Source organism: Curvibacter lanceolatus ATCC 14669 (assembly GCF_000381265.1).
GTDB lineage: Bacteria > Pseudomonadota > Gammaproteobacteria > Burkholderiales > Burkholderiaceae_C > Curvibacter > Curvibacter lanceolatus.
The window spans coordinates 225,293-282,074 of record NZ_KB906260.1 but is presented as its reverse complement, the minus strand read 5'-3'; the positions used below and the strand labels follow the sequence as shown (position 1 = coordinate 282,074).

The following is a 56,782-nucleotide window of genomic DNA, read 5'->3' as shown; positions in this document are numbered from 1 at the left end:
GTTCAGTTAGATCTGCGCAACGAGAAAATTACGTATAAAATACGAGAGCATTCGTTGCAAAAGCTGCCTTACATCTTGGTCGTGGGTGACAAAGAGAAGGCTGCAGGTGCCGTTGCGGTACGCGCCCGGGGTAACAAAGACCTCGGAGCGATGTCGGTTGAAGCCTTCGTTCAGACGATTGTTTCAGACATCGCCTCTAAAGCCTGACACTCAGTCAACCATCGCTTTAGCTGACGCGTTGCCGTCGGCTAAAGCTGCATGTGCAGCCATTATTTAAAGGACACTAGCCATCGCTACTGAATTTCGTGATCGTCGCCAGCGGGAAGAGCGCAAGCACCGTCTGAACCGTGAAATCATGGCACCGGAAGTTCGACTTTCCGGTCCGGAAAACGAGCCCATCGGCATCGTCAGCCTTGCGGAAGCGCTTCGCATGGCGGGTGAGTTGGATGTGGATCTGGTTGAAATCGCGGCCACTGCGAACCCGCCAGTCTGTCGCTTGATGGATTACGGCAAGTTCAAGTACCAAGAGCAGAAAAAAGCTGCTGAGGCGAAATCCAAGCAAAAAGTCATCGAGGTCAAGGAAGTCAAGTTCCGTCCCGGCACCGATGACGGCGACTACAACATCAAGATGCGCAATATCAAGCGCTTTCTTGAAGATGGCGACAAATGCAAGATCACCTTGCGTTTCCGTGGGCGTGAAATCACCCACCAGGAAATCGGCATGGCCTTGTTGCAGCGCATTCGGGATGAACTGGCTGACCTGATCGTGGTCGAGCAGTTTCCCAAGCTGGAAGGGCGTCAGATGATCATGATGATCGCCCCAGGCAAGCGCAAGCCTTCAGCGGCCAAGCCTGCTGAAGCGGGTGCCGCTGCAGCGTCAGTTTGATCAGAACACTGAAGCTCTTTGCGAGAGGAGCTTCGGCAGGTGGTAGGCAGCAATGCCTGCTGTCCAGGTGGCAGAGTTCGCTCTGCCGCCGACCAAGTGGCTCGGGGCCATCAAGGCTGCAATCAGTTTGCAGACGCCTCACGAGCACAATGTAAAAGGAGCATGAACATGCCCAAAATGAAGACCAAGAGCAGCGCAAAGAAGCGCTTCCGTGTTCGTCCGGGTGGTACCGTCAAGCGCGGTCAAGCCTTCAAGCGTCACATCTTGACCAAGAAGACCACCAAGAACAAGCGTCACCTCCGCGGTGCTGTGGCTGTGCATGAGACCAACATGGGTCACATGGCGCAGATGCTGCCCGGTGCTGGCCTGTAATCAACTGACGAACAAGGAGTAATTCAATGCCTCGCGTCAAACGTGGTGTAACGGCTCGTGCCCGTCACAAAAAGGTTCTGGCCCTCGCCAAGGGTTTCCGTGGTCGCCGCGGTAATGTCTTCCGCATCGCCAAGCAGGCGGTGATGAAGGCTGGGCAATATGCCTACCGTGACCGCCGTACCAAGAAGCGCGTGTTCCGCCAGTTGTGGATCGCCCGTATCAATGCCGCTGCCCGTGAACTGGGCCTGACCTACAGCCAGTTCGCCAACGGCCTGAAGAAGGCTTCCATCGAGATCGACCGCAAGATGCTGGCCGACCTCGCTGTGCATGACAAGGCTGCCTTCGGCAGCATCGTGAACCAAGTCAAGGCCAAGCTGGCTGCTTGATTTTTCACGGCTACGCCCCGCCTTGTGTGGGGCGCTGCGAACAAGAAACAAGGGCTAGGGCTTTGCACAAAGCTTTAGCCCTTTTTCATTGACAAGAGAATTTATGAACGAGTTGGACGCACTGGTCGACAGCGCCAGACAAGGTTTCGAGCAAGCCGCCACGCCGGCAGACCTGGAAAACGCCAAGGCGGTGTTTCTGGGCAAGTCGGGGCGCATCACCGAGTTGATGAAAGGCTTGGCGAGTTTGTCGATTGATGAAAAGAAGGCCCGAGGCGCCGTCATCAACCAAGCCAAGCAAGCCATTGAGGCGGCGCTGAATGCCCGCCGTCAGGCGCTGGCCGATGCCGAACTGGATGCCCAACTCAAGGCTGAGGCGCTGGATGTGACGCTCGCCGGGCGCCAGGCCGGGCAGGGTGGCTTGCACCCTGTGTCGCTCACGCTTGAGCGTATCGAAGGTATTTTTGGTTCAATGGGCTTTGATGTGGCCCAAGGGCCTGAAATCGAATCCGACTGGTTCAATTTCACGGCGCTCAACACGCCGGAAGACCATCCCGCGCGCTCCATGCACGACACCTTCTACGTCGAAGGGGGGACTGCCACCGCGCCAAACCTGTTGCGTACGCACACCAGCCCGATGCAGATCCGCCATGCAGTTCAGCATGTGAATGCGCACCGCGCTCTGCTGGATGCTGGCGAGACCATGCCCGAGATCCGTGTCATCGCCCCGGGCCGGACCTACCGTGTCGACAGCGATGCCACCCACTCGCCGATGTTCCATCAGTGTGAGGGCTTGTGGATCGGTGCCAATGTCAGCTTCAAGGATCTGAAGGTTGTCTTCACTGATTTCTGCCGCACCTTTTTCGAGTCGGATGACCTGGTGCTGCGCTTCCGTCCGAGTTTCTTTCCCTTCACCGAGCCCAGCGCCGAGATCGACATCCAGTTCCAGAGTGGCCCCCTGGCGGGGCGCTGGCTGGAGGTGGCTGGCTCCGGACAGGTGCACCCGAACGTGGTTCGCAACATGGGGCTGGACCCCGAGAAGTACATCGGCTTTGCCTTTGGCATGGGCCCGGATCGTCTGACCATGCTTCGCTATGGTGTGAACGATCTGCGCCTGTTCTTTGATGGCGATATCCGTTTCCTGTCCCAGTTCCAGTAACCCGTTTTGAGGCCTTGGCGGGCCACGATGCCCGAGACGCATCGTCTGCGCGCCACGCCTTCACCAGAAGAGTCCGACTATGCAATTTCCTGAATCCTGGTTGCGTGAGTTCTGCAACCCGCCGCTGACGACGGCCGAGCTTTCCGACGCCCTCACGATGGCGGGTCTGGAAGTGGAAGAGTTGCAGCCTGTGGCGCCTCCCTTCACCCGTGTGGTGGTGGGGGAGATCAAGCAGGCAGAGCAGCATCCCAACGCCGATCGCCTGCGTGTGTGCCAGGTGGATGTGGGCCAGGCTGAGCTGCTCAACATCGTCTGCGGTGCACCCAATGCGCGCGTGGGCATCCGCATTCCGTGTGCCATGGTGGGCGCCGAGTTGCCGCCTGGGGAGGATGGCAAGCCTTTTGTGATCAAGGTCGGCAAGCTGCGAGGCGTAGAAAGCCAGGGCATGTTGTGCTCTGCCCGTGAGCTGAAGTTGTCCGAAGACCATGGCGGTCTGATGGAGCTGCCCGCTGACGCGCCGCTGGGTCAGAACATCCGCGAATACCTGCAGCTGGACGATACGCTCTTCACGCTGAAACTCACACCCAACCTGGCGCACTGCCTGAGCGTGTACGGCATCGCGCGAGAAGTCGCTGCCCTCACGGGCAGCCCATTGTTGCAACCCGCCTTCCCCACCCTGGCGGCGGTTCATGAGCAACGGCTGCCTGTGACGATCAGCGCGCCTGATCTGTGCGGCCGCTTCTCGGGCCGTGTGGTGCGTGGTGTGAACCCCAAGGCGGCCACCCCGAAGTGGATGGTGGATCGTCTGGCGCGTTGCGGACAACGCAGCGTGGCCCCGCTGGTGGACATCTCCAACTATGTGATGTTCGAGCTGGGGCGCCCGTCGCATATTTTCGATCTGGACAAGATCCAAGGCGGTTTGGATGTGCGTTGGGGGCGTGAAGGCGAGACGCTGAAGCTGCTCAATGGCAACACCATCACGGTAGACGGCCAAGTGGGCGTGATCGCCGATGCGCAGCAGGTCGAGTCTCTGGCGGGCATCATGGGTGGAGATTCGACGGCGGTGTCTGACGACACGCAAAACGTCTACGTCGAAGCCGCTTTCTGGTGGCCCAAGGCTGTCGCCGGTCGTTCGCGCCGTTTCAACTTCTCGACCGATGCGGGGCATCGATTCGAGCGGGGTGTCGATCCTGAGCTCACCGTTGAGCACATCGAGCGCATCACGCAGCTGATCATTGATATCTGCGGTGGCGAGCCGGGTCCGATTGATGATCAGCGGGTCAACGTGCCTTCGGCTCAACCGGTCACCTTGCGGGTGGCACGTGCTGAAAAGGTCATCGGCATGGCCCTGGGACAGGAGCGCTGTGCGCTCGCGCTGCGTCGCCTGGGCCTTCCGGTCACCGAGGGTTCCGGTACCTTGACCGTGACGCCGCCTTCCTACCGCTTCGACCTCACCATCGAGGAAGACCTGATCGAGGAAGTGGCTCGCATGGTGGGTTACAACAACCTGCCGACCACCAAGCCGCTGGCTCCCATCGTGCCCAAGCTGCGTGCCGAGGCGCAACGCAGTTCCTTTGCCGTGCGTCGTCTGCTGGCCGGCCTGGGTTACCAGGAAACCATCAACTTCAGCTTCGTGGATGCCTCCTGGGAGCATGAGCTGGCAGCCAATCCCAACCCCATCAAGTTGTTGAACCCGATTGCCAGCCAGATGAGCGTCATGCGTTCGTCGTTGATCGGTTCGCTCTTGCAAGTCCTCAAGTTCAATGCCGACCGCAAGGCCTCTCGCGTGCGTGTGTTCGAATTGGGGCGTGTGTTCCTGCGCGATGCCTCTGTGACGGATTCGATCACCACCGTTTCCGGTTTCGACCAGCCCATGCGGGTGGCGGGTGTGGCCTGGGGCACGCATGCGTCTACCCAGTGGGGCATGCCCGAAAGAGCGGTTGATTTTTACGACATCAAGGGCGACGTCGAGGCCTTGCTGGCGCCGCTCAAGCCGGTCTTTGTTCCGGCCGAGCATCCCTCTTTGCACCCTGGTCGCACGGCTGCAGTGCAGCTGGATGGGCAGACCATTGGGCATGTCGGCGAATTGCATCCGCGCTGGCGTCAAAAATGGGGCTTCGCCTCTTCGCCTCTGGTCTTTGAGTTGGCTTTGGACCCTGTGTTGGCGCGCCGCGTCCCGGCCTTCGAGCCGGTCTCGCGCCTGCAGCCGGTCACCCGCGACGTCGCCGTGGTGCTGGGGGATCAGGTCACCTATGCCGCGGTGCAGGCGGCCATCCGTGCGGCGGATACTGGCGGCCTGCTGCGTGACGTGACCCTCTTCGACCTCTACCGCCCCAAGGTCCAGAAAGATGGCTCGGTTGTGCAGGGTGGCCTGGCTGCGGGTGAAAAGAGCCTGGCCATCCGCCTCACCTTGCATGGTGGTGAGAACACGCTCACGGACGAACAGATCGAAGTGGCCGTGCAGGCCGTGTTGCAGAAGCTGTCCGCCGATACGGGCGCCCGCCTGCGTGCTTGAGAGGATGCGAGACAACATGTCGACTCTTCCCGAGATCGAGTTCGCGGTCGATGACCTCGAAACGACGGCGCTGACCAAGGCTCAATTGGCGGACCTCTTGTTCGAGCAGATCGGCTTGAACAAGCGCGAGTCCAAAGACATGGTCGACGCGTTTTTTGACTTGGTCGCAGAGAGCCTGGTGTCGGGGGAGGATGTGAAGATTTCCGGTTTCGGCAATTTTCAGATCCGTACCAAGGCACCGCGCCCGGGGCGCAATCCCCGCACGGGAGAGGCCATTCCCATCGGGGCCCGCCGCGTTGTGACCTTCCATGCCAGCCACAAGCTCAAAGAGCAGATTCAAGGCTGAGGACTAAGCCACTCTTTTGCGAGAGACCTGCCTGTGCTGGCTGGCATTTGAGGCAGCTCTGCAGTAACCTAAAAGCTTTTCGTGTCGTCCGTCATCCACATGGCAAACCCATTGCCCCCCATTCCGGTCAAACGCTACTTCACCATCGGTGAGGTGGGCGAACTGTGCGGCGTCAAGCCACACGTCTTGCGGTATTGGGAGCAAGAGTTCACCCAGCTGCGGCCCATGAAGCGCCGCGGGAATCGCCGTTATTACCAGCACCACGAGGTGCTCATGATTCGGCGCATCCGAGACTTGCTGTATGACCAGGGCTTCACCATCGTCGGGGCGCGCAACAAGCTGCAAGAAGTGGGTGGTCTGGAGCAGGCCGTTGCTGACGTCGATGCACCGCAGGTGCAGCAAGCTCATGGGTCTGGCTCGGTGGCGCTGGCGGCCGCTGACGGTGCGCGCACTGCTGGCCAACTGCCTGCCGTGGGAGACCTGCAGGCTCTGCGCAAAGAATTATTTGAGATTTTCGAGCTTCTCGCCGAAAGCGCCTGAAAACCGCTATATAATTTAATTCTTGTCGGCGTGTAGCGCAGCCTGGTAGCGCACTTGCATGGGGTGCAAGGGGTCGCGAGTTCGAATCCCGCCACGCCGACCATTTTATTCCAGTGAAACAATGGGTCAGTTCTCAAAAGGAACTGACCCATTTTTTTTGGTGAATCGCTTGGGTTGTTTTTCGGGTCGCCTTGTTGGTGCCCCGAGCGCGTCAACAAGGCGGCCTGCCAACTAGTTCACTGATTGGTTTGAACCATGGCCCTGCGGCGGTCGGGTTTTGTTGAAACCACTCCCACCCCTCGTTATGATTCCGGTGACAGAATGTTACCCATCATTACACTTCGAGCCGAACTGCTGAAATCTCGGCTCGTTCGACACGATTGTGTGGTGGTTCTTTGGAATCACAAGAATCATGAACAACGCACTGCGTGAGATCTTCGCCAAACAGGGGCGCATGGCCCAGGCCCTGGATGGCTTGAGTGACGATGCCGATTTGTTTGCGGCTGGGCTGGACAGTCTGGCCATCGTCAACGTCATGCTGGCCGTCGAGGATCGTTTCGATGTCGAAATCCCCGATGAATACCTGAACCGTGCCACTTTCTCCAGCATTGCGGCTTTGGCCTCTGTTCTGCACAAGCTGCAGGCCGAGCAAGCCCCCACATGAGCACGTCCACCCCCCTTGCCCCGGTTGAAGCCCTTCCGGGCGTGAACCCCTGTCGTGACGATTGGTCCGCCCGCGCCGCGGTGATTGCCGAAGTGGCGGCACGCCATGCCCAGGAGGTTGATCGTGAGGGGCGTTTCCCCGCCGAGGCCGTGCAGGCCATGCGTGATTCCGGTCTGCTGGCGGCGTGGGTGCCTCAGTCGCTGGGAGGGCCAGGGCTGAGCCTGCGCCAGATCGCGGCCATGTGTGCCCAGATCGGTGGTGCTTGCGGTGCCAGCGGAATGATCTTTGCCATGCACCAGATCAAGCTGTCCTCGATCGTGCACCACGCTGGCTCCTCTCCTTGGTACCAGGCCCTGCAAAAGCGAGTGGTCGCCGAGGCCTTGCTGCTGGGTTCGGTGACCTCCGAGGTGGGCGTGGGTGGCGATATCCGCCGCTCGTTGACCCATGTGGTCCGGGACGGGGATCGGTTCAAGCTCGACAAACATGGCTCGGTGGTCTCGTACGGCGCCTATGCCGATGCCTTGTTGATCACGGCGCGCGCCGACGAGCAGGCCCCGCCCAATGGCCAGGTCATGGTCACCGTGCTGAAGGACCAGTACCAGTTGGAAAAGACAGGTGGCTGGGATGCCATGGGCATGCGTGGCACCTGCAGCGATGCGTTCATGATCCGCTCCGAAGGGGCTTGTGAGCAGATCTTCGAGGCTCCCTTTGCCGAAATCATTGCCAACACCATGCTGCCGGTTTCGCACATTTTGTGGTCCAGCGTGTGGTTTGGCATCGCCCACAGTGCCTTGCTGCGCGCCCGGACCCATCTGCGCTCGGTGATGAAGCAGTCGGGCGGTCAATTGCCGGCGGCAGCCACGCGCCTGCCCGATCTGGTGGCCCGGGTGCAGGTGCTGCATGCACGTCTGCTGTCGGCTGCCACCCGCTTCGAGGCCGCCATGGCCGCGGGGCAGGGGGCCTTGCCCATGTCGCTGACGACCGATCTGACCTTGCTCAAGAGCACCATGTCCGAAGGCTGTCTTGCGGTGGTGCAGGAGGCACTCACCACGGTCGGCTTTGCTGCCTACAAGACCGAAGGTGCGGCCAGCCTGGGCCGCCACCTGCGTGATCTGCACTCCGCACCGTTGATGATCAACAACGCACGTTTGATTGAAACCATGAGCAGCTTCCTGCTGATGGATCCCCTGCAATTCGGATTGGCCTGACATGAGCGACGCCCTGGATACGAGCCCTACTTTTCTTGAGCAGTTGATTGCCGCAGGCCACCTGATTCCCATGGGGGTCGATGGCCTGTATGGCAAAAGCGGGGTGTTCGAGGACATCCTCGACAAGCTGGACCGCCTGATCACCCGCTATGGTGCCGATCAGAAGGCCGAGGTGATGCGTTTTCCGCCTGCCATCTCGCAGCAGACCTTTGAAGAGAGCGAATACCTCAAGACCTTTCCCCACTTCGCTGGCACGGTGCATTGCTTTTGCGGCGATGAGAGCGAGCACCGCCGCATCCTTGAATGCGTGGCTGAAGGCAAGGACTGGACCGAAGGCCAGAAGGCCTCTGGCGTGGTGCTGACGCCGGCTGCCTGCTACCCTTCCTACCCGGTGGTAGCACGCCGAGGGCCGGTTGGCCCCGATGGCGTGACCTTGGACCTGCTGTCGTACTGCTTCCGGCACGAGCCCTCGCTGGAGCCCACGCGGCTGCAGCTTTTCCGCATGCGTGAGTACGTGCGCGTCGGCACGCCCGACCAGGTGCTGGCCTTCCGCGCCCACTGGCTGGAGGCGGGCGAAAAGCTCATGCGTTCCCTGGCCCTGCCCTTGACCATCGATGTGGCGAACGATCCCTTCTTTGGTCGCGCCGGTCGTGTGCTGGCTGCAAGCCAGCGGCAGCAGAAGCTCAAATTTGAATTGCTGGTGCCCGTCAACAGCGAAGAGAACCCGACCGCCTGCCTGAGCTTCAACTACCACATGGACCATTTCGGTTTGATCTGGAAGTTGCGTACCCCGGGCGACGAGGTCGCCCACACGGCCTGCGTCGGCTTCGGCATGGAGCGCATCACCCTGGCCCTGTTCCGCCACCATGGCTTTGACCCCAAGGCCTGGCCGGCTGATGTGCAGGCGGCGCTGGGAGGGTTCTGATGCTGGGCGAGGCTCTTGCGCTGCCGGCCTACAGCCCGCACGCGGTGCACGCTGCCGAGCGCCACTGGCCGCAGTCCAACTGCAGCCTGGACCTGTGGATCACCTACCTCAACCACCTTGGCCTGGCCCCTGAAGCCCTGATGGGGGCGCTGGTCCAGCTGGACTACGAGGGTGATCAGTTCACCTTCTGCAAGTTCGAGCCCGCTGACCTCGCCAGCATGCACGGCCTGGTGCTGCGCGAGTTGGCGATGTTTGATCGCTTGCAGGGCCATGTGGCAGCCCAGGTCGCGCGCGGGCATCTGGTGCTGGTGGAACTGGACGGCTTTCACATGCCCGACACCCGCAGTACCTCCTACAAGAGGGAGCACAGCAAGACCACCATCGGCATCGAATTCATCGACCCTGACAAGCAGTTGCTCGGCTACTTCCACAACGCAGGCCGCTATGTGCTGCAGGGCGAGGATTACCGCGCGCTGTTTGCCATCGACTCGGTGGATCGACAGGCCACCGGCGCCTTGCTGCCCTACACCGAAGTGTTGCAGCGCAAGCGCTCCCCCTTGCAAGGTGAGGCCCTGCGAACCGCCGCACGGGCTGCCTTGCAACAGCACCTGCTGTTGGCGCCGGTGGTCAATCCGTTTCTCGCCTATCAGCAGCAGTACGAGGCCGATCTGGCCCGGGTGATCGATCGCGGCAACGAGTATTTCCACCTCTATGCCTTCAACCACTTCCGCCAATTCGGTGCCGTGTTCGGCCTACTGGATCACTATTTGCGCTGGCTTGGAGATGGGGCACTGCTGCCGCTGGCAGCGCACTGCGATCACATCGCGGCCCAGGCCAAACTGATGCAGTTTCGCGTCGTGCGCGCCGTCGCGAGGCGCAAGCCCGATGATTCGGGCCGCATCCTGAGCGATGTCGCCGAACGCTGGGACGCCGTCATTGGCGGCTTGCGTCAGCATCTGGGCTGAGATTTCATGGTGGGTCCCTCCTGGCAACTGCTGGAAACCCCTGGCGGTCAGTTCGATCACCCCGATCAACTGCCCCAGGCCGATGGCACCTGGTTGGCTGCACCTGTGCCCGGCACGGCCTGCGAGGCGCTTTCGCAAGCGGGTCGCCTCGATCTGCTGGCGCCGCGCTCGCTGATGGGGCAGGACGTCTGGTACCGATCTGGCTGGAACCTGCCCGCTGCAGCCACGCTGCACTTCGACGGTCTGGCCGGGGTGGTCGATGTCTGGCTGGACGGGCAGTTGCTGTGCACGCACCGTCACATGTACCTGCCCCTGAGTGTGGCCTTGCCGGCAGGATGCTCCACCCTCGTTCTGTGTTTCAAGGCTTTGGCACAGGGGGCCCTCAAGCGTCAGGGCCGGGCCCGCTGGCGCCCCCGCATGATCCAGCCCCCCGGCCTGCGCGACCTGCGCCAGACCGTGCTGGGGCACATGGTGGGCTGGTGCCCGGAGTGGACGCCCATCGGCCCCTTTGGTGAGATCCGGTTGACCTCGCCTTCCGACGTCGAGCCGGTGAAGATCCACGCCATGCGTGCCGATTGGACCGGGCAGGGCGCTTGGCTGCAACTGGGTTTGCAGGGGGCGCCCTTGTCCGAGAGCGCTCAGGTCCGTTGTGCCGGCACCAGTCTGCCCCTGCTGCGGCGCGATGACGGGCTTTGGTGGGCGGAGGGGGCGCTACCGCAGGCCCAGGCCTGGACGCCGCACACCCATGGTCAGCCTGTGCTGCACGAATTGTGGCTGGACGCTGGCCCACAGCCGACCCTGCTGACCCGGGTCGGTTTTCGACGCATCGAACTGGATCAGCAACAGGGCGCGTTTCGCCTGCTGCTCAATGGCCTGCCCGTGTTTTGCCGTGGCGTGTGTTGGACGCCCCCTGATCTGCTGCGCCTGCGCAGCCAGCCCGAGGTGTACCGTGCGCTGGCGCGTGAACTGGTCAGCGCGGGCATGAACATGGTCCGCGTGAGCGGCACCATGCTGTATGAGGAAGCCGCTTTCTTTGCCGCGTGCGATGAAGCCGGTCTGCTGGTCTGGCACGATTTCATGCTGGCCAATTTTGACTACCCCGCGCGCGATGCCGGCTTTCTGGCCGAACTGGACGCCGAGGCGCGGCATTTCCTGGGCCGCACCTTGTGCCACCCCTGCGTGGCTGTGCTGTGTGGCGGCAGCGAGGTGCGCCAGCAGGCCGAGATGCTGGGCGTCGACTGGCCCGAAGACGATCCGATTTTTCAGGGACTGCTGGCCAAGGCCTGTGCCGATGCCCGGCCCGATGTGCCTTATGTGCCCAACACGCCCTGGGGTGGGCAGCCCAGCTTCTCGACCGATCAGGGGGTGTGCCATTACTACGGCGTGGGGGCCTACCAGCGAGGGCTGGACGATGCCCGCCGCGCGCAGGTGCGCTTCGCCAGCGAGTGCATGGCCCTCGCCCACGTGCCGGCCGAGGCCGATCTGGCCCCCGCACTCGCCCAGCAACCCATGGGCTTGCTCTGGAAGCTGGGCACCCCGCGCGACGCCGCTGCCTCGTGGGATTTCGATGATGTGCGCGAGCACTACCTGCAGCTGCTGTATGGGGTGGACCCGGGCCGCTTGCGGCGCGAAGACCCGGCTCGCTACCTGGATCTGGGGCGGGCTGTCTCCTGCGATCTGGCCGAGCACCTGTATTCGGAGTGGCGCCGCCCGGATTCCGGCTGCGCCGGGGCGCTGGTCTGGCAATTGCGGGACCTGCGTGAGGGTGCCGGGTGGGGGCTGCTGGATCATCAGGCCCGCCCCAAGCCCGTGTGGCATGCCTTGACGCGGGTGCTGCAACCCGTGCAGGTCCTGATCACCGACGAAGGCTTGAACGGCCTGGGTCTGCACGTGATCAACGAACGGCCGCAGGCGCTGAAGGCGGTGCTCTGCCTTCAGGTGCTACGAGATGGCCAGCGTGTGGTGATCGACGGTCAGCAGGTGCTGGAGCTGCCTGCCCATGGGGCCGTCACGCTGAGTAGCGCGGATCTGCTCGGGCGGTTCTTCGACATCAGCTATGCCTATCGTTTTGGGCCGCCGGCCCATGATGTGAGTGTGGCTGTCCTCCGCGATGCACTCACGAACCAAGTGTTGGGCTGGGCCTGCCATCTGCCGCAGCGGGCGCTGCCAGCTGCCGATTTGGGCCTCAGCACCCGCCTCGAGTGGCGCGACGGGGCCTGGCAGTTGGGCATCACTGCGCAGCGCTTTGCCCAACATCTTCATTTTGTCAGCCATAGCCACCAGCCCTCGGACGATTGGTTTCATCTGCCGCCGGGCATTGAAAAGTGGCTGAGCCTGCGCCCCAGCGAGGCCTCTGCTCTGGAGCCCGCGCTGGCCGGAGGTTCCCTGGCTGCGCTCAATGGCCTGACGGCGCCATGGGTACGCCTGGCCCCGCCGCAGGCCTGAGTGCATCGTTCAACGCGTGTTCATGAAATCTGTCGTTTTCTCCGGCTGCCACGCGCAGCTTCACACACCCGCCGATGGCGTGTTTCGCCATCTTGTGGTTCTGTGCAATGCCTTCGGTGGTGAGGGCTTGTATGCCCACCGCGCGCTCTGTGTGCTGGCCGAGGACATGGCGACGGCCGGCATGGCGGCCTTGCACCTGGACTACCCTGGCCTGGGCGACAGTGTCGATCTGCCGCCCGGCGTGGATGCCACCCAGGAATGGTTGGCCGGCGTACGTGCGGCATTGGCCTGGGCGCGCCGTCATTTCCCAGGGGTTGCGCTGAGTCTGTGCGGGCATCGCCTGGGTGCTTTGCTGGCTGCCGAAGTGGCCAGCACTGAGCCCGATGTGCAGGCCTTGCTGCTGCTGTCACCTCCACAGTCAGGCCGGCATCTGGTGCGCGAACTGCAACTGACCGCCCTGCCGGCGCCGCAGGGGGATGGCTTCTATCTTTACGGCTGGTGGCTTGCCAATTCCACCCTGGCGGGTCTTCAGGCGCTCGACCTCGGTTGCTTGTCCCGGCGTCCATCGCTCGCGGTGCAGGTGCTGACCGAGGCGGGGGTCCGTGGTTTGGTCAAGTTGGGGCAGGCCCATGTTCAGGCGGGGGGCGCTGAATTCGATGTGCACGAGATGCCTGATCTGGCGGGGCTGCGGGCCGAGCCACATCTGGTCGAGGCCGCAGAGGCCGCCTTTGCCTGCGGTGTTCAGTGGCTGGCGCTGAGAGGCGCGAGTGGGGCAGGCGTTGGCTCATTGCATGCGCCTGCCTTGCCCTTGGCAAGCGATCTGCATTTACCTCAAGGGCTGGAGAGCGGGTGCCGCTTCGGGCCGGGTGGGGCCTATTTCGGCATTGTCTGTCGGCCCCATGAGGTGCAGCCGGACCCACGCTGTGTGCTGATTCTGAACACTGGCGGTAATCCCCGTTCCGGCCACCATCGTCTCAGTGTGGCCCTGGCCCGCGCCTTGGCCGCGGTCGGCGTCGCGTCCTTGCGCGTGGACGCCACCGGCATTGGTGATGCCCTGCCTGCGGTGCGGGGGCGCAGTCTGGCTCTCTACAGCGCGGCCTCTCTGGTGGATGTCAGTCATGCGCTGAACTGGCTCGAGGGGCAGGGCTGGGTGCACCCGGTTGTCTTCGGTATCTGCTCGGGTGGCTACCTGGGCTTGCATGCGGCGGCTCGGGAAACCCGCATGGGGGGCCTGGTGATGGTGAATCCTCAGAGCTTTCTGTGGGATGGACCGGTCTTTGGCAGCGAACCGTCTGTTGATGGCGGAGCGCCTGCGGAGGTTGAAATCCAGCAATTGAGCCACTACCGGCGTGTCCTGTTCTCAGGGGATTTTTGGCAGCGTTTGTTGCGGGCTGAAGTGGCTGTGGCCGGAGTCCTGCGACAAGTCAGTCGAGCCTTGTGGTTCCGCTTTACCGCGGCCTTGCAGGCTCACCTGCCGGCCGGCTGGGTGCTGGCACCGCGTGCGGCCAAGGTCCAGGCACTTTTCTCCGGTTTGGCAAAGAGGCGCATGCCATTGCTGCTGGTGTACGCCGACACCGACCCGGGTCTGAATGAGTTACAGGCCTGCTTTGGTCCATGCGGTCGCCGCCTGCTGACGTATCCGGGCACCGGTGTGCAACTGGTGCGGGGGGCGGATCACACGTTCACCGGTCCAGCTGATTCGGAGAACCTGATTCAAATCGTCAGGCAATTCGTATCATCCAGCTCGACCTGAAATACTTTTATTGCTGAATTCGTAACATTTGGCAAGGGTTGCTTGCGGTGCGCGCAGCCCTGTTGAAGGCTTCCGAAGTCAAGTGCGATATATTTCGCGTCAACGGCCGGCAATCGCAGTCAGTGAGCATCTCCGGCGGGTTGTTCCGTCCTGGGTCACTGACTCGAAAGCAAGATGGCCGCCCTTGGTTTAGGGGGCATCCCCCTTGCCGAGAGGTCATTCAGTGGCACAATCGCGTCCGCAAAAGGCCCTTCCCCAGCCACTGTCGCATCCGCCAATCGGTTCAGCCGTGTCGCGGAAGGTTTATCAACCAGCTAATGCTTCCCTGAGGGGAGCGGAGGTCCGCGGAATATGAGCGATTCTTCGTCCGTCTATCAAGCCTACCAAGGCAACACCTATCTCTTCGGGGGCAACGCGCCCTATGTCGAAGAGATGTACGAAAACTACCTGGCCAACCCCGGCAGCGTGCCTGACACCTGGCGCGACTACTTCGACGCCCTGCAGCACGTGCCCGCCGTCGACGGCAGCAACGCCCGTGACGTGCCCCACCTGCCTGTCATCAACGCCTTCGCCGAGCGCGCCAAGTCGGGCCAGACCAAAGTGGTCGTGGCCAGTGCCGACGCCGAAATGGGCCGCAAGCGCACCGCCGTCCAACAGCTGATCGCCGCTTACCGCAACGTCGGCGCCCGCTGGGCCGATCTGGATCCGCTCAAGCGCACCGAGCGTGCTCCCATCCCCCAACTCGAACTCTCCTACTACGGCTTCACCGATGCCGATCAGGAGACGGTGTTCAACATCAGCAACACCTTCTTCGGCAAGGACACCATGTCCCTGCGCGAACTGCACAACGCCCTGCGTGAAACCTACTGCGGCACCATCGGCGCCGAGTACATGCACACCACCGACCAGGACCAGAAGGCCTGGTGGCAGAAGAAGCTGGAAAGCATCCGCAGCAAGCCGAATTTCGGCGGCGACAAGAAAAAGCACATCCTCGACCGCCTGACCGCAGCCGAAGGCCTGGAGCGCTACCTGCACACCAAGTACGTGGGCCAGAAGCGCTTCTCGCTCGAAGGCGGTGAAAGCTTCATCGCCGCCATGGACGAACTGATCCAGTCGGCCGGTGCCAAGGGCGTGCAGGAAATCGTGATCGGCATGGCCCACCGTGGCCGTCTGAACGTGCTGGTCAACACCCTGGGCAAGATGCCCAAGGACCTGTTTGCCGAATTCGATCACACCGCACCGGAAGACCTGCCGGCGGGTGACGTGAAGTACCACCAGGGCTTCAGCTCGGACGTGACCACCCCTGGCGGCCCGGTCCACCTCTCGCTGGCCTTCAACCCCTCCCACCTGGAAATCGTGAACCCGGTGGTCGAAGGTTCGGTGCGTGCCCGCATGGACCGTCGCGACGATCCGCATGGCAACCAGGTGCTGCCGGTGCTGGTGCACGGTGACGCCGCTTTCGGTGGCCAAGGTGTCAACCAGGAAACCCTGGCCCTGGCCCAGACCCGTGGTTACACCACGGGCGGCACGGTGCACATCATCATCAACAACCAGATCGGCTTCACCACCAGCGATCCGCGCGACATGCGCTCCAGCGCCTATTGCACCGACATCGTCAAGATGGTCGAGGCTCCGGTGCTGCACGTGAACGGTGACGATCCTGAAGCCGTGGTGCTGTGCATGCAACTCGCCCTCGAGTTCCGCATGACCTTCCGCCAGGACGTGGTGGTCGACATCACCTGCTTCCGCAAGCTGGGCCACAACGAGCAGGACACCCCCAGCCTGACCCAGCCGCTGATGTACAAGAAGATCGCGGCCCACCCTGGCACCCGCCGCCTGTACGCCGACAAGCTGGCCACCCAAGGCCTGGGCGCCACGCTGGGCGACGACATGGTGAAGGAATACCGTGCCGCCATGGACGCTGGCCGCCACACCGTCGATCCGGTCCTGACCAACTTCAAGAGCAAGTTTGCCGTCGACTGGAGCCCTTACCTGGGCAAGAAGTGGACTGACGCGGGTGACACCGCCATCCCGGCTGCCGAATGGCACCGTCTGGCCACCAAGATCACCACCATCCCGGCCAGCGTCACCCCGCACCAGCTGGTGAAGAAGGTGTACGACGACCGCGCAGCCATGGGCCGTGGTGACATCCCGGTGGACTGGGGCATGGGCGAGCACATGGCTTTCGCTTCGCTGGTGGCCAGCGGCTACCCGGTGCGTCTGTCGGGCGAAGACTGCGGTCGCGGTACCTTCACCCACCGCCACGCCGTGATTCACGACCAAAGCCGTGAAAAGTGGGACACCGGTACTTACGTGCCGCTGCAGAACGTGGCCGAGAACCAGGCCCCGTTCGTGGTGATCGACTCCATCCTGTCCGAAGAAGCGGTGCTGGGCTTTGAATACGGCTATGCCTCGAACGACCCCAACACCCTGGTGATCTGGGAAGCCCAGTTCGGCGACTTCGCCAACGGCGCCCAGGTGGTGATCGACCAGTTCATCGCCTCCGGTGAAGTGAAGTGGGGCCGCGTCAACGGCATCACCCTGATGCTGCCGCACGGCTACGAAGGCCAGGGCCCTGAGCACAGCTCGGCTCGCCTGGAGCGCTTCATGCAGTTGTCGGCCGACACCAACATGCAAGTGGTGCAGCCGACCACCGCCAGCCAGATCTTCCACCTGCTGCGTCGTCAGATGGTGCGCAACCTGCGCAAGCCGCTGGTGATCATGACGCCCAAGTCGCTGCTGCGTAACAAGGACGCCACCTCGCCGCTGATCGAGTTCACCAAGGGCAGCTTCCAGACCGTCATCGGCGAGCACAAGGAAGACGTGCTCAAGAAGGCCGACAAGGTCAAGCGCGTCATCGCCTGCTCGGGCAAGGTTTACTACGACCTGGCCAAGAAGCGCGAAGAGAAGGGCGCCGACGATGTGGCCATCATCCGCGTCGAACAGCTCTACCCCTTCCCGCACAAGGTGTTCGCGGCCGAACTGAAGAAGTTCCCCAACGCCACCGACATCGTGTGGTGCCAGGACGAGCCGCAAAACCAGGGCGCCTGGTTCTTTGTGCAGCACTACATCCACGAGAACATGCTCGACGGTCAGAAGCTGGGTTACTCCGGTCGTGCGGCTTCGGCCTCGCCGGCTGTGGGCTACTCCCACCTGCACCAGGAACAGCAGAAGGCCCTCGTGGATGGCGCCTTCAGCAAGCTCAAGGGTTTCGTGCTGACCAAGTAAATGCAAGAAGGGGGCTGCAAAAGCCCCCGTCGAACCAGAACAAGATACCGAAAGAATTGATATGGCAATCGTAGAAGTCAAAGTCCCCCAGTTGTCTGAATCCGTGGCCGAAGCCACCATGCTGACGTGGAAGAAGAAGGCCGGCGAAGCCGTGGCCGTGGACGAAATCCTGATTGAAATCGAAACCGACAAGGTGGTGCTCGAAGTGCCGGCTCCGGCTGGCGGCGTGCTGGCTGAAATCGTGCAAGGCGATGGCGCCACCGTGGTGGCCGATCAACTGATCGCCCGCATCGACACCGAAGGCAAGGCAGGCGCCGCCGCTCCGGCCGCTGCCGCTGCACCGGCTGCGGCCCCCGCTGCCGCCGCCGCCTCGACCTCCAAGGCCGATGTGGCCATGCCCGCTGCCGCCAAGCTGCTGGCCGACAACGGGCTGGCCGTGGGTGCCGTGACCGGTACGGGCAAGGACGGCCGCGTCACCAAGGGTGATGTGCTGGGTGCTGTGGCCGCCGGCGTCAAGCCCGCTGCTGCTCCGTCCGCCATCCCGACCGGTGCGCCCACCAAGTCGCTGCCGCAAGTGGCCGCGCCTGCCGCCCCGAGCCTGGGCGATCGTCCGGAGCAGCGTGTGCCCATGAGCCGTCTGCGTGCCCGCGTGGCCGAACGTCTGCTGCAATCGCAGTCGACCAACGCCATCCTGACCACCTTCAACGAAGTCAACATGGCCCCGGTCATGGACATGCGCAAGAAGTTCCAGGACGCCTTCACCAAAGAGCATGGCGTGAAGATCGGCTTCATGAGCTTCTTCGTCAAGGCGGCCGTGCACGCCCTGAAGAAGTACCCGGTGCTGAACGCCTCGGTCGATGGCAATGACATCGTCTACCACGGCTACTTCGACATCGGCATTGCCGTGGGCTCGCCCCGCGGCCTGGTGGTGCCCATCCTGCGCAACGCCGACCAGATGAGCTTTGCCGACATCGAAAAGAAGATCGCTGAATTCGGCCAGAAGGCCAAGGACGGCAAGCTGGGCATTGAAGAAATGACCGGCGGTACCTTCTCGATCTCCAACGGTGGCACCTTCGGCTCCATGCTGTCGACCCCCATCATCAACCCGCCGCAGTCGGCCATCCTGGGCGTGCACGCCACCAAGGACCGCGCCGTGGTCGAGAACGGCCAAGTCGTGGTTCGCCCGATCAACTACCTGGCCATGTCCTATGACCACCGCATCATCGACGGCCGCGAAGCCGTGCTGGGCTTGGTGGCCATGAAGGAAGCGCTGGAAGATCCGTCGCGCCTGCTGTTCGACATCTAAGCCAACAACACCCTCCTCACCAGCGCGTCCCATGAAACTGGCCTGCCGAGCATCGTCTGATGGCCGCGGAGCAGGCCAGGCCAGAGATGCCGTGGAGCGGGCTTTGCCCGGCCACCGGCATCGTCCCCTTGGGGGGATGGTGCCGCAGGCGACTCAGGGGGGAGGATTCCAACCCACCGGGTGCAAAGCGGACACAGCGCGCACCCTGGTGGGTTTTGTTCCAACTGATTCAAGAGATTTCACATGAGCAAACAATTTGATGTCGTCGTGATCGGCGGCGGCCCCGGTGGCTACATCGCCGCCATCCGTGCAGCCCAACTGGGTTTCCAAGTGGCCTGTATCGACGAATGGAAGAACGACAAGGGCGGCCCGGCTCCTGGCGGTACCTGCACCAACGTCGGTTGCATCCCCTCCAAGGCCCTGCTGCAATCGTCCGAGCATTTCGACCACGCCACGCACCACTTTGCCGACCACGGCATCTCGGTGTCGGACGTCAAGATGGACGTGGCCAAGATGATTGCCCGCAAGGACACCGTTGTGAAGCAGAACAACGACGGCATCCTGTACCTGTTCAAGAAGAACAAGGTCAGCTTCTTCCACGGCCGTGGCTCCTTCGTGAAGGCGGCCGAAGGCGGCTACGAGATCAAGGTGGCTGGCGCCGCCGAAGAGTCCATCACCGGCAAGCACATCATCATCGCCACCGGCTCGAACGCCCGTGCGCTGCCCGGCACGCCCTTTGACGAAGTCAATGTGCTGTCCAACGACGGCGCGCTGCGTCTGGGCGCCGTGCCCAAGAAGCTGGGCCTGATCGGCTCGGGCGTGATCGGTCTCGAAATGGGTTCCGTTTGGCGTCGCCTGGGTGCTGAAGTCACCATCCTCGAAGGCCTGCCGACCTTCCTGGGCGCCGTGGACGAGCAGATCGCCAAGGAAGCCAAGAAGGCTTTCGACAAGCAAGGCCTGAAGATCGAACTCGGCGTCAAGGTCGGTGAGATCAAGAACGGCAAGAAGGGCGTGAGCGTCGCCTACACCAACGCCAAGGGCGAGGCCGTGGACCTGGAAGTGGACAAGCTGATCATCTCGATCGGCCGCGTGCCCAACACCATCGGCCTGAACACCGAAGCCGTCGGCCTGCAACTCGACGAACGCGGCGCCATCGTGGTGAACGACGATTGCCAGACCAATCTGCCCAACGTCTGGGCGGTGGGTGACGTGGTGCGTGGCCCCATGCTGGCCCATAAGGCCGAGGAAGAAGGCGTTGCCGTGGCCGAGCGCATTGCTGGCCAACACGGTCACGTCAACTTCGGCACCATCCCCTGGGTGATCTACACCAGCCCCGAAATCGCCTGGGTGGGCCAGACCGAGCAGCAGCTCAAGGCCAGCGGCCGCGCCTACAAGGCCGGTACCTTCCCCTTCCTGGCCAACGGCCGTGCACGCGCCCTGGGCGACACCACCGGCATGGTGAAGTTCCTGGCCGATGCCACCACCGATGAGATCCTGGGCGTTCACATCGTGGGCCCGATGGCCAGCGAACTGATCTCCGAAGCCGTCGTGGCCATGGAGTTCAAGGCCAGCGCCGAAGACATCGCGCGCATCTGCCACGCACACCCTTCGCTGTCCGAAGCCACCAAGGAAGCTGCCTTGGCCGTGGACAAGCGCACGCTGAACTTCTGATCAGCCACGCATGTCGGGATCTGATGCCGTTCGCTTGGCCTACGAGGCCGAGATCAAGGCGCGGGGGTTCAGCAGTGACCCCGCGCAGCTTCGCGCTGTCGAGGCCTTGCAGCGCTGTGCCAATGACTGGGCAGCCTACAAGGAAAAGCGCTCCAACTCGTTCAAGAAGCTGATCAATCGGCCTGAGATCCCGCGTGGCGTGTACATGTACGGCGGGGTGGGGCGGGGCAAGAGCTTTCTGATGGATTGCTTCTTCAACTCGGTGCCCATCCGCCGCAAGGTGCGGCTGCACTTCCACGAGTTCATGCGCGAGGTGCACCGCGAGATGACGGTGCTGCAAGGCACCGTCAACCCGCTTGATGTGCTGGGCGCCAAGATTGCCAAGCGCTACAAGCTCATCTGCTTCGATGAGTTCCATGTGGCCGACATCACCGATGCGATGATTCTTCACCGCTTGCTGGTGTCCCTTTTCGACAACGGGGTGGGCTTTGTCACCACCTCCAATTTCAAGCCGGACGATCTGTACCCCGATGGCTTGCACCGTGACCGCATCCTGCCGGCCATTGCCTTGCTCAACGAGCGCATGGACGTGCTGAACGTGGACAACGGGACCGATTACCGCCGGCGCACGCTCGAGCAGGTGCGGGCCTACATCACCCCGCTGGGGGCCGATGCCGATGCCGAGATGCGCGACAGCTTTGCCCGTCTGGCCGAGACCCAGGACGAAGACCCGGTGATGCGCATCGAGTCGCGCGAGATCCATGCCCTGCGCAAGGCCGGCGGCGTGGTCTGGTTCGACTTCAAAACCCTGTGTGGTGGCCCGCGCTCGCAGAATGACTACCTGGAGATCGCCACCCAGTTCCACACCGTGCTGCTCAGTGGTGTGCCGCACATGCCAGTCAGCCGGGCCTCAGAGGCGCGGCGTTTCACCTGGCTGGTCGACGTGCTGTACGACCGCCGGGTCAAGCTGATCCTGTCGGCGGCCGTGCCACCCGAAGAGCTCTACACCGAGGGCCCGATGGCGCATGAGTTCCCGCGCACCGTCTCGCGTCTCAACGAGATGCAGTCGGCCGAGTTCCTGGCGCTGGAGCGCCGCCTGGTCGACACGAGCCTCACATGATGTCCGCATCACGCCTGAACGGGCTGCTTCTGTCGGTCATGCTCTGTCTGGCGGGCCCGGTGCTGGCCGTCGAGCCGCTCCTCGACGGGCCTGCACCAGCACAGGCAACACCTTCTTTCACCGAGGTCGAGCGTGCGCGCATCGAGCGTGAGCGTTCTGCCGAGATGCTGCGCCAGCAGCAGGTGGAAAGTGCCTGCTACCAGCGTTTCGCGGTCAATGACTGTCTGCTGGAGAGCCGGGTCAAGCACCGGGAGGTGATGGCCGATCTCAAGCGCCAGGAGATCACCCTCAATGACCGGGAGCGCCGCCTGCGCTCCAGCGAGCAGTTGCGCCGCATCGAAGACAAGGTGTCTTCGCCCGAGCGCGACATCGACTTGATGAACCGCCAGCAGCAAGGGGTTCAGAAAAACACCGACGCGGCCAACACCGCGGCCCAGAAGGCAGCCGATGTGGCCAATCAGGCTCGCGAGCGGGCAGAGCGCCAAGCCGAGCAGCAGCGCAAGCAGCAGCAGGCCACTGAAAAAGCCGCTGAGCGTGCCAGCAAGGCCGCGCAAGCCTCTCAGGAGGCCCGCAGGTTTCAGGACAAGCAGCAGGATGCCGCCAGCCACCGCCAACAGGTGGAGCGCGACGCCAAGAACAGCCCCGGCCCGCGTGGCAAACCTCTGCCTGTGCCTGCTGAGGCCACTGGGGTGCCCGCCGTGCGGCCCTGAGGCCTGTTGCGGCCGAGGCCTGGCCCAGGCCTCGCTGACTTCAGCGTCGGATGGCGCCGGGTGTTCCGACCAGGGGCTCGATGCGCACCACCACCAGTGACAAGTTGTCGCCGCCGCCACGCGCGCGGCTGCGCGCCTTGTCGATCAGGAACTCGGTGGCCTCGCGCGGCGAAAGGCCGGCCAGGACCGAACCCAGCTCGGCGTTCGTGAAGTAGTGCCAGACCCCGTCGCTGCAGGCCATCAGCGAGTCCCCGGGTTTGACCTGATCGATCACGTGGTAGGCCATCGGCGGATCCGATTCTGTGCCCAGGCAGCCCAGCAGAATGTTGGACTGCGGGTGGTGGCTGGCCTCTTCCTCGGTCAGTTCGCCGCGGTCGACCAGGGCCTGCACATAGGAGTGGTCCATGGTGCGCTTGACCAGCCGGTCGCCATGGAAGTGGTAGATGCGCGAGTCACCTGCGTGGATCCAATGGCATTCCCCATTGGGCAGGATCAGGAATGCGGCCACCGTGCTGTGGGGTTCCTGCTCGGCCGAGATGGCGGTGAGCTTGATCACCAGATGGGCTTCCTTGAGCAACTGCTGCAGCAACTCATGCGGCGAATCGTTTTCTGGCGCGAAGCGCTCAAACAACTGGCGTGCGCTGAGCATCACCTGGTCAGACGCCTTGCGCCCACCGCTGCGGCCCCCCATGCCGTCGGCCACCACGGCCAGCACGCAGCCGTTCACGCGGGCATGGCTCAGCAAGACCACCTGGTCTTGCTGGTATTCGCGATCTCCCTTGTGAATGCCCGTGGAAGCGGTAAGTCGGTAACCTTGAGACATGATAGGGGCTTCAACCTGCAGGAGTTTCGCGCAAAGTGGTCACCTATTATCGTGTGAAGAAATGACAAGCGAATCGCAGCCGGATCTGTCTTTTTCAATAGGGCCCGGCTCAGGGTCGCCGCCCTGGGCGGCGCAGGTGGCCGATTGGCTGGGCCCAGGGGGGCTTCTGCAGCGCGCTGAGCCGGGTTTCAGGCCCCGTGCGGGGCAGATGCGTCTGGCCCAGGCGGTCGCGCAATGCGTGGCTGAAGGTGGCGTGCTGGTGGCCGAGGCCGGCACCGGTGTGGGCAAGACCTATGGCTACTTGCTGCCCGCTTTGCTCAGTGGGCGTCGCACCCTGATCGCCACGGCCACACGCAACTTGCAAGACCAGCTCTCCACGCGTGATCTGCCCAGGCTGTTGGACTTGCTGGGTGTGAACCGGCGAGTTGCCCCCTTGAAGGGCCGGGCCAGCTACCTCTGTACCCATCGCCTGGCCTCGGCGCGCCGCGATGGTCACTACCTGGGGGACGCAGAACTGCGACACTTGGCCCAGGTCGAACGCTGGGCCCATTCAACGCGCTCCGGCGATCTGGCCGAACTGCCCGAGCTGGACGAGACCTCTCCCTTGCTGCCCCTGATCACCTCGACCCGCGACAACTGCCTGGGTGCCCGGTGTGCCGGCTGGCAGGCGTGTCATGTCAACGAGGCCCGGCGGCGCGCCATGCTGGCTGATGTTGTGGTGATCAACCACCACCTGTTCTTTGCCGATCTGCAACTGCGTGAGTCGGGGGTGGCCGAGCTGCTGCCCTCGGTGCAGACCGTGGTCTTCGATGAGGCGCATCGCCTCAACGACATCGGGGTGCAGTTCATGGGGCGCCAGTTCAGTACCCGCCAATTGCGTGGGCTGGCCAGCGAACTGGTCAATGAAGGCATGCGTTGGGCCCGCGGCTTTCAGCCCTGGCCGGAGTTGGCTTCGCTGCTGGAGCAGCAGGCTCGGGCGTTGGACCAATGCCTGGGGCGGGATACGCCCCGTGCTGGGGTGCGTCTGCGTTGGCTGGGGGCCAGTCCCGAGGGTGTGGCGCCGGGGCTCTGGCAGCAGAACCAGCTTCAGTTGGCCGCCGTGTTGGCGCGGGTGCTCGAGGCACTCCAGGTGGTGGCAGAGACTGCGCCTGAGCTGCGTCGACTGGCTGAGCGCGTGGATGCCTTGCAGCAGAGTTGGGCCGGTTTCATGCGCCCCCCCTCCGGTAGGGTGGTGCGCTGGCTGGAGTTGGGGCGGCAGGCGCGCTGCATGGAAGCGCCGCTCAACATTGCGGAGGCCATTGCGCCTCTGATTGCGCAGGATACGCAGGCCGGTGTTCGGTCCTGGGTGTTCACCTCGGCCACCCTGGGGCTGGACGAGTCCCTCAGCTGGTTCACCGAGCCCGCTGGGTTGCAGGGGCACGCGACCGTGTTGCGGGTGGCCAGCCCATTTGACTACCGCCAACAGGCCTGCCTGCACGTGCCCGAGGGCCTGCCCGATGCGCAGGACCCGGACCACGCTTGTGCGCTGGCGCACTGGCTGGTCGAGCCCTTGCGCTGTCTGGGGGGGCGTACCTTGGTGCTGGCCACCTCATTGCGTGCGCTGGGTGAGTTGGCCCAGCAGTTGCAGCATTGGCTGGCGGGCTCGGGCATCGATGTGCTGGTGCAGGGGCAGGGCTCACGCAGGCGCCTGCTGGAGCGCTTTCGCCAGGGCGGTGGGGCGGGGCGCCCCTGCGTGCTGCTGGCCTCGGGGGCCTTCTGGGAGGGCGTGGATGTGCCTGGCGATGCCTTGCAGATGCTGGTCATCGACAAGCTGCCGTTTCCGGTGCCCGACGACCCGCTGGTACAGGCACGCAGCCAGGCCCTGCGCCAGGAGGGCCTGTCACCGTTCGAGGCCTATGTGCTGCCCGAGACCGCCATGGCCCTGAAGCAGGGCGCTGGCCGGCTGATCCGTTCAGAAACCGATCGGGGTGTGCTGGTGATCGCGGATGAACGCTTGCTGCAGCGCAGCTATGGGCCGCAACTGCTGGCGGCCTTGCCGGATATGCCCATCTTGCACGGGCAGCCCGCTTTGATGCAGGCGCTTGGCGCCCTGCGTCAGGCGGGCTGAGGGGCCGTTACCAGATCTTCCACCAGGGGCCGGTGGATTTCTTGAGCCCGCTGGATTGGCCGCCCAGGTAGGCGTTTTGCGGGTAGTTCTGAGCCAGCACGCGACGGGAGTCGTCACGCAGTTGGGGCATGCCCAGAGCGTCGTATGACTTGGCCAGGATGACCAGCGCTTCTTCGGTGGCAGGCACATCACGGTATTCGGTCACGGCCACCTGGGCGCGGTTGATTGCCGCCACGTAGGCACCGCGTGAGTAGTAATAACGGGCCACGTGCACCTCGTACTGGGCCAGCGAGTTCACGATGTACACCATGCGCTGACGTGCGTCGGGGGTGTAACGCGAGTCGGGGAAGCGGGTGCTCAATTCCTTGAAGGACTCGAAGGAATCCTTGGCCGCCTTCTGATCGCGCTCAGACAGATCCTGGTGGGTGAACGAGGCGAACAGCCCCAGGTTGTCATTGAAGTTCACGATGCCCTTCATGTAGAGGGCGTAGTCCATGCCGGGGCTGGCCGGGTGCAGGCGGATGAAACGGTCCAATGTGGCCAGGGCCTGGGCCTGTTCATTGGCCCGGTACTGGGCATAGGCCTTTTCCAGTTCGGCTTGCTGGGCCAGCGGTGTGCCGGCGGCGCGGCCTTCGAGCTTCTCGAACAGGGGCACGGCCTTGTCGTAGGCGCCCGAGCTCAGTTCATCCTTGGCTTCGCTGTAGAGGCGGTCGGGTGTCCAGTTGGCGGTCTTGTCGACATGGGTCGACGAGCACCCACCCAACAGCGCGGACAGACAGGCAACCAGCGCGAACGCGGGGACCACGGATAATTTGGCACGTAGCATCACTGGAAACCTCTTGAAGCAAAGCAAATTGATTATATCGGCGGCCCCCGAGCCTTCCTCTCTCGATGGCATCGGCAAGGACGCCATCGCCGAGTTGCTGGAAGAAGACGGGCTGGAGCGGGCGGACGGGGCTGAAGAGCCCGCCGAGGAACTGCGCCAGGGCGAAGTCCCTCTGGCCAGCCACGGGATGCGCCTGGACAAGGCTTTGACCGAGTTCGTCAGCGAGTTCTCGCGCAGCTACCTGCAGCAGCTCATTGACGAGGGGGCCGTGCGCCTCAATGGACAGCCCGTGAGCAAGGCCTCGCTGAAGGTCAAGGTCGGCGACCGGCTGGAGGTCTGCCTGCGGCCCACGCCGCAAAGCCAGGCCTTCAAGCCCGAGGCCATGGCGCTCGACATCGTGTTCGAGGACAAGGACCTCATGGTCTTGAACAAGCCGCCGGGTCTGGTGGTGCACCCGGCGCCAGGGCATTGGAGCGGTACCTTGCTCAACGGCCTGCTGGCCCACCATGCCGGGGCGGTGCTGCTGCCCCGCGCAGGCATCGTGCACCGGCTGGATCGTGACACCAGCGGCTTGATGGTGGTGGCCAAGACGCGCCAGACCATGGACCGGCTGGTGCAGTTGATTGCGGCGCGCGAGGTCAGTCGGCAGTACATGGCGCTGGCCCACAAGCCTTGGCAGGGCACCGCTCAGGTCACGGTCGAGGCCGCCATCGGCAGGGACCCGCGCAACCGCCTGCGCATGGCGGTGGTGGACCTGACGCACCAGTCGGGTAAGACGGCGCGCACCGACATCGAGCTGATGGGCAATGCCACGCAGGGTTGCTGGGTGCGTTGCAAGCTCCACACCGGCCGCACCCATCAGATCCGTGTGCACATGGCGCATCTGGGGCACCCTTTGCTGGCCGACGGCCTGTACGGTGGCGCGCCTGCTGCGGGCATGCAGCGCCAGGCCCTGCATGCCTGGCGGCTGGCCTTCGATCACCCGGTGAGTGGCGAACATCTGGCCTTCGAGACCGCGCTTCCAGCCGATCTGCAGGCGGCCTTGGCCGATTGGGGCCTGCGTTACAATCCGCCCATCGCACCCCTCTAGCCCTCGGCTCAGCGTCGGTGCCCGGACATCGGTCAGGGGCTCGCAGCCCTCCCCACTGCCCCTCCGAGACAGCCTTGTTGCCCCCGCCCCCGTGACGGCCTTCGCCCTCTCGGGCGCCTACCCCGGAATTTTTGAACATGAACACGACGGATGCCCGGCGTATCCTCGAAACAGCGTTGATCTGTTCGCATCAGCCTTTGTCGCTGCGCGACCTGCGCGCGCTGTTCGACGATGAGCTGGGCTCGGACACGCTCAAGACCCTGCTGATCGATCTGCAGGCCGAGTGGACCCACAAGGGCGTCGAGCTGGTGTGTGTGGCCTCGGGCTGGCGCTTCCAGAGCCGTCCCGACATGCGGTATTACCTGGATCGCCTGCACCCTGAAAAGCCCCCGCGCTACACCCGCGCCGCGCTTGAGACCCTGGCCATCATTGCGTACCGCCAACCCGTCACGCGGGGCGACATCGAGGACATCCGTGGTGTCACGGTCAACTCGCTGGTCATCAAACAGCTCGAGGACCGGGGTTGGGTGGAGGTCATTGGTCACCGTGAGACCGTCGGCCGTCCGGCCCTGTTTGCCACCACACGCCAGTTTCTCGATGACCTGGGCCTGGCCTCGCTGGATCAACTGCCCTCGCTGGACGACCCGGAGCGGCAGGAGCGCCTGCTGCAGGAGCTGCAAGCCGCGCCGGGGCTGGATGAGCCCGAGCTATCCCTTTCCGAGCCCGAACTGCCGTTTGAACTGAATCCTTTGACCACTGACTCGGTGGTCCCCTTTTCCCTCACCTCCGAGCCCCCGGGACTCGCAGGTGAATCTCCTACCGTCCCCGGGACAGGCCAAGCCCATGAATGATCAAGTGAATTCCCCGTCAGACCCGTCGGAGCCCCCTCAGACCGATGCCGTGCAGCCGACGGCTGAGGCACAGACCAAGCCCGATCGCAGTCGGCGTGGCCAGGCGGGTGCCCGGCCCGCAGCGGCCTCGCAGGCGCCTGCCATCCGCTTCGAAGATGTGGTTTCCGGTCAGTTCGATGCCGATGAAGAAGCGCCGGATCTGGTGCCTCTGAAGCGGGTTCTGGCCCCGCAGGTGGAAACCCCCAAGCTGCACAAGGTGCTGGCGCAAGCCGGACTGGGTTCCCGGCTCGAGATGGAGCAACTGATCCTGGAAGGGCGCATCTCCGTCAACAACGAGCCGGCCCACATCGGTCAGCGCGTGCAGTACGGCGATCAGGTGAAGGTCAATGGCAAGCCCATCCGCTACCGCATCGATCCGCCGCCAGCGCGCGTCATCGCTTACCACAAGCCCGTGGGCGAGGTGGTCACCCATGATGACCCGCAGAACCGCCCCACGGTGTTCCGCCGTCTGCCGCGCCTGCAGCAGGGCAAGTGGCAGTCCGTCGGCCGCCTCGATCTGAACACCGAAGGCCTGTTGTTGTTCACCAGCTCGGGCGAGTTGGCCAACCAGCTCATGCACCCGCGCTTCGGTCTGGAGCGCGAATACGCCGTTCGCGTGCTCGGTGCCTTGAGCAAGGAAGAGAAAGAGCGCCTGATCGCGGGCGTGAACCTCGACGACGGGCCGGCCCAGTTCGGCTCGATCGAAGACGGCGGCGGCGAAGGTTCCAACTGCTGGTACCGGGTCACCATCTCCGAAGGCCGCAACCGCGAGGTGCGTCGCCTGTTCGAGGCGGTGGGCCATGCCGTGAGCCGGCTGATCCGCATCCGCTATGGCGCCATGGTGCTACCGCGTGGCCTCAAGCGCGGGGCCTGGGTTGAGCTTGATGAGAGCGACATCCGCTCGCTCGTGCAGGCCGCTGGCGTGCGTGGTGAGGAGGGTGGGGCGCGCCGGGGCGAGGCTCCTGCGCCCCGTGGTCAGCGCGCTGGCAACAGCCCGCAGCGCCGTGCCGCCGGCCCTGGCCCGCGTGGCAACACCGATTTCAAGCGCGGTGGTGGCCCCCGCCAGCCTGATCCGTTGACGACCGGCGTGACGGCTGGCCGACCGCGGCCGGAGCGCGGCGACCGTGCCGCCCCAGGCGCACAACCCGATCCCATGAAGACCTCGGTGGGCTACATCGGTGCCGACAGCTTTTCGCGTGCCCGCCAGAACCGGCAGAGCAAGGGGGGGCCTCGCCGTGGCGGGCCTCCGGGTGGCACGGCTGGCGGTCCGGGCACGGCCGGCCGTGGCGGTCCGCGCGGTGGCCGCGGTCGTTGACCCTGGTCGCAGGAATGGCTGTCAAGGCACTGCCGCACAGCCGAGTTAGAATCCGAGGTTTTGCCAAGTGGCAAAAATTACAAAAACTCAGTTCAGGAATCAATCATGGCAATCGAACGCACTCTCTCCATCATCAAGCCTGACGCCGTCGCCAAGAACGTCATCGGCCAAATCCTGGCTCGCTTTGAAGCCGCTGGCCTGAAGATCGCTGCTTCGCGTCTGGTGCAACTGTCGCGCGCTGAAGCCGAGCAGTTCTACGCTGTGCACGCTGCACGCCCCTTCTTCAAGGATCTGGTGGAATTCATGATCTCCGGCCCGGTCCACGTTCAAGTTCTGGAAGGCGAAAACGCCATCCTGAAGAACCGCGAACTGATGGGCGCCACCGACCCGAAGAAGGCCGACGCCGGCACCATCCGTGCTGACTTCGCTGACAGCATCGACGCCAACGCCGTGCACGGTTCTGACGCCGCTGAAACTGCTGCCGTCGAAATCGCTTTCTTCTTCCCCAGCCTGAACATCTACGCTCGTTGATTTTTCGCGAGCCACGCATGCAATGACAGCCAATCTGCTTGATTTCGACCTCGAGGGGTTGGCTGCGTTCTGCGACCAGCTGGGTGAGAAGCGCTTTCGTGCCACCCAGCTGTTCCGCTGGATCCACCAGCGGGGCGAATCCGATTTCGACCAGATGACCGATCTGGCCAAGTCGCTTCGCGAAAAGCTCAAGGGACGTGCCCGTGTCGAGGGGCTTTCTGTCCTGAGCCGCCATGACTCCGCCGACGGCACCATCAAGTGGCTGTTCGATGTGGGCGATGGCAATGCCGTCGAGGCTGTATTCATTCCCGAAGACGATCGAGGTACGCTGTGCGTGTCGTCCCAGGCCGGTTGTGCCGTGGGTTGTCGTTTTTGTTCCACCGGTCATCAGGGCTTCAGCCGCAACCTCAGCACCGGCGAGATCGTCGCCCAGCTCTGGTTTGCCGAACACACCCTGCGCCGCCAGTTTCAAACCTCCGAGCGCGTCATCTCCAATGTGGTGATGATGGGCATGGGCGAGCCGCTGCAGAACTACGGCGCGCTGGTGCCGGCCTTGCGCACCATGCTGGACGACCACGGCTATGGCCTGTCGCGCCGGCGTGTCACGGTGTCCACCTCGGGCGTGGTGCCCATGATGGAGCGCCTGTCGCAAGATTGCGCAGTGGCCCTGGCCGTGTCCTTGCATGCGCCGAACGATCCGCTGCGCGACAACCTGGTGCCGCTCAACCGCAAGTACCCCATCGCCGAGTTGCTGGCGGCTTGCAACCAATACCTCGAATTTGCGCCCCGCGACTTCATCACCTTCGAGTACTGCATGCTCGATGGCGTCAATGACAGCCCCGAGCATGCGCGCCAGTTGATCGAGCTGGTGCGTCAGCACGCCAGCGGAAAAGGCGTGTGGTGCAAGTTCAACCTGATTCCCTTCAACCCCTTCCCGGCCTCCGGCCTGTTGCGCTCGCCCACCGAGCGTGTGCAGGCGTTTGCGAAAATCCTGCTTGATGCTGGTATCGTGACGACCGTGCGAAAGACCCGTGGTGATGACATCGATGCGGCATGCGGCCAACTGGCCGGCGATGTCCGTGACCGAACCCGGGTGGCTGAGCGTATTGCCCAGCAGCGCACCATCGTTTTGAAACCTGTGACCGAATTGACGGCCAACAACAAGGAGGCTTGATGGGGACTGCCCTGGCAATGCGCCATCTCTGGCGAAGTGTCCTGAGTGCCACCGTGTCAGCCGTGGCCGCCAGCGTCCTGCTGGGTGCACTGAGTGGCTGCGCCACGCAGCCCGGCGCTTCCAACGACCCGGTCATCGCCGAGACGCCGGGGGGCGCCAGTGACGAGGGTGAAGCCCGGCGCAGAGCCCGCATCCGGCTGGAGCTGGCCTCCAACTACTTCGACCAGGGCAAGACCACCGTGGCACTCGACGAGGTGCGCCAGGTGCTGGCCGCCGACCCGGGCTTTGCCGAAGCCTACAACCTGCGTGGCCTGATCTACATGCGGCTTGATGACGAGCGCCAGGCCGAAGAGGGTTTCAAACGGGCCCTGTCACTGAGTCCCCGCGACTCCAACATCCTGCACAACTACGGCTGGCTGCTGTGCCAGCGCAAGCGTTACAGCGAAGCTGAAGACCTGTTCAACCAGGCCTTGCAGAGCCCCTTGTACGGCGACAAGGCCAAGACTTTCATGGCGCAGGGCCTGTGTCAGGCCCGCGCCGGGCGCAAGGCTGAGGCCGAGCGCAGTCTGGCGCGTTCCTACGAGCTGGACGCCGGCAACCCCATCACCGGTTACAACCTGGCTGCCTTGCTGTACCAGCGCGGCGAGTTGGTGCGGGCCCAGTTCTACATCCGTCGCCTGAACAACAGCGAATACGCCAATGCCGAGTCCTTGTGGCTGGGCATCCGGGTGGAACACCGCATGGGTGACCGGGTGGCGATGTTGCAGCTGGTCGAGCAATTGAAGAAGCGGTTCCCCCAGGCGCGGGAGCTGTCGTCCTACGAGCGGGGAGCGTTTGATGAGTGAGGTGGAAGACGTGGCGGTGGCAAGCGTGCCGCCGCTCTCGGCAGGTGCACTGTTGCGTCAGGCCCGTGAAGCGGCCGGCATGCATGTGGCGGCCCTGGCGGTGGCGCTCAAGGTGCCCGTGAGCAAGCTCGAGGCGCTCGAATCCGATCGCTACGACCAGCTGCCCGATGCGGTGTTCGTGCGAGCCCTGGCCTCCAGCGTGTGCCGCACCTTGCGCATTGATCCTGCTCCGGTGCTGGAGCGCCTGCCCCAGACCCAGGCCCCCAGGCTGAACCCGGACGACGCGGGCATCAACACCCCTTTCCGGGCGCAGAACGAGCGCCGCAACCGCCTGGTGTCGGAGCATCGCTTCAGCCCCACGCTGTTGGCCGTGCCTCTGTTGTGCCTTGGCGCCCTGGCCATCTACCTTTGGCCCCGTTTCAGCCCCAGCGTGCCCGAGCCAGCGGCCCCGCTGACCAGTCCGGGGGCTGTGGTCCAGGCGGCGCCAGAGCCTGAACCCGCTCCGCCACCCGTGGTGGCGCAGGCATCGGAAGGGCCTGCGCCCCCCCCGGCTGCGGCAACACCGGCTACACCTGCGCCAACCCCGGCGCCAACCCCCGTGCCACCACCGGTCGCAGCTGCAGCGGCCCCGGCTTCGGTGCCGGCACCTACCCCGGCACCGCCCCCTGCGTCGGCCCCGGCCGCAGTGCCGGCCCAGCCTGCGCCCGCGGCCAGCCCGGCTGCGGCTGTGGCTGTGGCAGCGCCGGTGGTCCCATCGGCCGCCTCGGTGCTGAGTTTCAGTGCCAGCGGAAGCTCCTGGATCAAGGTGACCGATGCCAATGGCCAGGTCACCTTCCAGAAAACCCTGAGCGCTGGCGAGACCGCCTCTGCGGGCGGGGTGCCGCCGCTCACTGTGGTGGTGGGCAAGGTGGATGCCACCCAGGTCCAGGTGCGGGGCAAGGCTTTTGATCTGCAATCTGTGGCGCGTGACAACGTGGCCCGTTTCGAGGTGAAGTGATGAGCGACAGCGAGCGCCCGGTGTGGGGGCAGCAACCGATTCCGACGGCCCAGCCCAAGCCGCGCCGCTCGCGCCAGGCGGTGACGTCCTGGGGCAGCAACCATGTCACGGTGGGGGGCGATGCGCCCGTGCGTGTCCAGTCGATGACCAACACCGATACGGTGGATGTGATTGGCACCGCCATCCAGGTCAAGGAGCTGGCGCTTGCGGGTTCCGAGATGGTGCGCATCACGGTGAACACGCCCGAGGCGGCCGCTGCCGTGCCCCACATCCGTGAGCAGCTCGACCGCATGGGCATCTCCGTGCCCTTGATCGGCGACTTCCATTACAACGGACACCGTCTGCTGACCGAGCACCCCGCCTGCGCCGAGGCCTTGTCCAAGTACCGCATCAACCCGGGCAACGTGGGCAAGGGCGACAAACACGATCGCCAGTTCGGCCAGATGATCGATGCCGCCATCCGCTGGAACAAGCCTGTGCGCATCGGCGTCAACTGGGGCAGCCTCGACCAGGAGCTGCTGGCCAGCCTGATGGACGAGAACAGCCAGCGCGCCCAGCCCTGGGACGCGCGCCAGGTGATGTACGAGGCCCTGATCTCATCGGCCATCACCTCGGCTCAGCGGGCCGAGGAAATGGGCCTGCCGAGCCATCAAATCATTTTGTCGTGCAAGGTCAGCGGGGTGCAGGATCTGATCGCGGTCTACCGCGAACTGGGTCGCCGCACCGACTACGCCTTGCACCTGGGCCTGACCGAGGCCGGCATGGGCACCAAGGGCACGGTGGCCTCGGCCACGGCCCTGTCCATCCTGCTGCAAGAGGGCATTGGCGACACGATCCGCGTGTCGCTCACCCCTCAGCCCGGTGAGTCGCGCACCCAGGAGGTGGTGATCGCCTCCGAGATCCTGCAAGCCCTGGGTCTGCGCGTGTTCGTGCCCAGCGTCACGGCCTGCCCGGGTTGCGGTCGCACCACCAGCACCACCTTCCAGGAGCTGGCCAAGCAGATCGATGACTTCCTGCGGGCGCAGATGCCGGTGTGGCGGTCGCGCTACCCCGGCGTCGAAAACCTCAAGCTGGCGGTCATGGGCTGCATCGTCAACGGCCCCGGCGAAAGCAAGCACGCCGACATCGGCATCAGCCTGCCGGGCACCGGCGAGGCGCCGGCTGCGCCGGTGTTCATCGATGGCGAGAAGGCCCTCACGCTGCGTGGCGACAACATCGCGGCCGAGTTTCACCAGATCGTCGAAAACTACATTGAAAAGCGCTTTGGAGCGGCCGCTGTGGCCCCGCACTCCGAGCCCACCTGATCCTTATGTCCGAGAAACCCCAGGCAGCCCCCGCGGCTGCGGCGCCCGCGCCTCGATTTGAAAAGCTTTCCGCCGTCAAAGGCATGAACGACATCCTGCCGCCCGAATCGGCGCAGTGGGAGTGGCTGGAAGACAAGGTGCGCCAGTTGATGGCGCGCCATGCCTACCGCAACATCCGCACCCCCATCGTCGAACCCACGCCCCTGTTTGTGCGCGGCTTGGGCGAGGTGACCGACATCGTCGAAAAAGAGATGTACTCCTTCGAGGACAAGCTCAACGGCGAAGCCCTGACCCTGCGCCCCGAGAACACCGCCGGCGTGGTGCGGGCCGTGGCCGAGCACTCGATGCTGTACGACGGCGGCAAGCGCCTGTACTACATGGGCCCGATGTTCCGGCACGAGCGCCCGCAGCGCGGCCGCTATCGCCAGTTCCACCAGATCGGTGCCGAGGCCCTGGGCTTTCCGGGCGCCGAGGTCGATGCCGAGCTGATCCTGCTGGCCAACGCCCTGTGGCAGGAGCTGGGTCTCAAGGACGTGCGCCTGGAGCTCAACAGCCTGGGCCAGCCTGCCGAGCGCAAGGCGCACCGCGCCGCGCTCATCGCCCACTTCGAGCAACACCAGGAGGTGCTGGACGAAGACGCACGCCGTCGCCTGCACAGCAACCCGCTGCGCATCCTGGACACCAAGAACCCGGCCATGCGTGAGGTGGTCGAATCGGCCCCACGCCTGATCGACTTCCTGGGCGAGGCCTCGCTGGCCCACTTCAACACCGTGCGCGGCATTCTGGATGCCTGCGGGGTGCCCTACACCATCAACCCGCGTCTGGTGCGTGGCATGGACTACTACAACCTCACGGTGTTCGAGTTCATCACCGAGAGCCTGGGTTCGCAAGGCACGATCTGCGGCGGTGGCCGTTACGACTACCTGATCGAGCAGATCGGTGGCAAGGCCGCGCCGGCCGTCGGCTGGGCCCTGGGGGTGGAGCGGGTGCTGGAGTTGCTGCGCGAGCAGGCCCCTGCGCAAGCCCCGGCGCCCGACGCCTATGCCATCGTGCCCGATGCCTCGGCCTTGCCGGTGGTCCTCAAGACCCTGGTGCAATTGCGCGCCCTGGGCGTGTCGGTGCAGATGCACGCCGGTGCGGCCGAGTCCTGGGGCAGCATGAAGTCCCAGTTCAAGAAGGCCGATGCCAGCGGCGCGCGCCACGCCCTCATTTTTGGCGGCGACGAACTGGCCCGTGGCGAGGTCACCGTGAAGTCGCTGCGCGATGGTGCAGGCGCTCAGCAGGCCCGCTCCCTGGGCGATCTGCCCCAATGGGCGATCACCCTACAATCCCCGAATTAACAGCACAACGCCATGGCATCTCATCTCGACCTCGAAGAACAAGAACAACTCGATCAGCTCAAGCACTTCTGGAACCGCTATGGCAATGCCATCAGCTGGGTGCTGATCGTGATCTTTGGCGGCTTTGCCGCCTGGAACGGTTACCAGTACTGGCAGCGCAGCCAGGCCGCCCAGGCGGCCGTGCTCTATGACGAAATGGACCGCGCGGTCAAGGCACAGGACCTGCAGAAGGTGGTCCGCGTGCAGGAAGACATCCACGGCAAGTATGGCCGCACGGCCTATGCCGCCCAGGCCAGTCTGCTGGCCGCCCAGGCCCTGGCCGACAAGGGCAATGCCGATGCCGCCAAGGCGGCGCTCAACTGGGTGCTGGAGCAGTCCGGTGATGATGGCGTGAAAGCCGTGGCCCGTCTGCGCCTGGCGGCCCTGCAGGTGGATGCCAAGGCCTACGACGAAGCGCTCAAGACGCTGGGCACCGTTTTCCCGGCCGAGTTCGAAGCCCTGGCGGCCGACCGCAAGGGTGATGTGCTGGCCCTGCAAGGCAAGGCCGATGAGGCCGTTGCCGAATACCGCAAGGCCTACCAAAAGCTCGACGAGCGCACGGAGTACCGACGCCTGATCGAGGCCAAGCTCAATGCACTGGGCGTCAACCCGCAAGCCGGTACTGAGCCGGCAACTGCCCCTACTGAGGACAAGAAGTGATGCAAATGGCACGACCGGTCGTTGAACGCAGCCTCATGGCGGCCCTGGCGGCCGTTTCGCTGTTGGTGTTGACTGCTTGCAGCTCGTCACCCAAGCACAAGCCTGCCGAGCTGGCGCCTGTGGTGGCCCTGGTGGGGGTGAAGCCGGCCTGGTCGGCCAGCCTGGGGGCGGTGGACTTCCCGCTCGACGCCCAGGTCACGGGGTCGACGCTGACCCTGGCCTCGTCCTCGGGGCAGGTCACTGCTTTTGACGCGGCCAGCGGGCGCGAGCTCTGGCGCGCCGACGCCAAGGCCGGTATCACCGCCGGCGTCGGGGGCGATGGCAAGCAGGTGGCCGTGGTCACCAGCAACAACGAACTGGTCAGCTTTGTGGCTGGCCGCGAAGTCTGGCGCCGTCAATTGCCCGCCCAGGTCTTCACCGCGCCCCTGGTGGCCGGCGGGCGGGTGTTTGTGCTGGCGGCCGATCGATCGGTGTCGGCCTTTGATGCTGAATCAGGCCGCAAGATCTGGACCCAACAGCGCCCGGGCGAGCCCCTGGTGCTGCGCCAACCCGGCGTGCTGATTCCGGTCAATGACACCCTGGTGGCAGGCCTGTCGGGGCGTCTGGCGGGTCTGAACCCGGCCAATGGCGGCATCCGCTGGGAGGCCCCTCTGGCCACGCCGCGCGGCACCAACGATGTTGAACGCCTGGTCGATCTGGTGGGTCGCGTGAGCCGGGTGGACGACTCGGTCTGCGTGCGCGCGTTCCAGACCGCAGTGGGCTGCGTGCAGGCCCAGCGTGGCACCTTGAGCTGGACCAAGCCCGCCAATGGCTTCACCGGTGTGCATGGCGATGCGGCCACGGTCTTCGGGACCGAGTCCGACGGTCGCCTGGTGGCCTGGCGCCGTGCCGATGGCGAGCGCCTGTGGACCAGTGATCGCCTGCAATACCGCCGCCTGACGGCCCCGCTGCTGCTGGGCCGTTCGCTGGCGATTGGCGATGACGCCGGTTTTGTTCATCTGCTGTCGCGCGAAGACGGCAGTTCTCTCAATCGCCTCAGCACCGATGGCTCACCGATCGCGGTGGCACCGGTACTGGCTGATGGCGTGTTGGTCGTGGTCACCCGCAAGGGTGGCGTGTTTGCATTCCGTCCGGAATGAATCGGCGGTAATGCTGCATGAAACCTGTTATTGCGCTCGTAGGGCGCCCCAATGTCGGCAAGTCGACGCTTTTCAACCGCCTCACCAAGTCGCGTGATGCCATCGTGGCCGATTTTGCGGGCCTGACCCGCGACCGCCACTATGGCAATGGCCGCCAAGGCGCGCACGAGTACATCGTGATCGACACCGGGGGCTTCGAGCCCGATGCCGCCAGCGGCATCTACAAGGAAATGGCCAAGCAGACCCAGCAGGCCGTGGCCGAGGCCGACGTGGTGGTCTTCGTCGTGGATGCCCGGGCCGGCCTGTCGGCCCAGGACCACGACATCGCCAAGTACCTGCGTCGCCTGGGCAAGCCCTGCGTGCTGACGGCCAACAAGGCCGAAGGCATGAAAGAGGGCATGCAGCTGTCCGAGTTCTATGAGCTGGGTCTGGGCGAGGTCTATCCGGTGTCGGCGGCGCACGGCCAAGGCATCCGTGGCCTGGTCGATCTGGCGCTGGCGCCTCTGAACCTGCCCGAGCCCGACGAAGATGCCGAGGAGGTCGATGCCGGCCTGATCAAGCTCGCCGTGGCGGGGCGCCCCAATGTCGGCAAATCAACGCTGATCAACACCTGGCTGGGCGAAGAGCGACTCGTGGCCTTCGACATGCCCGGTACCACCCGCGATGCGATCTCGGTGCCCTTCGAGCGCAATGGGCAGCGCTTCGAGCTGGTGGACACCGCAGGGCTGCGTCGCAAGGGCAAGGTGTTTGAAGCGATCGAGAAGTTCTCGGTGGTCAAGACGCTGCAGGCCATCGAATCGGCCAACGTGGTGCTGCTGTTGCTCGACGCCACCCAGGGCGTGACCGATCAGGACGCCCACATTGCGGGCTACATCCTGGAGAGCGGCCGCGCCGTGGTGATCGCCATCAACAAATGGGATGCGGTGGACGACTACCAGCGCCAACTGGTCGAACGTTCGATCGAGACCCGCCTGTCCTTTCTGAAGTTCGCCTCGATGCACTTCATCTCGGCACGCAAGCGCCAGGGCCTGGGGCCGGTGTGGTCGGCGATTGCGCAGGCCCACAAGGCGGCCACCTGCAAGATGCCCACGCCGGTGCTCACCCGCCTGCTGCTGGAGGCCGTGCAGTTCCAGACCCCCAAGAAGACGGGCATGTACCGTCCGAAGCTGCGCTACGCCCACCAGGGCGGCATGAACCCGCCGGTGATCGTGATCCACGGCAACTCCCTGGAGCACGTGACCGAGGCCTACAAGCGCTTCCTCGAAGGTCGTTTCCGCAAGGAGTTCAACCTGGTGGGCACGCCTTTGCGAATTGAACTCAAGACCTCGGAAAACCCCTTTGCCAACAAGGACGGGCACTGAGCGCCTGCGGGCTCAGGACCGGCAGGCCGGGCGCTGAAAATTGGCCTTGCGTCTTGCCAGGGGCCGGGCCTGTGGTAAGGTCTGGCTTTCCAACAACATTTTGAACACGGAGAATATCGTGAGCAATAAAGGGCAGCTTCTTCAAGACCCGTTCCTGAACGCACTGCGCCGCGAGCATGTGCCGGTGTCGATTTACCTCGTCAACGGCATCAAGCTTCAAGGCCAGATCGAGTCGTTCGACCAGTACGTGGTGTTGCTGCGCAACACCGTGACGCAAATGGTTTACAAGCATGCCATCTCGACCATCGTGCCGGGTCGTGCTGTGAACTTCTCCACTGCTGACGCTGCAGAGCCCGCAGCCGCACAGTGATCCGGAAGCCGGCCGTCCCCCGCAAGGGGGGCGGCCGGCTTTTTTACAGGCTCTGTTGATTTGACTGACAAGAATTCTCCTGCCCCCACCCCGGTCATCCTTGTGGGTGTGGACCTGGGTGGCCCGCATTTCGATGCCGACCTGGAAGAACTGGGTCTGCTCGCCGAGACCGCAGGTCTGGCGCCTGTGGCGCGCATCACCTGCAAGCGCAAGGCACCGGACGCGGCCCTGTTTGTCGGCAGTGGCAAGGCGGACGAGATCCGTTTCATGGCCGAACAGCACGGGGCCGTCGAGGTCTTGTTCGACCAATCCCTGAGCCCGGCCCAGCAGCGCAACCTGGAGCGCCACCTGGGCCTGCCGGTCAACGACCGGACCTTGCTCATTCTTGAAATCTTTGCCCAGCGCGCCCGCAGCTTCGAAGGCAGGCTGCAGGTTGAGCTGGCCCGCTTGCAATACATCAGCACGCGCCTGGTGCGCCGCTGGTCCCACCTGGAACGTCAGCGCGGGGGCATCGGTGCCCGGGGCGGTCCGGGTGAAACCCAGATCGAGCTGGACCGCCGCATGATCGGCGAGTCCATCAAGCGCACCAAGGAGCGCCTCGAGAAGGTCAAGCGCCAGCGCAGTACCCAGCGCCGCCAGCGCGAGCGCCGCGACACCTTCAACATCTCGCTGGTGGGCTACACCAACGCCGGCAAGTCGACGCTGTTCAACGCCCTGGTGAAGGCCCGGGCCTATGCGGCCGACCAGCTTTTTGCCACCCTGGACACCACCACCCGCCAGCTCTATCTGGGCGAGGCCGGGCGTTCGGTGTCCTTGTCCGACACGGTGGGCTTCATCCGTGACCTGCCGCACGGGCTGATCGATGCCTTCCAGGCCACGCTGCAAGAGGCCACCGACGCCGATCTGCTGCTGCATGTGGTGGATGCGGCCAACCCGGATTACCCCGAACAACTCAACGAGGTCCTGCGTGTGCTGGGCGAGATCGGCGCGGCCGATGTGCCGCAACTGCTGGTCTTCAACAAGCTCGATGCGATCGATGAGGCGCAGCGTCCGCTGCAGGCGCTGGACACCTATGAGCTGGCCGGCCGGCAGGTGCCCCGCGTGTTCCTGAGTGCGCGCAGTGGCGAAGGCCTGCCGGTGCTGCGTCAGCAGCTGGCGGCCCTGGCCCTGGCGCATTTGGCGCCCGCCACAGATCCCGCAGCCGGCGCCACGGAATTGGCACTTCCTTCGTCCTGATTGGGCACAATCAGTCCCGTACAAGAAAAGAGCAATGCGAATGAACTTCAAGACCAAAGCCTTGCGCTGGCCGGCTCTGCCGGGTCGCATCAAGGGGATGTTCAATCTCAACGATCCACGCTGGGGTCGGGGGGATGACGCCTCCGGTGAACGTGGCCGTCCGGACAAGGAGGCTCCCGAGCAACACAAGCCGCGCGGGCAGGGTGGCCAGCAGGTTCCGCCGGATCTCGACGAACTGTGGCGTGACCTCAACCGCAAACTGGGCAAGCTGTTCGGCGGCCAGGGGGGCGGGCAGGGCGGTGGCTCGGGTGGCAAGGGCGGTGGCGGTGGCTACCAGCCCGACATGAAGAGCGCCGGCGTCGGTGTGGGGCTGATCGCGGCCGTGGCCGTGCTGATCTGGCTGGGCACCGGCTTCTTCATCGTCCAGGAAGGCCAGCAGGCCGTGATCACGCAGTTCGGCCGTTACAAGTCGACCGTGGGGGCGGGCTTCAACTGGCGCCTGCCTTACCCGATCCAGCGCCACGAGCTGGTGTTTGTCACCCAGATCCGCTCGGTGGACGTGGGCCGCGATACGGTCATCAAGAGCACGGGTCTGCGCGACTCTGCCATGCTGACCGAAGACGAGAACATCGTCGAAATCAAGTTCGCCGTGCAGTACCGCCTCAATGACGCACGGGCCTGGCTGTTCGAATCCAAGAACCCGGGCGAGTCCGTGGTGCAGGCGGCCGAGACTGCCGTGCGTGAAGTGGTCGGCAAGATGCGCATGGACACGGCCTTGTCCGATGAGCGCGACCAGATTGCACCCCGTGTGCGTGCGCTGATGCAAAGCATCCTCGACCGCTACAAGGTCGGTGTCGAGGTGGTGGGCATCAACCTGCAGCAAGGGGGCGTGCGCCCACCCGAGCAGGTGCAGGCGGCCTTTGACGATGTGCTCAAGGCCGGCCAGGAGCGTGAACGTGCCAAGAACGAGGCCCAGGCCTATGCCAACGACGTGATTCCGCGTGCGGTGGGCTCGGCCTCCCGCCTGAAGGAAGAGGCCGAGGCTTACAAGGGTCGCATCGTGGCCCAGGCCCAGGGTGATGCGCAACGCTTCAAGTCCGTGCTGACCGAATACCAGAAGGCGCCCCAGGTCACACGTGACCGCATGTACATCGACACCATGCAGCAGATCTACGGCAACGTGACCAAGGTGCTGGTCGAGTCGCGCCAAGGTGGCAACCTGCTGTACATGCCACTCGACAAGATCCTGCAGCAGGCAGGGTCTGCGACGGTGGAGGCTGCACCCGCTGCCGCCGCCGTGCCTCAGGCCCCCGCCAGCGCACCGGCCACCGGTGCTGCGTTTTCCAACGAGTCGCGTGCTCGTGACAACGGCCGCTCGCGTGACCGCGAGTCGCGCTAGGGAGTAGCTTCGTGAACAGAATCGGATTTTTCATTTCATCGTTGCTGGTGGCCCTCGCGCTGCTGAGCTCCATGCTGTTCGTGGTTGACCAGCGTCAGTTCGGGGTGGTCTACGCCCTGGGGCAGATCAAGGAAGTCATCACCGAGCCCGGCCTGAACTTCAAGCTGCCGCCGCCGTTCCAGAACGTGTCGTACATCGACAAGCGGCTGCTCATGCTCGACAGCACCGACACCGAGCCCATGCTGACCGCTGAGAAGCAGCGCGTGGTGATCGATTGGTATGTGCGCTGGCGCATCGCCGACCCGCTGGAGTACATCCGCAACGTGGGTCTGGATGAGACCGCCGGTGCCAACCAGCTCAACCGCGTGGTGCGCAATGCGTTCCAGGAAGAGGTCAACAAGCACACCGTCAAGGAGCTGCTGTCGGCCAAGCGCGAAGCGGTCATGAACGATGTGCGGCGCGAGGTACTCAAGGTGGTCAAGGGCGACAAGCCCTGGGGCGTGGATGTGGTGGACGTGCGCGTCACCCGTGTCGACTACGTGGACGCCATCACCGAGTCGGTCTACCGCCGCATGGAGGCCGAGCGCAAGCGCGTGGCCAACGAGTTGCGCTCCACCGGGGGCGCCGAGGGTGAAAAGATCCGGGCCGACGCCGATCGTCAACGCGAAATCACGGTGGCGAACGCCTACCGCGAAGCGCAGCAGATCAAGGGCGAGGGCGATGCCGAGGCGGCCCGCACCTATGCCGAGGCCTTCGGCAAAGATCCGCAGTTCGCGCAGTTCTACCGCAGCCTGGACGCCTACAAGGCCACCCTGAACAAGAAGAGCGATGTGGTGGTGGTCGATCCATCCACCTCCGAGTTCTTCCGCATCTTCCGCGGCGCTGCACCCACAGCCCCTGCCGGCAAGAAGTGAGCGCGGGTGTTGGACTCTGATGCGCTGTGGCTGGCGCTGGGCTTTGTCTTGGTGATTGAGGGGCTTTTCCCCTTCCTGTCACCCAGCGCCTGGCGTCAGACATTCACCCGCCTGCTGCAACTGCAGGACGGTCAGATCCGCTTCATCGGCCTGCTCAGTGTGCTGGCCGGTCTGGCACTGGTGTGGGCCCTGTCCTGAGTGGGCGGGCCAACATCTGTAAAATCACGTTTTTAACAGCCCCCCCATCACCATGTCTGCCTGGGTCCTGCCGGATCACATTGCCGATGTCCTGCCCTCCGAGGCACGGCACATCGAAGAACTGCGCCGCGCCCTGCTCGATACGGCGCGCAGCTACGGCTATGAGCTGGTCATGCCGCCTCTGCTGGAGCACCTTGAATCCCTGTTGACCGGTACAGGTGAAGCGCTCGATCTCCTCACCTTCAAGCTCGTCGACCAACTGTCGGGCCGCACCATGGGCCTGCGTGCCGACACCACCCCCCAGGTGGCTCGCATCGACGCCCATCTGCTCAACCGCCAGGGTGTCACCCGCCTGTGCTACTGCGGCCCGGTGTTGCACACCCGACCGGACAGCCCGCACGCCACCCGCGAGCCGCTGCAGTTCGGCGCCGAAATCTACGGCCATGCCGGCCCCGAGGCTGATCTGGAAGCCCTGCAACTGGCCCTGGACTGCCTGAAGGCCGCCGGTGTCAGCGGCATCAGCGTCGATCTGGCCGATGCCCGCATCCTGCGCACCTTGCTCGACGGGTTGCAACTCGCCCCGGCGCGGCTGCAGGCCATCCACCAGGCCCTGGCCGTCAAGGCGGGCAGCGATCTGCAGGCCCTGGTGGCCGATCTGCCTTCGCCCACGCGTGAGCTGCTGCTGGCCCTGCCGGGCCTGTATGGCGACATCGGCGTGCTCGATGAGGCCAGCCGCGTCTTTGCCGGACAGCCCACGCTGCTGGCGGCGCTGGACCAACTGCGCTGGCTGGCCAGCCAGTTGGGCGAGGTCAATCTGACCTTCGACCTGGCCGACATGCGCGGCTATGCCTACTACACCGGCGCGCGCTTCTCGATCTATGTGCCCGGCACCAGCGATGCGCTGGTCCGCGGGGGGCGTTACGACGAAGTGGGTGCGGTGTTCGGCCGCAATCGCCCGGCGGCCGGCTTCAGCCTGGACGTGCGTGAACTGGTGAGCGTGGTGGCGCCGCGTGCCCTGCGAGCGGCCATCCGTGCGCCCTGGGGCGTGGATCCGGCGTTGCGCGCCGCGGTGGCGGCCCTGCGTGCGCAGGGTGAGACGGTGGTGGGCGTGCTGCCGGGCCACGAGAGTGAAGTTGATGAGTTCCATTGCGATCGCCAGCTGGTCTCCAGCGCTGGGCAGTGGGTCGTGAAATCCCTTTGAATCAAATACTGTGATGAACAAGACAAGCGGTCGTAATGTGGTGGTGGTCGGTACCCAATGGGGTGACGAAGGCAAGGGCAAGCTGGTGGACTGGCTCACCGAAAGCGCCCAGGGCGTGGTGCGCTTCCAGGGCGGCCACAATGCCGGCCACACCCTCGTGATCAATGGCGTCAAGACGGCGCTGCACCTGATCCCCAGCGGCATCATGCGCGCCGGCGTCAAGTGCTACATCGGCAACGGTGTGGTGCTGTCGGCCGCCAAGCTGTTCGAGGAAATCGAAGGCCTGGAAAAGGCCGGTGTCGAAGTGCGCTCGCGCCTGCGCATCAGCGAGGCCTGCCCGCTGATCCTGCCCTTCCATGCCGCGCTCGACGTGGCCCGTGAAGCGGCCCGCGAAGAAGGCGGTACCGAGAAGATCGGCACCACCGGCCGCGGCATCGGCCCGGCTTACGAAGACAAGATCGCGCGCCGTGCCCTGCGCGTGCAAGACCTGAAGTACCCCGAGCGTTTCGCCGCCAAGCTGCGCGAGCTGCTGGCCCTGCACAACCATGTGCTGACCACCTTCCTGGGCTCGCGCAAGTTCATGTTCGGTGATGCGCTCAAGCCCTACATCGTTGATGGCGAAGTGCAGTTCGAGCCCGTCTATCAAGAGGCCATGCGCCACGCCGAGTTGCTCAAGCCCATGATGGCTGACGTCTCGCGCGAGCTCAACGACGCCCACCAGCATGGCGCCAACCTGCTGTTCGAAGGCGCCCAGGGCACCTTGCTCGACGTCGATCATGGCACCTACCCCTATGTGACCTCCAGCAACTGTGTGGCCGGCAATGCCGCCGCAGGCGCTGGTGTGGGCCCGGGCATGCTGCATTACATCCTGGGCATCACCAAGGCCTATTGCACCCGCGTGGGTGGCGGCCCCTTCCCGACCGAACTCGAGTGGGAAAAAGAAGGCACCCCGGGCTGGCACATGAGCACCATCGGTGCCGAAAAGGGCGTGACCACGGGTCGCAGCCGCCGCTGTGGCTGGTTCGATGCCGCCTTGCTCAAGCGCAGTGCGCAGGTCAATGGCCTGACCGGCCTGTGCATCACCAAGCTCGATGTGCTCGATGGCCTGACCGAGCTCAAGCTGTGCACCGGCTATGAACTCGACGGCGAAGTGACCGACATCCTGCCCATGGGCGCAGACGACATCGCCCGTTGCAAGCCGATCTACGAAACCATGGACGGTTGGACCGACAGCACCGTGGGCGTGACCGACTACGACAAGCTGCCCGTCAATGCCCGCCTGTACCTGCAGCGCATCGAGCACGTCACCGGCGTGCCGATCCACGTCATCTCGACCAGCCCGGACCGTGACCACACCATCATGATGCGTCACCCCTACCTGCCCTGATCACTTCGGCTGAGGCCCGGGTTGACGACCCAGGCTGAAACAGGCTTCTTTTCTTTACAAATTCATGAATAATGAGCCCGTCGCAAGCGTGCGGCGGGCTTTTTAGCGATCTATCCAGGAGCAAATCAGATGCTGACCGAAGACGGTAAACACCTGTACGTGAGCTACGACGAGTACCACAGCCTCATCGAGAAGCTGGCCATCAAGATCCACCAATCGGGTTGGCAGTTCGACACCATCCTGTGCCTGGCGCGCGGGGGCATGCGCCCGGGCGACATCCTGAGCCGCATCTTCGACAAGCCGCTGGCCATCATGTCCACCAGCTCGTACCGCGCCGAAGCCGGCACGGTGCAAGGCCACCTCGACATCGCACGCTTCATCACCACCCCCAAGGGTGAGATCGCCGGCCGTGTGCTGCTGGTCGATGACCTGGCCGATTCGGGTCACACCCTGAACGCGGTGATCCAGATGCTGAAGAACAACTATGCCCCCATCACCGAGCTGCGCAGCGCGGTGATCTGGACCAAGCAGCTGTCCATCTTCACGCCCGACTACTCGGTGGAATACCTGCCCACCAACCCCTGGATCCACCAGCCCTTCGAGAGCTACGACAGCCTGCGCCCCGAAAAGCTGCTGGAGAAGTGGAAGATCTGAGTCTTTCACTCGATCCAAGCTGTCGGCCACCGCACGTCCCAGTCGGTGGCCGATTTTTTTGGGGGCTTCAGGCCGCAGGGCGCCGCAGCGGATAGCGCAGCAGGCGCAGCGCGTTCACCACCACCAGCAGGGTCGAGCCTTCATGGAACAGCACGGCGGTGCCCATGTTCAGGCCCAGCAGGGTGGCGGGCAGCAGCAGGGCCACCACCCCCAGGCTCACCCACAGGTTCTGCCGGATGATCCGGCTGGTCTGGCGTGACAGCCCGACCGCAAACGGCAACTGGGCCAGGTCATCACCCAGCAGGGCGACGTCGGCCGTCTCCAGCGCCACATCCGACCCCGCCGCCCCCATGGCGATGCCGACCGTGGCATGGGCCATGGCGGGGGCGTCGTTCACGCCATCGCCCACCATGGCCACCTGGCCGCCATCGGCCCGCAGTGCCTGGATGGCCTGCACCTTGTCCTCGGGCATCAACTCGCCGCGGGCTTCGGTGAGGCCGATGGCGTGGGCCACGGCCTCGGCCACCTGCTGGTTGTCACCCGAGATCATGATCAGGCGTTGGATGCCCAGCGCCCGCAGCGCCTGCATCACCGCGGCGGCGCCGGGGCGGGGGGTGTCCATCAGCCCCAGCACGCCCAGATCGCGTTGCCCCAGGCGGACCAGCATGGTGCTTCGCCCCGCCTGCTCCAGCGCCTCGCGGGCCTGCTGCAGCGTCGCGTCGGGGGCGGCCAGGCCCAAGCGGCTGAACAGGGCCGGTTTGCCGATGCAGGCGGTCTGCTGGCCCACCCGGGCCGTCACGCCCAGGCCTGTGAGGCTTTGCAGGCCCAGCACCTCGGGTACGCTGGCCAAAGGCCCCAGGCGCTCCTGGGCCCCTTCCACCACGGCGGCGGCCAGCGGGTGGTCGCTGTGGCGTTCGACCGCCAGGGCCACCGTCAGCAGTTCTTCATCGGAGACCCCGGCCGCTGGCTGAACATCGGTCAGCCGGGGCTTGCCTTCGGTCAGAGTGCCGGTTTTGTCGAAGGCCATGGCATCGAGGCGCCCCAGGCTCTCCAGCGGGGCGCCACCCTTGATCAACACCCCGCCATGCCCGGCACGGGCCACGCCGCTGAGCACGGCGCTGGGCACCGAGATGGCCAAGGCGCAGGGGCTGGCCGCCACCAGCACCGCCATGGCGCGGTAGAAGCTGGCCGAGAACGGCTCATCCACCACCACCCAGGCGAACAGCAGCAGCAACACGAAACCCAACACCAGGGGCACGAACACACGCTCGAAGCGTTCGGTGAAGGTCTGCGTGGGCGAGCGCTGGGTCTGCGCCTCGGTGACCAGCCGCACCATGCGGGCCATGGTGGATTCGCTGGCCACGCGCGCCACCACCACCTCCAGCGCACCCCGCCCATTGAGGCTGCCGGCAAACACCCGATGCCTGGCGGGCAGGCGCGCGAAATCGCGCAGGGCCGTCTGGGGTGTGCTGACGGGCACCTTCTCGACGGGCAAGCTTTCCCCGGTGATCGGGGCCTGGTTCACGCTGCTCTGGCCGGCCAACACAAAGCCATCGGCGGGAAAGCGCTCGTTGGGTTTGACCAGGACCTGGTCGCCGGCACGCAAGGTGCTCACGTCCACCTCGCGGGTGTGCTCGCCTTCGCGCAGGGTGGCCCGTTCCGGCGCAAACTGGGACAGGGCCTCGATGGCCCGCCGGGCCCGCCCCATGGCAAAGTGCTCCAGGGAGTGGCCCAGGCTGAACAGGAACAGCAGCAGGCCGCCCTCGGCCCATTGCCCCAGGGCGGCTGCACCGGCAGCCGCCACCAGCATCAGGGTGTCGATTTCGAACCGGCGCGCGCGCAGGTTGGCCAGGGCTTCACCCACGGTGAACCAACCGCCCGCCAGATAGGCCAGGGCATAGCAGGCCAGCGCCATCCAGCCCGGTGAGATCGGCCAGGTCTCCAGCAACCATCCCCCGAGCACGAAAACGCCTGCCAACAAGGCGAACACCAGTTCAGCATGCTCGCCCAGCGGGCCACCATGGGCATGCTGGTGTCCGTGTCCGTGTCCGTGTCCGTGTCCGTGTCCGTGGTCATGGTCATGGTCATGGTCATGGTCATGGTCATGGTCATGCGGGGGCGCCATGGATTCTTCCTTCCGAATAGGGGTGGTGGGGCGCCAGGGACGCTGCCCTGGCTTCAAACGATTGTCGTCCATGCCCCTTGTCCCTGAGATCTTTCATGGCAAGGCGGGAGCCCCTTGGCTGCTTGAGCGCTTAGGCGAGCGGCTTCGCCAGTCAGCATTGGGTGTGGGTATGAAACACATCCATGCCGATGTTTACAAAAAGACAAGACCGAAGCCCACGCTGGCGCGTTAAGGTCCCATCAACACTAGGAGTTAACGCCGTGCTTAAGAAGTCAATGTCATTGGTCTGCTCGATCAATCCGATTCGCCACTCTAAGGGCCTGAGATCGGGTTTGCTCGCGCTGGCCCTCGGGGCTCTGAGCGCTGGGGCCGCTCATGCTCAGGCCTATGTCAACCTCACGGTCGGGGGCCCCATGGCCCCTGGGGTCTATGGACAAATCTCGGTGGGCAGCAACCCTGTGCCTCCCATCATCAATACGGCACCGGTTGTCATCGGTCAGCCTGTTTTTGGTGCGGCGCCAATGTATCTGTATGTGTCTACCGTCGAGTACCGGAACTGGGGTCGCTATTGCCACCGCTACCAGGCCTGTGGTCGGCCGGTGTACTTTGTGCGGGTGGACGATCGGGATCGCTGGTGGGAGCGCCGTGGTGAGGGCCCGCATGGCCCGGGGCGTGGCTTTGAGCGCCATGAGGAGCGTGGCCACGATCGAGGCGAGCACCGCGGCTGGGACCGTGACGGGCGCGGGCCAGGGGGTGATCGTGGTGATCGGGGCGAAGGTCACGGAGAGCGTCACGGCGATCGCCGCTGAGCGGATTCCGATCGCCGTCAGGCCTCAGGCAATGTCGATCTGGTGGATGTCGTAATGGCCACGGCGCCGATCGGCGAAATAGCACTCCAGCGTTTCCTTGACGGTTCTGAAGGCGATTTCGTCCCAGGGGATTTCGTGCTCCTCGAACAGCCGGGCCTCGATGGTTTCGTGGCCAGGGTGGAAGGTCTCGCTGAGCAGGCGGGCCCGGTAGAAAAGATGCACCTGGCCCACCCGGATCACGTTCAGGATGCTGAACAGGCCCTCGAGTTCGAACAAGGCGCCAGCTTCTTCCTGGGTTTCGCGCGCGGCGCCCTGGGCGGTGGATTCTTCGAGCTCCATGAAGCCCGCCGGCAGCGTCCACTTGCCCCAGCGCGGCTCGATGTTGCGCTTGCACAGCAGCACCTTGGTGCCCAGGTAGGGCACGGTGCCCACCACGTTGAGCGGGTTCTCGTAATGGATCGTGTGGCAGACCGTGCAGACGGCCCGTGGTTTGGTGTCTCCGTCGTCCGGAATTCGATAGGCCACGACCGAACCGCAGTTGCGGCAGTGCTTGATGGGGCTGCGATACGTCATGCCGCGAGTGTACGGGCAAGTGTGGCGCCGACCGGTTCAGGGGGCCATCGCCAGGGGCCCCGCAGGTGTCAGGCCCGGACCAGGGCGGGCAGCTCGGTCAGCCGCCGCGCCACCACCGCCGCCCAGCGGGCCTTGGATTCGGGGTAGATCAGCGACTCTTCCAGGGCGATGTGGCCTTCGCACAGGCTCAGGAACACCTCGGCATAGTGCTGAAACTCGGCCGGGTCGGTCCAGCCGTGGCCGTCGGCCATGGCGCGCAGTTGCGGGGCCAGCTCGATCCAGTTCTCTTCGATCCAGCCATGGTCCTGCTGCAGGGTGCGGATGGTCTGGGCCAGCGAGGCATCGGCCGAGGCCAGCAGCGGCGGAAACACGCTGCGCTCTTCCTCGGCATGGTGATCGCGCGAGGTGCCTGAGAAAAAGGCCTCGATGGCCGCGGCCTGCTGCTGGGCCCATGGGTCTACCCCGGTCTCGGCAACGTGCTTGACCAGAGCCTTGAGGGCCTGGAGGTGGCTGGCGATCTGCTGGTGGCAGGCATCCAGGGCTTCAAAGTCGGCGGGTTCGGTGACCGTGCTCATGGCGTGCTCCTGTGAATGGGATGGCTCCATCGTAGGACGCGAGCGCCAGGCTTTCTTAAGCCATGTCAAGGCTTGTGCGGAAATGAAAAAGCCCCTTGCGGGGCTCGGGGATCAGCTTGCCGGGGCGGTGGCCGGCCGATCAGGCGATCCGCACGTTCAAGTGGCCCAGGCCGGTCACGCCGCCCTCCAGCAGGTCACCCTTGACCACGGCAGCCACGCCCTCGGGGGTGCCGGTGTAGATCAGATCGCCCGGGCTCAGCTCCCAGGCGGCAGACAGGTGTTCGATGGTCTCGGCGATGTTCCAGATCAGCTTGGAAATCTGGCTGGACTGGCGTTCCTGGCCGTTCACCTTGAGCCAGATGGCGGCCTGGCTCAGGTCGCCGGCCTGGGCCGCGGGGGTGATGGGGCCGATGGGCGCGCTGTGATCGAAGCCTTTGCCGATGCACCAGGGGCGGCCTTGCTTCTTCATTTCGTTTTGCAGGTCGCGGCGCGTCATGTCCAGGCCCACGGCGTAGCCGTAGATGTGCTTGTGCGCATCGGCGGCCGTGATGTTGCGGCCCCCGGTCCCGATGGCCACCACCAGTTCGATCTCGTGGTGCAGGTTCTGCGTCAGGCTGGGGTAGGGCATGGTGCCGGTTTCGCCGGCGTTCACCACCACCAGCGCATCGGCCGGCTTCAGAAAGAAGAAGGGCGGTTCGCGGCCGGTGAAGCCCATTTCCTTGGCATGTTCTTCGTAGTTGCGGCCCACGCAGTAGATGCGGCGCACCGGAAAACGGTCGCTGGTACCCAGCACCGGGACGCTCACCGGGGGAGCGGCAGGGATCACATAGCTCATGTCAGCCTTTCAGGTCGTCTTGCAGCAGGGAAGTGGACAGAGGTGGTGGGCGCTTCAGTTACCGTCTGAATGGGCCACCAGCTCAAAGTGCTCCACCACCGGCGGCGCCGCAAAGAAGGGGCCCACAATGGAACGCCATTGCGCAAACAGCGGCGAGCCGCGGAAGCCTTCGGTGTGGTCTTCCAGGGTGGCCCAGAAAATCTGCAGCACATAGCGCTCGGGCGATTCGATGCCATGGTTCACGGTGAAGCCGTGAAATCCCTTGGCCTGGCTGATCACGGTGCGCAGGCCACGCTCGATGGCCTCCTCGAAGGCGGCCTGCTGGCCGGGTTGGATGCGGATGTCGGCAAGTTCGAGAATCATGGGGCGTCTCTTTGATGGCTGGGTCAATGATGCCCTGGAGTCTACCGTCAGCCCTTATCCTTGCGCTCATGAAGCTCTTCAACTATTTCCGATCTTCCGCCTCGTTCCGGGTGCGCATCGCCTTGCAGCTCAAGGGCCTGCCTTATGACTACCAGCCGGTGCACCTGGTCAAGGGCGAGCACCGTGCCCCGGCCTATGCCAGCCTGGTGGGCGACGCCCTGGTGCCCATGCTGGAGGTGGACGGTGCCCACCTGACGCAGTCGATGGCCATCATCGAGTACCTCGATGAAACCCACCCCGAACCGCCCCTGTTGCCAGCCGACGCTCTGGGCCGGGCCCGGGTGCGCGCCCTGGCGCAGACGATTGCCTGCGAGATCCACCCGATCAACAACCTGCGCGTGCTCAAGTACCTGTCGCAAGAACTCCAGGTCGACGACGAGGCCAAGAACACCTGGTACCGCCATTGGGTGCGCCAGGGCCTGGAAGCCTTCGAGCGCCAACTCGCCCAGGCCGGCACCGGGCGCTTCTGCCACGGCGACACCCCCGGCCTGGCTGATTGCTGCCTGGTGCCCCAGATCTTCAATGGCCAGCGCTTCAAAGTGAACTTCGAGGGCCTGGACCGCACCCTGGCCGTGTTCGAGTCCTGCATGGCCCTGGAGGCCTTCCAGCGGGCTCAGCCCTCGCAGTGTCCGGACGCCGAGGCCTGAACGTGGCGCAGTCTTCAGTCTCAGCGCCGGCCAGCGCAGCAGCCCCCTGGTTCGAGCCTGAATGGCCAGCCCCGGCCTCGGTGCGTGCGCTGTTCACCACCCGCCATGGGGGTGTCAGCGCGGCCCCTTGGGATGCCCTCAACCTGGGCGCCCACGTGGGTGACCGGCCTGAGCATGTGGCGCAGAACCGGGCCCTGCTGCAGGCCGCAGTGCATGAAAGAGGCGGCGGCGAGCTGCTGTTTCTGAACCAGGTGCACGGCTGTGACGTGCTCGACCTGGACAGCCAGGCCCCTGGCGAATCCCTGTCAGGACGGGCAGCGGACGGTTCCATCACCGGCCAACCCGGCCAGGCCCTGGTCATGATGGTGGCCGACTGTCTGCCTGTGCTGATCACCGACCGTGCTGGCCAGCGTGTAGGTGCCTTTCATGCCGGCTGGCGTGGTTTGGCCGGCGAGCAGGGGCGCGGTATCCTGGAATCGGCCGTCGAGGCCTTTGTCCGGGCACGGCCACAGGCCCCTGTGCTGGCGGCCTCAGAGCTGCTGGTCTGGCTGGGGCCCTGCATCGGACCTGCGGCCTTTGAAGTGGGTGAGGAGGTGCGTCAAGCCTTCTGCAGCTTCCAGGCTGAGGCCCTGGGTCTGTTCCAGCCCGTGCCGCAGCGGCCCGGTCATTGGTTGGCCGATTTGGCCGGCCTGGCCCGGCTGCGCCTGCGTGCCGCCGGTGTCAGTGCCGTGTATGGGAACGATGGCACAACCGCCTGGTGCACCCACACCCAATCAGCGAGCTTCTTCTCGCACCGGCGCGACGGCCACCGGCTCGGCGGCACCGGTCGCATGGCGGCCTGCATCTGGCGGGTCTGACAGGGGCTCTGTGCTGGCGGCTACGTTCGTCGGATCGATCGGCCCAACGGGTGTTGACGCGCCCATGGCCAGCGCCGCATCTGCCGCCTCTCGTTTCTTGGCGGCCTTTCGTCTTGCTGGTGCCCCCATCAGATACAGCACGATCGACATCGGCAGCAAGCCATAGAGTACAAAGGTGACCAATGCGCCCAGCAATGTTCCCGTGGTGTTGGTGGCTTCTGCCACAGCCATCATGACGGCGACATACATCCAGGCGATAAGAACAAGGTACATGTTGATATAAATACGTGATCAAGCTGCAGAGTCTGCAAGAATCCGGATCAACCCCAATCATTTTTCAACGGACAGTTCATGAGGAGACAACATGAATTCTGAAGCACAGTGGGGTCAAAGCGCCCAGCAATTTCAACACATGCTGAGCGAGGGCTGGGGCAAGGCCCTGCAGGCGTTCCAGCAACTGGGGCTTCCTTCGCTGCCCACGGCCGCCGCCGCGCCCGTGCCCCCAATCAGCTTTGATACCGAAAAGCTCCAGGCGCTGCAGCAGCAATACGTGAAAGAGGCCACCGATCTCTGGAACGCCAGCCTCTCGGGCACCCCTGAGGCGCGTGACCGGCGCTTTGCCGGCGAAGCCTGGGGCAGCAACCCGCTGGCCAGTTTCACGGCGGCGGTCTACCTGCTCAACAGCCGCAGCCTGGCCGGCCTGGCCGAGGCGGTCGAGGCCGACGACAAGACCCGCGCCCGGATCCGTTTTGCGGTGGAGCAATGGGCGGCGGCCTCGGCGCCCAGCAACTTCCTGGCCTTCAATGCCGAAGCCCAGAAGAAAGCGCTGGAAACCCAGGGCGAGAGCATCGCCAAAGGCCTGCAGAACCTGATGCACGACTTGCAGCAGGGCCACATGAGCCAGACCGATGAAAGCCTGTTCGAAGTGGGCCGCAACGTGGCCACCACCGAGGGCGCCGTGGTGTTCGAGAACGAGCTGTTCCAGCTGATCGAATACAAACCACTGACCGCCAAGGTCCATGAGCGCCCGTTCCTGCTCATCCCGCCTTGCATCAACAAGTTCTACATCCTCGATCTGCAGCCCGAGAACTCGCTGATCCGCCACCTGGTGGCCGAAGGGCACCGCACCTTTGTGGTGAGCTGGCGCAACCCCGACGAGAGCATGGGCCAGAAGACCTGGGACGACTACATCGAGCACGCCGCCATCCAGGCCATCCACACCGTGCAGGACATCACCGACGCCAAGACCCTCAATGCGCTGGGCTTCTGCGTGGGGGGCACCATCCTGGGCACGGCACTGGCGGTGCTGGCCCAGCGCGGTGAGAAGCCGGTCGAGTCGGCCACCTTCCTGACCACCTTCCTTGATTTTTCGGACACCGGCATCCTGGACCTGTTCATCGACGACGCCTTCGTCAAGTTCCGCGAAATGCAGATGGGGCAGGGCGGCCTGCTCAAGGGGCAGGAGCTGGCCTCCACCTTCAGCTTCCTGCGGCCCAACGACCTGGTCTGGAACTACGTGGTGGGCAACTACCTCAAGGGCGAAACCCCGCCGGCCTTCGACCTGTTGTACTGGAACAGCGATTCCACCAACCTGCCCGGTCCGTTTTACGCCTGGTACCTGCGCAACACCTACTTCGAGAACAACCTGGTCAAGCCGGGCAAGGCGGTGGTCTGCGGCGTGCCCGTCGACCTGGGCAAGGTTGACATCCCCGTCTACCTGTACGGCTCGCGTGAGGATCACATCGTGCCGATCACGGGGGCCTATGCGTCCACCCGTCACCTGCCGGGCAAGAAGCGCTTCGTGATGGGGGCCTCGGGCCATATCGCCGGTGTGATCAACCCACCGGCCAAGAAGAAACGCAGCCACTGGATTCGCAGCGACGGCAAGTTGCCAGCCACCCATGCCGAATGGCTGGCGGGTGCCCAGGAGCACGCAGGCAGCTGGTGGACCGACTGGACCGAATGGCTGGCGGGCCATGCGGGCAAACTGGTTCCCGCCCCCAAGACCTACGGCAAGGGGGCCAAGTACAAGGCCATCGAACCGGCCCCGGGCCGCTACGTCAAGCAAAAAGCCTGATCCGGGAAAAACCCAGGTCCGGTTTCATTTTTGCCGGTCCTGGACAAGACATACTGAGCCCTGTACGCACTGATTTTTTGACCAACAAACACTGGAGCACACATGGAAGACATCGTCATCGTTTCGGCCGCCCGCACGGCCATCGGCAAGTTTGGTGGCTCGCTGGCCAAGATTCCGGCCACTGATCTGGGCGCACTGGTGATCCGCGAAGTTCTGGCCCGCAGCGGCCTGTCTGCCGATCAGGTGGGCGAAGTGATTCTGGGCCAGGTGCTGGCCGCGGGCGCCGGCCAGAACCCGGCACGCCAGGCCGTCATCAAGGCGGGTTTTGACAAGGGCACGCCGGGCCTCACGATCAATGCGGTGTGCGGCTCGGGCCTCAAGTCGGTGATGCTGGCGGCTCAGGCCGTGGCCTCGGGCGACAGCGACATCGTGATCGCTGGCGGCCAGGAAAACATGAGCCTGTCGCCGCACGTGCTGCCGGGCTCGCGTGATGGCCAGCGCATGGGCGACTGGAAGATGGTCGACACCATGATCGTCGACGGCCTGTGGGACGTCTACAACCAATACCACATGGGCATCACAGCCGAGAACGTGGCCAAGAAATACGGGGTCACCCGCGAGCAGCAGGATGCCCTGGCCCTGGCCTCGCAGCAGAAGGCTGCAGCCGCCCAGGAAGCCGGCCGCTTCAAGGACGAAATCGTCCCCGTCACCATCCCCCAGAAGAAGGGCGATCCGCTGGTGTTCGATGCCGACGAGTTCATCAACCGCAAGACCAATGCCGACGCCCTGGCGGGCCTGCGCCCTGCCTTCGACAAGGCCGGCAGCGTGACCGCCGGCAACGCCTCGGGCCTCAACGACGGCGCTGCCGCCGTGATGGTCATGAGCGCCAAGCGTGCCGCCAGCCTGGGCTTGAAGCCGCTGGGCCGCATCGCCAGCTTTGCCACCTCGGGTCTGGACCCGGCCTACATGGGCATGGGCCCGGTGCCGGCCTCCACCAAGGCCTTGCAACGCGCCGGTTGGGCGGCTTCCGAACTCGACCTGCTCGAAATCAACGAAGCCTTCGCGGCCCAGGCCTGTGCCGTGAATCAAGAGATGGGCTGGGACACCAGCAAGGTGAACGTCAATGGCGGCGCGATCGCTCTGGGGCACCCGATTGGTGCTTCGGGCTGCCGCATTTTGGTGACACTTCTGCATGAGATGCAACGACGTGATGCCAAGAAGGGCATCGCCTCCCTGTGCATCGGGGGTGGCATGGGAGTTGCCCTAACCATTGAGCGTTGATTTGCCGTTCAAAATGGCAAACAGGTCGGGCCTGGTGGCCCGCCAAACAGGAGAGCGTGCTGCAGCAGCGCTCCCAAACAGGCGCAATAGCTATTAATTGCATAGCAAAAACATAATCAGGAGCGATTCATGAGTCAAAAAGTAGCGTACGTCACCGGTGGCATGGGTGGCATCGGAACCGCCATCTGCCAGCGCCTGCACAAGGAAGGATTCAAGGTCATCGCTGGCTGCGGCCCGACCCGCGACTTCAGCAAGTGGCTGGCCGAACAAAAGGCCCTGGGCTACACCTTCCACGCCTCGGTCGGCAACGTGGGCGATTGGGATTCCACCGTCGAAGCCTTCGGCAAGGCCAAGGCCGAGCATGGCTCGATCGACGTGCTGGTGAACAACGCCGGCATCACCCGCGACCGCATGTTCCTCAAGATGACCCGCGAGGACTGGGACGCCGTGATCGAGACCAACCTCAACAGCATGTTCAACGTCACCAAGCAGGTGGTGGGCGATATGGTTGAAAAGGGTTGGGGCCGCATCGTCAACATCTCGTCGGTCAACGGCGAGAAGGGCCAGGCCGGCCAGACCAACTA

At 64.4% G+C, this 56,782-nt stretch carries 54 protein-coding genes and 1 tRNA gene (2 of these 55 cut by a window edge); 47 read left to right on the top strand and 8 right to left on the bottom strand.

Going from position 1 to position 56,782, the window contains the following annotated elements; all coding sequences use genetic code 11:
* The 20 genes from thrS to F624_RS33465 form a co-directional block, all read left to right on the top strand.
* A protein-coding gene (thrS, locus tag F624_RS0116385) for a threonine--tRNA ligase (RefSeq protein WP_019575409.1) crosses the window boundary here: on the top strand, positions 1-207 show its 3' end. Its footprint begins 1,701 nt before the window's first position; the window shows 207 of its 1,908 coding nt (coding positions 1,702-1,908); its start codon lies off the left edge, out of view; its stop codon occupies positions 205-207.
* 82 nt (positions 208-289) lie between these two features.
* Entirely contained in the window at positions 290-886 is a 597-nt protein-coding gene (infC, locus tag F624_RS0116380; RefSeq protein ID WP_084679540.1) for a translation initiation factor IF-3, read from the top strand.
* A gap of 168 nt (positions 887-1,054) precedes the next feature.
* Positions 1,055-1,258: a 50S ribosomal protein L35 gene (gene rpmI, locus F624_RS0116375; protein WP_027475501.1), complete on the top strand. Its 204-nt coding sequence runs from the start codon at positions 1,055-1,057 to the stop codon at positions 1,256-1,258.
* 26 nt (positions 1,259-1,284) lie between these two features.
* Positions 1,285-1,644: a 50S ribosomal protein L20 gene (rplT, locus tag F624_RS0116370; RefSeq protein ID WP_027475500.1), complete on the top strand. Its 360-nt coding sequence runs from the start codon at positions 1,285-1,287 to the stop codon at positions 1,642-1,644.
* Between the two features lie 103 nt (positions 1,645-1,747).
* Positions 1,748-2,800: a phenylalanine--tRNA ligase subunit alpha gene (pheS, locus tag F624_RS0116365; protein ID WP_019575405.1), complete on the top strand. Its 1,053-nt coding sequence runs from the start codon at positions 1,748-1,750 to the stop codon at positions 2,798-2,800.
* Positions 2,801-2,879: 79 nt separating this feature from the next.
* Positions 2,880-5,315, top strand: coding sequence for a phenylalanine--tRNA ligase subunit beta (gene pheT, locus F624_RS0116360; RefSeq protein ID WP_019575404.1), 2,436 nt, complete (start codon positions 2,880-2,882; stop codon positions 5,313-5,315).
* A 16-nt stretch (positions 5,316-5,331) separates the two neighbouring features.
* Entirely contained in the window at positions 5,332-5,661 is a 330-nt protein-coding gene (locus F624_RS0116355) for an integration host factor subunit alpha (protein ID WP_245573650.1), read from the top strand.
* A gap of 99 nt (positions 5,662-5,760) precedes the next feature.
* Complete coding sequence (locus F624_RS0116350; protein WP_031255268.1) at positions 5,761-6,201, top strand: MerR family transcriptional regulator; 441 nt, start codon at positions 5,761-5,763, stop codon at positions 6,199-6,201.
* A 26-nt stretch (positions 6,202-6,227) separates the two neighbouring features.
* A tRNA-Pro gene (locus tag F624_RS0116345) sits at positions 6,228-6,304 on the top strand.
* A gap of 309 nt (positions 6,305-6,613) precedes the next feature.
* Positions 6,614-6,865, top strand: coding sequence for an acyl carrier protein (locus tag F624_RS0116340; protein WP_019575401.1), 252 nt, complete (start codon positions 6,614-6,616; stop codon positions 6,863-6,865).
* A complete protein-coding gene (locus F624_RS0116335) occupies positions 6,862-8,073 on the top strand; it encodes an acyl-CoA dehydrogenase family protein (RefSeq protein ID WP_019575400.1) in 1,212 nt (403 codons plus the stop codon). Before F624_RS0116340 ends, F624_RS0116335 begins: the two co-directional genes overlap by 4 nt.
* 1 nt (position 8,074) lies before the next feature.
* Entirely contained in the window at positions 8,075-8,998 is a 924-nt protein-coding gene (locus F624_RS0116330; protein ID WP_051107422.1) for an amino acid--[acyl-carrier-protein] ligase, read from the top strand.
* Positions 8,998-9,963 carry a DUF1839 family protein gene (locus F624_RS0116325; protein WP_019575398.1) on the top strand — a complete coding sequence of 322 codons (966 nt, stop codon included), beginning with the start codon at positions 8,998-9,000 and terminating at the stop codon, positions 9,961-9,963. The genes F624_RS0116330 and F624_RS0116325 overlap by 1 nt, the downstream gene beginning before the upstream one ends.
* 6 nt (positions 9,964-9,969) lie before the next feature.
* On the top strand, positions 9,970-12,408 hold the full coding sequence (locus F624_RS0116320; RefSeq protein ID WP_019575397.1) for a glycoside hydrolase family 2 protein: 2,439 nt from the start codon (positions 9,970-9,972) through the stop codon (positions 12,406-12,408).
* Between the two features lie 151 nt (positions 12,409-12,559).
* Complete coding sequence (locus tag F624_RS0116315; protein ID WP_169426618.1) at positions 12,560-14,161, top strand: serine aminopeptidase domain-containing protein; 1,602 nt, start codon at positions 12,560-12,562, stop codon at positions 14,159-14,161.
* Positions 14,162-14,512: 351 nt separating this feature from the next.
* Positions 14,513-17,389: a 2-oxoglutarate dehydrogenase E1 component gene (locus tag F624_RS0116310; RefSeq protein WP_019575395.1), complete on the top strand. Its 2,877-nt coding sequence runs from the start codon at positions 14,513-14,515 to the stop codon at positions 17,387-17,389.
* A 61-nt stretch (positions 17,390-17,450) separates the two neighbouring features.
* Positions 17,451-18,695: a 2-oxoglutarate dehydrogenase complex dihydrolipoyllysine-residue succinyltransferase gene (odhB, locus tag F624_RS0116305; protein ID WP_031255260.1), complete on the top strand. Its 1,245-nt coding sequence runs from the start codon at positions 17,451-17,453 to the stop codon at positions 18,693-18,695.
* A 243-nt stretch (positions 18,696-18,938) separates the two neighbouring features.
* Positions 18,939-20,366 carry a dihydrolipoyl dehydrogenase gene (lpdA, locus tag F624_RS0116300; protein ID WP_019575393.1) on the top strand — a complete coding sequence of 476 codons (1,428 nt, stop codon included), beginning with the start codon at positions 18,939-18,941 and terminating at the stop codon, positions 20,364-20,366.
* A 10-nt stretch (positions 20,367-20,376) separates the two neighbouring features.
* A complete protein-coding gene (gene zapE, locus F624_RS0116295) occupies positions 20,377-21,486 on the top strand; it encodes a cell division protein ZapE (RefSeq protein ID WP_019575392.1) in 1,110 nt (369 codons plus the stop codon).
* Positions 21,483-22,196: a hypothetical protein gene (locus F624_RS33465; protein ID WP_019575391.1), complete on the top strand. Its 714-nt coding sequence runs from the start codon at positions 21,483-21,485 to the stop codon at positions 22,194-22,196. Before zapE ends, F624_RS33465 begins: the two co-directional genes overlap by 4 nt.
* 40 nt (positions 22,197-22,236) lie before the next feature.
* On the opposite strand, the gene F624_RS0116285 is transcribed toward F624_RS33465, so the two are convergent.
* On the bottom strand, positions 22,237-23,019 hold the full coding sequence (locus F624_RS0116285) for a PP2C family protein-serine/threonine phosphatase (RefSeq protein ID WP_031255256.1): 783 nt from the start codon (positions 23,017-23,019) through the stop codon (positions 22,237-22,239).
* Between the two features lie 61 nt (positions 23,020-23,080).
* Here F624_RS0116285 and yoaA point away from each other — a divergent pair, with 61 nt between their 5' ends.
* Positions 23,081-25,126 carry a DNA repair helicase YoaA gene (yoaA, locus tag F624_RS0116280; RefSeq protein ID WP_157443489.1) on the top strand — a complete coding sequence of 682 codons (2,046 nt, stop codon included), beginning with the start codon at positions 23,081-23,083 and terminating at the stop codon, positions 25,124-25,126.
* 7 nt (positions 25,127-25,133) lie between these two features.
* On the opposite strand, the gene F624_RS0116275 is transcribed toward yoaA, so the two are convergent.
* Complete coding sequence (locus tag F624_RS0116275) at positions 25,134-25,952, bottom strand: outer membrane protein assembly factor BamD (protein ID WP_031255254.1); 819 nt, start codon at positions 25,950-25,952, stop codon at positions 25,134-25,136.
* A 13-nt stretch (positions 25,953-25,965) separates the two neighbouring features.
* On the opposite strand from F624_RS0116275, the gene F624_RS0116270 reads away from it, so the two are divergent.
* The 20 genes from F624_RS0116270 to F624_RS0116175 all read left to right on the top strand — a co-directional run bounded on the left by F624_RS0116270 (position 25,966) and on the right by F624_RS0116175 (position 45,996).
* Positions 25,966-27,042, top strand: a complete 1,077-nt coding sequence (locus tag F624_RS0116270) for an RluA family pseudouridine synthase (RefSeq protein WP_019575387.1) — start codon at positions 25,966-25,968, stop codon at positions 27,040-27,042.
* Between the two features lie 137 nt (positions 27,043-27,179).
* Positions 27,180-27,893: an SMC-Scp complex subunit ScpB gene (gene scpB / locus F624_RS32590; RefSeq protein ID WP_019575386.1), complete on the top strand. Its 714-nt coding sequence runs from the start codon at positions 27,180-27,182 to the stop codon at positions 27,891-27,893.
* Positions 27,886-29,247 (top strand): pseudouridine synthase, encoded by a 1,362-nt coding sequence (locus tag F624_RS0116260; protein WP_019575385.1) that lies wholly within the window; start codon positions 27,886-27,888, stop codon positions 29,245-29,247. Before scpB ends, F624_RS0116260 begins: the two co-directional genes overlap by 8 nt.
* Positions 29,248-29,352: 105 nt before the next feature.
* The gene (gene ndk, locus F624_RS0116255; protein ID WP_019575384.1) at positions 29,353-29,778 is read left to right on the top strand and encodes a nucleoside-diphosphate kinase; all 426 of its coding nucleotides are present in this window, start codon (positions 29,353-29,355) and stop codon (positions 29,776-29,778) included.
* 22 nt (positions 29,779-29,800) lie between these two features.
* Positions 29,801-30,952, top strand: coding sequence for a dual-specificity RNA methyltransferase RlmN (gene rlmN, locus F624_RS0116250; protein WP_019575383.1), 1,152 nt, complete (start codon positions 29,801-29,803; stop codon positions 30,950-30,952).
* Positions 30,953-30,969: 17 nt separating this feature from the next.
* Complete coding sequence (gene pilW / locus F624_RS0116245) at positions 30,970-31,797, top strand: type IV pilus biogenesis/stability protein PilW (RefSeq protein ID WP_019575382.1); 828 nt, start codon at positions 30,970-30,972, stop codon at positions 31,795-31,797.
* Entirely contained in the window at positions 31,790-32,794 is a 1,005-nt protein-coding gene (locus F624_RS36260; RefSeq protein ID WP_084679539.1) for a helix-turn-helix domain-containing protein, read from the top strand. Before pilW ends, F624_RS36260 begins: the two co-directional genes overlap by 8 nt.
* Positions 32,794-34,098 (top strand): flavodoxin-dependent (E)-4-hydroxy-3-methylbut-2-enyl-diphosphate synthase, encoded by a 1,305-nt coding sequence (gene ispG, locus F624_RS0116235; RefSeq protein WP_019575380.1) that lies wholly within the window; start codon positions 32,794-32,796, stop codon positions 34,096-34,098. The genes F624_RS36260 and ispG overlap by 1 nt, the downstream gene beginning before the upstream one ends.
* Positions 34,099-34,103: 5 nt before the next feature.
* A complete protein-coding gene (hisS, locus tag F624_RS0116230) occupies positions 34,104-35,438 on the top strand; it encodes a histidine--tRNA ligase (RefSeq protein WP_051107420.1) in 1,335 nt (444 codons plus the stop codon).
* Between the two features lie 12 nt (positions 35,439-35,450).
* Positions 35,451-36,137: a YfgM family protein gene (locus tag F624_RS0116225; protein ID WP_019575378.1), complete on the top strand. Its 687-nt coding sequence runs from the start codon at positions 35,451-35,453 to the stop codon at positions 36,135-36,137.
* The gene (gene bamB, locus F624_RS0116220; RefSeq protein ID WP_031255251.1) at positions 36,137-37,276 is read left to right on the top strand and encodes an outer membrane protein assembly factor BamB; all 1,140 of its coding nucleotides are present in this window, start codon (positions 36,137-36,139) and stop codon (positions 37,274-37,276) included. The genes F624_RS0116225 and bamB overlap by 1 nt, the downstream gene beginning before the upstream one ends.
* 17 nt (positions 37,277-37,293) lie before the next feature.
* Positions 37,294-38,637: a ribosome biogenesis GTPase Der gene (der, locus tag F624_RS0116215; RefSeq protein ID WP_019575376.1), complete on the top strand. Its 1,344-nt coding sequence runs from the start codon at positions 37,294-37,296 to the stop codon at positions 38,635-38,637.
* Between the two features lie 118 nt (positions 38,638-38,755).
* On the top strand, positions 38,756-39,007 hold the full coding sequence (gene hfq / locus F624_RS0116210) for an RNA chaperone Hfq (protein ID WP_019575375.1): 252 nt from the start codon (positions 38,756-38,758) through the stop codon (positions 39,005-39,007).
* A 60-nt stretch (positions 39,008-39,067) separates the two neighbouring features.
* Positions 39,068-40,243: a GTPase HflX gene (hflX, locus tag F624_RS0116205; protein ID WP_019575374.1), complete on the top strand. Its 1,176-nt coding sequence runs from the start codon at positions 39,068-39,070 to the stop codon at positions 40,241-40,243.
* Positions 40,244-40,283: 40 nt separating this feature from the next.
* The gene (gene hflK / locus F624_RS0116200; RefSeq protein WP_019575373.1) at positions 40,284-41,642 is read left to right on the top strand and encodes an FtsH protease activity modulator HflK; all 1,359 of its coding nucleotides are present in this window, start codon (positions 40,284-40,286) and stop codon (positions 41,640-41,642) included.
* Positions 41,643-41,653: 11 nt separating this feature from the next.
* The gene (hflC, locus tag F624_RS0116195; protein WP_031255250.1) at positions 41,654-42,556 is read left to right on the top strand and encodes a protease modulator HflC; all 903 of its coding nucleotides are present in this window, start codon (positions 41,654-41,656) and stop codon (positions 42,554-42,556) included.
* A gap of 6 nt (positions 42,557-42,562) precedes the next feature.
* The gene (locus tag F624_RS0116190) at positions 42,563-42,754 is read left to right on the top strand and encodes a DUF2065 domain-containing protein (protein WP_420536215.1); all 192 of its coding nucleotides are present in this window, start codon (positions 42,563-42,565) and stop codon (positions 42,752-42,754) included.
* A 52-nt stretch (positions 42,755-42,806) separates the two neighbouring features.
* Positions 42,807-43,955, top strand: coding sequence for an ATP phosphoribosyltransferase regulatory subunit (locus tag F624_RS0116185; RefSeq protein ID WP_019575370.1), 1,149 nt, complete (start codon positions 42,807-42,809; stop codon positions 43,953-43,955).
* 13 nt (positions 43,956-43,968) lie between these two features.
* Positions 43,969-45,342 (top strand): adenylosuccinate synthase, encoded by a 1,374-nt coding sequence (locus F624_RS0116180; protein ID WP_019575369.1) that lies wholly within the window; start codon positions 43,969-43,971, stop codon positions 45,340-45,342.
* A gap of 129 nt (positions 45,343-45,471) precedes the next feature.
* Positions 45,472-45,996: a phosphoribosyltransferase gene (locus F624_RS0116175; protein ID WP_019575368.1), complete on the top strand. Its 525-nt coding sequence runs from the start codon at positions 45,472-45,474 to the stop codon at positions 45,994-45,996.
* 67 nt (positions 45,997-46,063) lie between these two features.
* Here the strand turns inward: F624_RS0116175 and F624_RS0116170 are convergent, their stop codons facing one another.
* Entirely contained in the window at positions 46,064-48,121 is a 2,058-nt protein-coding gene (locus F624_RS0116170) for a heavy metal translocating P-type ATPase (protein WP_245573648.1), read from the bottom strand.
* A gap of 521 nt (positions 48,122-48,642) precedes the next feature.
* Between F624_RS0116170 and F624_RS35845 the strand changes: the two genes are divergently transcribed.
* Positions 48,643-48,930, top strand: coding sequence for a hypothetical protein (locus F624_RS35845; RefSeq protein WP_245573647.1), 288 nt, complete (start codon positions 48,643-48,645; stop codon positions 48,928-48,930).
* Positions 48,931-48,954: 24 nt separating this feature from the next.
* Here F624_RS35845 and F624_RS0116160 read toward each other — a convergent pair whose 3' ends face one another.
* From F624_RS0116160 to F624_RS0116145, 4 genes are all read right to left on the bottom strand, one after another.
* On the bottom strand, positions 48,955-49,503 hold the full coding sequence (locus F624_RS0116160) for an NUDIX hydrolase (RefSeq protein WP_019575364.1): 549 nt from the start codon (positions 49,501-49,503) through the stop codon (positions 48,955-48,957).
* A gap of 68 nt (positions 49,504-49,571) precedes the next feature.
* Positions 49,572-50,078, bottom strand: coding sequence for a hemerythrin domain-containing protein (locus tag F624_RS0116155; protein WP_019575363.1), 507 nt, complete (start codon positions 50,076-50,078; stop codon positions 49,572-49,574).
* 139 nt (positions 50,079-50,217) lie between these two features.
* Positions 50,218-50,913 carry a fumarylacetoacetate hydrolase family protein gene (locus F624_RS0116150; protein ID WP_019575362.1) on the bottom strand — a complete coding sequence of 232 codons (696 nt, stop codon included), beginning with the start codon at positions 50,911-50,913 and terminating at the stop codon, positions 50,218-50,220.
* 54 nt (positions 50,914-50,967) lie between these two features.
* Positions 50,968-51,276 carry an antibiotic biosynthesis monooxygenase family protein gene (locus F624_RS0116145; protein ID WP_019575361.1) on the bottom strand — a complete coding sequence of 103 codons (309 nt, stop codon included), beginning with the start codon at positions 51,274-51,276 and terminating at the stop codon, positions 50,968-50,970.
* 68 nt (positions 51,277-51,344) lie between these two features.
* Here F624_RS0116145 and maiA point away from each other — a divergent pair, with 68 nt between their 5' ends.
* Positions 51,345-51,983, top strand: coding sequence for a maleylacetoacetate isomerase (gene maiA / locus F624_RS0116140; RefSeq protein ID WP_019575360.1), 639 nt, complete (start codon positions 51,345-51,347; stop codon positions 51,981-51,983).
* The gene (pgeF, locus tag F624_RS0116135) at positions 51,962-52,840 is read left to right on the top strand and encodes a peptidoglycan editing factor PgeF (RefSeq protein WP_019575359.1); all 879 of its coding nucleotides are present in this window, start codon (positions 51,962-51,964) and stop codon (positions 52,838-52,840) included. The genes maiA and pgeF overlap by 22 nt, the downstream gene beginning before the upstream one ends.
* On the opposite strand, the gene F624_RS34120 is transcribed toward pgeF, so the two are convergent.
* Positions 52,757-53,113, bottom strand: a complete 357-nt coding sequence (locus F624_RS34120; protein ID WP_084679536.1) for a hypothetical protein — start codon at positions 53,111-53,113, stop codon at positions 52,757-52,759. The genes pgeF and F624_RS34120 overlap by 84 nt on opposite strands.
* A gap of 91 nt (positions 53,114-53,204) precedes the next feature.
* Here F624_RS34120 and phaC point away from each other — a divergent pair, with 91 nt between their 5' ends.
* The 3 genes from phaC to phbB all read left to right on the top strand — a co-directional run.
* Positions 53,205-54,917 carry a class I poly(R)-hydroxyalkanoic acid synthase gene (phaC, locus tag F624_RS0116130; protein WP_019575358.1) on the top strand — a complete coding sequence of 571 codons (1,713 nt, stop codon included), beginning with the start codon at positions 53,205-53,207 and terminating at the stop codon, positions 54,915-54,917.
* A 102-nt stretch (positions 54,918-55,019) separates the two neighbouring features.
* A complete protein-coding gene (locus tag F624_RS0116125) occupies positions 55,020-56,198 on the top strand; it encodes an acetyl-CoA C-acetyltransferase (RefSeq protein ID WP_019575357.1) in 1,179 nt (392 codons plus the stop codon).
* A 129-nt stretch (positions 56,199-56,327) separates the two neighbouring features.
* A protein-coding gene (phbB, locus tag F624_RS0116120; protein WP_031255246.1) for an acetoacetyl-CoA reductase crosses the window boundary here: on the top strand, positions 56,328-56,782 show its 5' portion. The gene runs 283 nt beyond the window's last position; the window shows 455 of its 738 coding nt (coding positions 1-455); its start codon is at positions 56,328-56,330; the stop codon falls past the right edge of the window.

Coding starts and splice junctions, on each gene's coding strand:
- phaC (WP_019575358.1), top strand. CDS start 53,205: ATGAATTCTGAAGCACAGTGGGGTCAAAGCGCCCAGCAATTTCAACAC.
- F624_RS0116125 (WP_019575357.1), top strand. CDS start 55,020: ATGGAAGACATCGTCATCGTTTCGGCCGCCCGCACGGCCATCGGCAAG.
- F624_RS0116150 (WP_019575362.1), bottom strand. CDS start 50,913: ATGAGCTATGTGATCCCTGCCGCTCCCCCGGTGAGCGTCCCGGTGCTG.
- zapE (WP_019575392.1), top strand. CDS start 20,377: ATGTCGGGATCTGATGCCGTTCGCTTGGCCTACGAGGCCGAGATCAAG.
- F624_RS0116275 (WP_031255254.1), bottom strand. CDS start 25,952: ATGCTACGTGCCAAATTATCCGTGGTCCCCGCGTTCGCGCTGGTTGCC.
- rpmI (WP_027475501.1), top strand. CDS start 1,055: ATGCCCAAAATGAAGACCAAGAGCAGCGCAAAGAAGCGCTTCCGTGTT.
- pheT (WP_019575404.1), top strand. CDS start 2,880: ATGCAATTTCCTGAATCCTGGTTGCGTGAGTTCTGCAACCCGCCGCTG.
- F624_RS0116160 (WP_019575364.1), bottom strand. CDS start 49,503: ATGACGTATCGCAGCCCCATCAAGCACTGCCGCAACTGCGGTTCGGTC.
- ispG (WP_019575380.1), top strand. CDS start 32,794: ATGAGCGACAGCGAGCGCCCGGTGTGGGGGCAGCAACCGATTCCGACG.
- hflK (WP_019575373.1), top strand. CDS start 40,284: ATGAACTTCAAGACCAAAGCCTTGCGCTGGCCGGCTCTGCCGGGTCGC.
- F624_RS36260 (WP_084679539.1), top strand. CDS start 31,790: ATGAGTGAGGTGGAAGACGTGGCGGTGGCAAGCGTGCCGCCGCTCTCG.
- F624_RS0116175 (WP_019575368.1), top strand. CDS start 45,472: ATGCTGACCGAAGACGGTAAACACCTGTACGTGAGCTACGACGAGTAC.
- maiA (WP_019575360.1), top strand. CDS start 51,345: ATGAAGCTCTTCAACTATTTCCGATCTTCCGCCTCGTTCCGGGTGCGC.
- scpB (WP_019575386.1), top strand. CDS start 27,180: ATGAACACGACGGATGCCCGGCGTATCCTCGAAACAGCGTTGATCTGT.
- F624_RS34120 (WP_084679536.1), bottom strand. CDS start 53,113: ATGTACCTTGTTCTTATCGCCTGGATGTATGTCGCCGTCATGATGGCT.
- F624_RS0116330 (WP_051107422.1), top strand. CDS start 8,075: ATGAGCGACGCCCTGGATACGAGCCCTACTTTTCTTGAGCAGTTGATT.
- F624_RS0116185 (WP_019575370.1), top strand. CDS start 42,807: ATGTCTGCCTGGGTCCTGCCGGATCACATTGCCGATGTCCTGCCCTCC.
- odhB (WP_031255260.1), top strand. CDS start 17,451: ATGGCAATCGTAGAAGTCAAAGTCCCCCAGTTGTCTGAATCCGTGGCC.
- F624_RS0116145 (WP_019575361.1), bottom strand. CDS start 51,276: ATGATTCTCGAACTTGCCGACATCCGCATCCAACCCGGCCAGCAGGCC.
- F624_RS0116355 (WP_245573650.1), top strand. CDS start 5,332: ATGTCGACTCTTCCCGAGATCGAGTTCGCGGTCGATGACCTCGAAACG.
- F624_RS0116320 (WP_019575397.1), top strand. CDS start 9,970: ATGGTGGGTCCCTCCTGGCAACTGCTGGAAACCCCTGGCGGTCAGTTC.
- ndk (WP_019575384.1), top strand. CDS start 29,353: ATGGCAATCGAACGCACTCTCTCCATCATCAAGCCTGACGCCGTCGCC.
- F624_RS0116340 (WP_019575401.1), top strand. CDS start 6,614: ATGAACAACGCACTGCGTGAGATCTTCGCCAAACAGGGGCGCATGGCC.
- F624_RS0116310 (WP_019575395.1), top strand. CDS start 14,513: ATGAGCGATTCTTCGTCCGTCTATCAAGCCTACCAAGGCAACACCTAT.
- F624_RS0116350 (WP_031255268.1), top strand. CDS start 5,761: ATGGCAAACCCATTGCCCCCCATTCCGGTCAAACGCTACTTCACCATC.
- hisS (WP_051107420.1), top strand. CDS start 34,104: ATGTCCGAGAAACCCCAGGCAGCCCCCGCGGCTGCGGCGCCCGCGCCT.
- F624_RS0116335 (WP_019575400.1), top strand. CDS start 6,862: ATGAGCACGTCCACCCCCCTTGCCCCGGTTGAAGCCCTTCCGGGCGTG.
- F624_RS0116180 (WP_019575369.1), top strand. CDS start 43,969: ATGAACAAGACAAGCGGTCGTAATGTGGTGGTGGTCGGTACCCAATGG.
- rplT (WP_027475500.1), top strand. CDS start 1,285: ATGCCTCGCGTCAAACGTGGTGTAACGGCTCGTGCCCGTCACAAAAAG.
- lpdA (WP_019575393.1), top strand. CDS start 18,939: ATGAGCAAACAATTTGATGTCGTCGTGATCGGCGGCGGCCCCGGTGGC.
- rlmN (WP_019575383.1), top strand. CDS start 29,801: ATGACAGCCAATCTGCTTGATTTCGACCTCGAGGGGTTGGCTGCGTTC.
- bamB (WP_031255251.1), top strand. CDS start 36,137: ATGCAAATGGCACGACCGGTCGTTGAACGCAGCCTCATGGCGGCCCTG.
- F624_RS0116260 (WP_019575385.1), top strand. CDS start 27,886: ATGAATGATCAAGTGAATTCCCCGTCAGACCCGTCGGAGCCCCCTCAG.
- der (WP_019575376.1), top strand. CDS start 37,294: ATGAAACCTGTTATTGCGCTCGTAGGGCGCCCCAATGTCGGCAAGTCG.
- F624_RS0116155 (WP_019575363.1), bottom strand. CDS start 50,078: ATGAGCACGGTCACCGAACCCGCCGACTTTGAAGCCCTGGATGCCTGC.
- pheS (WP_019575405.1), top strand. CDS start 1,748: ATGAACGAGTTGGACGCACTGGTCGACAGCGCCAGACAAGGTTTCGAG.
- F624_RS35845 (WP_245573647.1), top strand. CDS start 48,643: ATGTATCTGTATGTGTCTACCGTCGAGTACCGGAACTGGGGTCGCTAT.
- F624_RS33465 (WP_019575391.1), top strand. CDS start 21,483: ATGATGTCCGCATCACGCCTGAACGGGCTGCTTCTGTCGGTCATGCTC.
- F624_RS0116225 (WP_019575378.1), top strand. CDS start 35,451: ATGGCATCTCATCTCGACCTCGAAGAACAAGAACAACTCGATCAGCTC.
- F624_RS0116285 (WP_031255256.1), bottom strand. CDS start 23,019: ATGTCTCAAGGTTACCGACTTACCGCTTCCACGGGCATTCACAAGGGA.
- F624_RS0116170 (WP_245573648.1), bottom strand. CDS start 48,121: ATGGCGCCCCCGCATGACCATGACCATGACCATGACCATGACCATGAC.
- yoaA (WP_157443489.1), top strand. CDS start 23,081: ATGACAAGCGAATCGCAGCCGGATCTGTCTTTTTCAATAGGGCCCGGC.
- pilW (WP_019575382.1), top strand. CDS start 30,970: ATGCGCCATCTCTGGCGAAGTGTCCTGAGTGCCACCGTGTCAGCCGTG.
- F624_RS0116325 (WP_019575398.1), top strand. CDS start 8,998: ATGCTGGGCGAGGCTCTTGCGCTGCCGGCCTACAGCCCGCACGCGGTG.